The sequence below is a fragment of the Streptomyces sp. NPDC031379 genome (genome assembly GCF_055569615.1).
The window spans coordinates 1-55149 of the sequence record NZ_JBVIIT010000031.1 but is presented as its reverse complement, the minus strand read 5'-3'; the positions used below and the strand labels follow the sequence as shown (position 1 = coordinate 55149).

Genomic DNA, 55149 nt, shown 5'->3' with positions numbered 1-55149 from the left:
CGGCATCACCAGCTGGTCCGTCAGCTCGTTGCCGGATGTCCGGCACACCGCCGCCGCCAGCGTCCACACGCAGCAGAAGAGCACGACCCGGCGGTAGGTGACACCGCGCAGGACGACCAGCAGGGCGAACAGCGCGTAGAAGCGGACCTCCGCCCAGAGCGTCCAGCACACGCCGAGGACACGGGGTGAGCCCATGGGCTGTTGCAGCATCGTCAGATTGACCATGAACTCGTCCGGCCGGACCGGTGCGACGACCACGGGGAGGGCGACGGCCGCCGCGGTGACCAGCACCAGGGCGACCCAGTAGGCGGGGTAGAGGCGGGCGGCCCGGGAACGGAAGAAGTCGCCGAGGGTACGGCCCCAACTGCTCATGCAGATGACGAAACCGCTGATGACGAAGAAGAACTGCACGCCCAGACAGCCGTAGGCGGCCGCCCGGGACAGGGTCGGGAAGACGTGCGCCGGGCTCTGGTGCCAGGACGCGGAGACCGGTCCGCCGCGGCCGGCGTAGTGGTAGAGGCAGACCATCAGGGCGGCCACGAGCCGCAGGCCGTCCAGGGCGCGCAGGCGGTTCGGGCGCCCGCGGGGGGCGGAGGGGGAGGCCGTCCCGGAGGTGGCGGCGGGAGCGGCGGCGAGGGCGGGGGTGGAAGCAGGCATGGTGCTCGGCGCCTACCCGACGAGCGCGGACCGTCTCGGCTTCTTCTGTGAATGTCCCCGGCACGGGGGAGAGCCGCCCCCCGGCACCTGGGCGAATCACCGGAACGACGTGATCGACGAGCCGATGATTCGCCCAACGGTCCTCATTCGTTAACCCGTTGGCCGGAGTCCCTTCCTGGATTCTCCATTCACCCGCACACGATTCGGTGAACCCGTGGCAAGCAGCCGTAAAGCCCGTGTTCACCTGGCGTCGGCACGCGGACCTCCGCCCCCGCCGGCTCAGTCGGACTTCAGCAGCCGGGCGGAACGGTTGGCGAGGTCGATACGGATCGCCTCCCTGCGGGCGAGCTGCCGTATCGACTTGCCCCGCGCGCCCAGCCCCCCGGCCACACGGGAGATCTCCGACCACACCCGGCCCCGGTCGCCGCCCGCGATCGCGGCGGCGGACAGCAGCCGGCACGCCTCACCGATGTGGCCGCGAGAGGCGTGTATCTCGGCCATTCCGATGAGCACGTCCACCGGCTGTCTGCGGCGCAGGATCTCGGTGCCCACCCGCAGCGCGTCGTCGTGCTTGCCCGCGCCGAAGTGGCGCGTGAAGTCCTCGGCGAGGTACTTGCCGTGCCGGGAGAGCACCGCGGAGAACGGCCCCTCGGCGTGGGTCGTCTCGCCGTCCGGCTCCTGGGTCCCGGCCTCGCCGCCCGCGGGCGCGGGCCGCCGCACGTCGTCGGGACCGGCCAGGTTCAGGGCCGTCGTCATCCGGGCGGTGAAGGCGGCGACGTCGAACAACTCCTCGACGTCCCGGTACTCCTCCTCCGACACCTCCTCGTCGAGCACCTGGCGAAGCGCGTCGAGCGCCGACTCCGGTGTGTACTCGGCGAAGGAGCGGTAGCCGGGCACCCCCTCCAGCACCTCCCGGGAGCCCACGCGGTGGTAGGTGACCGCACGCAGCCGCTGCTGCACCGCTTCCACCACCGACAGCGGCATCGGGTCGTCCACGCTGGACAGGAAGAACACGTCGGAGGCCGCGAGTTCCTCGCGCACCCGGTCACGCGAGAGCGCTCCCATCCACTCGACGCGGTCCGACAGCAGCGTCGTCGGAGCGATCCGCCAGGTCTTGTGGCCGATCCAGGCGAACCGCCACGGCAGGCCCTGCACGGCGGCGAGTTCGGCGACCCGTGAGAACAGGTCGAGGCCCTTGCGGTCCTGCATCGAACCGACCATCACGATCCGCGGCCGCTCTCCCGGCGTCCGCCGGGCCCGCGCGCGGTGGGTGTCCGGCGGCACCGTGTTGTAGACGACCACCGGGTCGCTCACACCGAGCTGGCGGAACATGTCGGCCTGGGCGGTGGAGACGCACAGCACCTTGATCTTGGGCAGCACCTTGAGCATCTCGGCGTGCCGCAGGGAGTGCTGCCCGCCCTCGAAGTTCATGACGTACTCGGTCTCGTGGGCGTACAGCACCACGGAGCGGCCCAAGGCGTGCAGCGCCTCCGTCAGCTCGTTGGCCAGGGGCGAACGCCAGAACGGGGCGAGACTGTTGATCAGGACGACCTCGGCGCCGTCGAGGTCGGCCAGCACGTCCTCGGTGCGGGTGTAGACACCGAGGTCGAGGTAGCGGATGTCGACCGGGCTCTGGGCGAGCAGCGCCTGGGTGTAGGTGAGCACGGGGATCGCCACGCCGGTGACATAGGAGAAACCCAGTCCGAGGACGGCCAGCGAGCGCGGCCGGTTGAGCCGTCCCTCGACGGCGCGCAGGGCGCTCTCGGCGCGCGACACACGAGCCTGCGCCCCCTCGCCCGACGCCGACCAGCGGGGGGCGGGGCGCTCGACGGGGACCTCGGCCTCCTCGACGCGGCGCAGGACGCGGGCGGCGACCTCGTCGTGGAAGCTGACGAAGTGCTCGACCGGTTCGCCGTGCACGTTGGCGGTGAACTTGCCCGTGCGCTGCAGCTCGGAGGCGATGTCCACGAGTTCGCCGACCGTGCCGGCGTTGCGCAGCAGCGGGTGGTTGATCGTCGGGAAGACGATGTTCAGCGCGGGCGGGCTGAACAGGATCAGCGGCGTGCCCGCCCGCAGCGTCTGCAGGTAGGTGGTGGAGAAGAAGGTGATCGCGAGGTCATAGCCGTCGAGGGTCTCGGCCTCCAGCAGCGCGCCCTCGTCGAGCACGGTCACGTCGGGCAGCGTCCGCAGCCACTCGAGGTGGGCGCGGAGCGTGGAGGGGTGCGGCTTGATCTCCACCTCGCCGAAGGAGGTGAGTGCCGCGCACAGTTCGGTGAGGGCCTTGCGGTGGTCGTTGCGGGAGAGCTTGCGCTGGTCGCCGAGCGGCTGGTCGAGGACGACGATGCGCAGCGGCTCACCGGGGCGCTTGGCGTGCCGGTGGGTGGTCGAGCGGGCCGCCCGCAGCAGCAGGGGGTCGTCGCTGTGGCCGAGCGCGCCGGTGATGTGGACGGGCGCGTCGGCGTCCGCGGAACGGAACATCAGGTGGTGCGCCGTCGCCGGGCCCCAGACGCAGACGGCGGCGGGGGAGGACGAACCGTAGTACCAGTTCTGGTCGCGCAGGCCCGTGCCGGTCTTCTTGAAGTGGAAATCCAGGTGCCCGTCCTGAACGAGGATCAGCGGCAGGGTGCGGCCCAGCTCGCCGGCCACCCGGCGCCCGCGCTGCGACTGGTCGTTGAAGAACACGAGCCGGTCGATGCGTTCGAGGTCGGTGTAGGCGTGCATGCGGCGCCCCACCTCCTCGAGGAACTCCGCACCGCTGAGCGCCTCGTCGACCTGGAACAGGTTGTGCACCTTGAGGCCGTCGAAGCGGGCCGCCGCCTCCTGCTCGATCCAGCCCGCGACGTACCCGTCCCGGTCGGCGGTGACCAGATGGAACGAGTGGGCTTCGGCTCCCGGCGCCTTCATGATCTCCGAGGCGAGGCCGACGCCGTTGCGGTTCTCCACAAACACAGCGATGCGCATGGACGTAATCAATCCCTCAATCGGGTGGACCGCGGGTGCTGCATGGATCCACCGAATCTTTATATGAGTGCATGAAATACGACCGGGTTCCGTGCATAACCGAACCTATGGGGAACCCTCGGTGAACTCTGAGTGATCGGGCGCTCCGTGTGAACTCCAAGCCGAAAAAAGCCCCTTGCTGTCGCACGGCGACCGGAGCCGTGGGACAGCAAGGAGCTTCGAGGGCCCCTCGGTGGTGTGGTCAGCGCTTGACGGCCTTCTTCCACGCCCGTGCCCGGCGGGCCATCCGCCGCGCGGTGGGGTAGCGGCGGACGAAGGCGAGCCGCTGGGGGATGCCACCGGGCAGCGCCAAGGACGTCAGACGCTTGCGCTTGAAGTAGCGCAGGGTGCGGGCGTCGAGGTGGCCGCTCAGATAGCGCTCGGTCTCCGTGCGCAGCCGCGGGTGGATCTTCGGCTGCATGGCGAAGCCCACCGCCCGGATCAGGGCGCCGAGATCCTCGGCGTCCATGCCCGGACGCCGCTCCTCGACCGCTGCGCGGTCCGTCACCCCGGGCAGCAGCGCGTCGACGACGGTGACCGGGATGCGGTTGCTGTTCTCGAACGGTGTCAGCCGCTCCAGCAGCAGGTCGGTGCCGACCCGGGCGACCGGGAGGCCGTACAGCGCGGAGGCGGTGAGCAGGGCGGTGGAGAAGCAGCCGACGACCAGCGCGGGACGCATCCGCTGGTACAGCACCTCGGCGAGGACCGGCGTGTCCACCACGGTCAGCTCCACCCCGAGCTGCTCCGCCTCCTTCTCCAGGGAGCGGGTGAAGCGGGCCGGGGCGGACGGGTGCGGCTTGAACACCACCTCGGTGTGCCCGAGACCGGCCGCGCCCTTCAGCATCCGCACATGCAGGTCCTCCTCCTGCTCGGCGGAGAGGATGCCGAGCGCGGAAAGGTACTGGCCGAGCAGCAGTGCCGGCCCCTCGACCGCCGGCGACTCGTCGCCGGCCGAGGCGAGTTCGGCGAGCACCTTGGTGAAGGCGGGGGTCGGCACGATCTCGCCGGGCACCCCGAACTCGGTGAGCAGCAGCGGCTTCAGGCCCGGCACCAGGTCCAGGTGGAGCACCCGGTCCACGCGGGTGCCGACCAGCGGGTCGATCTTGTTGCGGGTGGGGCCGTAGCTCATCAGGCCGTCGGCGTAGACGGTGACCGGGGCACCGGTGAAGATCTGCGCGAGGCAGAGCGACGGGTTCACCTGGATGGACTCGACGGCCAGCTCGACGTCGTCCTCGCCCAGTCGCCATTCGTGGCGCAGATACCGTTCCCAGAGCGGCAGATCCTCCCCGCGGGGTGCCCAGCCGCCCGGGTGGAACGGGAAGATCGCCGCGTTGTACGACACGACGTCGTCGAACCGGTCGCGCAGCCGCTCGAAGCCGGGCATCTCGTCCGGCCCCGGTGAGGTCTCGGGGGTGGCCGCGTTGTTGCAGACCAGCAGGATCCGCCGGTCGGCCGGGCGGAAGCAGCCGGAGTCCAGGGCGGCGGCGAGGGTGGCCGTGCCGTACAGCGTCGACGCCTGGAAGATCTGGGTGGTCACGCGGCGACCCCCGCGGGAGCGGGGCGGCGGCGCAGCCGGCGCAGCTTCGTGGCGCGCTGGAGGTCCATCGAGTCCAGCGCCTCGTTCAGCACGTCCTGCGGCATGCGCCGCAGGGCGGCGGCACTCAGGGATCTCAGTTCCTTCGCCACCGCCGGCTCGAACCTTTCGATGGATCCCAGATGATGGGAAATGATCGCGCAATAGGTGCGGACGGCCTTCGGCAGCAACGCGTCGGCCTGCGGGTCCTGGGCGGTTTCCGCGACGACCTGATCGAAGGCGCGAATGAAATCGAGCTGCCGTACATCACCGATCTGAGTGAGCGACGAGGCGACCCCGCGCCGGTAGAACACCCCGAGCAGACTCACCGCGGCGAAGGACTCCGCCTCCCGGTGCAGCTTCCAGATCCACGGCCGGTCCTCGGCCGTGCGCAGCCCGTCGGTGAAGTGCAGCAGCCCCTTGTCCACCAGCCGACGGTGGTAGACGCCCGCCCAGGCGTAGGCGTAGTCCACGGAGGTGGACCGGTCGGCGGGCAGGATCGCCTCGCGCGGGTTCAGCACCACGTTCCGCCGGCCGACCGGCACCCGGTGCACGCTGCGCGACCGCGCGGTGCACTGCACATGGTCGGTGCGCAGGAAGTCGCAGCCCAGCTCCTCGACGGCCGTGACCAGCCGCGGGAAGTAGCCGGGGGCGAGCCAGTCGTCGCCGTCCACAAAGGTCAGGTACTCGCCGCGCGCCCGGTCGATACCGGTGTTGCGCGCGGTCGCCAGCCCCCCGTTCTGTTCGTGCCGGACCAGGACCGCGCCCGGCAGCTCGCGCTCCGCTCGCGCGAGAATCTCTGGTGTCCCGTCGCGGGAACAGTCGTCGACGAGAATGAATTCGAAGTCCTCACGCGCGTTCGCCTTCAGGCTTCTGAGCGTGTCGGGCGCGTATTGCTGCACGTTGAAGAACGGCACGATGACGGAGAGCTTGACCACGTCAGGGACGTTAGGGCGGGGCCCGTCATTCGACTTGACGACTTGCTTGATGCCGGGTGAACGACGCGTGGCGAAGCTGTGAACCAGGTCTTTTTCCCGAGGGATCGCGACCCGATTCGCCATTCGGCGATGTGCTGTTAACCGTTTGTTGCATTCAGGTTGGGCGGAACCTCGGAATGGCTTCCTAGCGTCTGCGGCGTGCCAGCAAGTGCAACGAAGTCCCTGCGGGTCGCCGTCCTGGCGGACTCCGACACCCGGTGGAAGTGGGGCGCGCTCACCGCGCGGCGTCTCACTCCCGCGGCTGCCGAGGCCCGGCTCGACGGCTACCTCCTGCGGGGACGCGCCACCCCGACAGCCCGCCAGCTCCAGGAAGTCGGCGTCCGGACGGACTCGCTCCGCGAGGTCACCGGCGTCGAGTTCCTGCGCGCGATGACCGAAGACACCGAGCAGCGGTACGACGTCCTCGTCCTCGCCCTGGTCGGCGGCGGTGTCCAGGCGATGCTGCACGGACTGCGCGCCGCCTGGGGCTCCGGCCGGCGTCCCGTGGTTATCACCGGGTACGTCGGCGTCGTCTACGAGAAGCTCGCCGACGGGCTGCTGCTGCGGCACGGCGCGGACCTCGTCCTCGCCAACTCCCGCCACGACGCGGACCGGTTCCGGGCCGTGTACGAGGGCGTGGGCGCCGACGCCTCCGCGGTCACCGAGGTCGCGCTGCCCTTCCTCGGCGGGGAGCCGTACACCGGCGAACGCGAGCCCTGCACGGTGGTGTTCGCGGCCCAGCCGTCCGTCCCGGACAACCGCAGGGACCGCACGTACCTCCTCGACCGGCTGATCCAGCACGCCCGCCGGCACCCCGAGCGCGAGGTGCTGCTGAAGCTGCGCTCCAAGCCGGGCGAACACACCACGCACATCGAGGAGCTGCCCTACCAGAAGCTGGTCCAGGGCAAGGACCTGCCGGCCAACTTCCGCCTCGTCTACGGACACATGGGCGAGGTGCTCGACCGCACCGACCTGCTGGTCACGGTCAGCTCCACCGCCGCGCTGGAGGCCCTGCACCGGCGGGTCCCCACGGTCGTCCTGACCGACCTGGGCGTGCGCGAGGTGCTCGGCAACCACCACTTCACCGGCTCCGGCTGCCTCGCCTCCTGGGACCAGCTCGACGCCGGGCACCGGCCGGTGCCCGACGAGGAGTGGGTGGCCCGGCAGGGCATCGCCGCCGACGGTGCCTACGCCACCGCATTCGACACCGCCCGCGAGCGCATCGCCAAGCTGCTGGACCGCCCCGGCGCCCTGCCGCCCCTGAACCCCTACTACACCCCCGAGACCGCGCCCGGCTACCTGCCCGGCATCCTCGCCCGCCACCACCTCGGCCCCGACGGCGCCCCGCTGCCCGGCGCGCCCGCCGCCGACAAGGCACCCGGCCCCGTCCGCCAGATCGTGCGCCGCGCCGCGCGGGGTGCCTACCGGCACGGCGTGCAGCGGGTCGCCCCGGTGATCCGGCGGATGGGAGAGCTGTGACCTCGTACCAAGGAGTAGACGTCATGACCGACCCGGCAGCGGGCCACGGCGCTTCGGTGCGCCGGGTGCTCGCGGTGATCCCCGCCCGAGGCGGCTCCAAGGGCGTGCCCGCGAAGAACCTGGCGCCCGTGGGCGGTGTCCCGCTGGTGGCCCGTGCGGTGCGCGAGTGCCGGGCGACCCGGCTGGTGACCGACGTGGTCGTGTCCACCGACGACCAGGCCATCGCGGCCGCCGCGCGGGAGGCCGGCGCCGAGGTCGTGCTGCGGCCGGCCGCCATCGCCGGTGACACGGCGACCTCGGAGGCCGCCGTCCTGCACGCCGTGGACGCCCACGAGGCACTGCACGGCTCGGCGGTCGACGTGGTGCTGCTCGTGCAGTGCACCAGCCCGTTCATCGCCCGGGAGGACATCGACGGGGTGGCCGCCGCGGTCGTCGAGAACGGCGCCGACACCGCCGTCACCGTCGCCGCCTTCCACGGCTTCATCTGGCGCGACGGCACCGACGACATCGACGCGGCCGAGCGGGACGGCGGCTACGGCGTCAACCACGACAAGTCCTTCCGTCCGCGCCGCCAGGACCGTCCCCAGGACCTGCTGGAGACCGGCGCCGCCTACGCGATGGACGCGGCCGGCTTCCGCGAGCACCGGCACCGCTTCTTCGGCCACACCGAGCTGGTCCGCACCGACCCGGCCCGGGTGCTGGAGATCGACGACCCGCACGACCTGGCCCGCGCCCGGGCCCTCGCGCCCCTCTTCGACGCCGACCGGCCCGGCGCCCTGCCCACCTACGACGACATCGACGCCGTAGTCCTCGACTTCGACGGCACCCAGACCGACGACCGGGTGTTGATCGACTCCGACGGACGGGAGTTCGTCTCCGTGCACCGCGGGGACGGACTCGGCATCGCCGCCCTGCGCAGGAGCGGCCTGAAGATGCTGATCCTGTCCACGGAACAGAACCCGGTGGTCGCCGCCCGCGCCCGGAAGCTCAGGCTCCCGGTGCTGCACGGCATCGACCGCAAGGACCTCGCCCTCAAGCAGTGGTGCGAGGAGCAGGGCATCGCGCCGGAGCGCGTGCTCTACGTCGGCAACGACGTCAACGACCTGCCGTGCTTCGCCCTCGTCGGCTGGCCCGTGGCGGTCGCAAGCGCCCACGACGTCGTGCGCGGCGCCGCACGCGCGGTCACCACCGTCCCCGGCGGTGACGGCGCGATCCGAGAGATCGCCAGCTGGATCCTCGGCCCCTCTCTCGATTCCCTCCCCAAGTAAGGACATCCCCCGATGAGCACCAACTCCCGTCTGCGTACGTTCGGTTCGCGCGAGGTCGGCCCCGGTCGCCCCGTCTACATCTGCGGCGAGATCGGCATCAACCACAACGGTGAGCTGGAGAACGCCTTCAAGCTGATCGACGTGGCCGCCGAGGCCGGCTGCGACGCCGTGAAGTTCCAGAAGCGCACCCCGGAGATCTGCACCCCGCGCGACCAGTGGGACATCGAGCGCGACACCCCCTGGGGCCGGATGACCTACATCGACTACCGCCACCGGGTGGAGTTCGGTGAGGACGAGTACCGCCAGATCGACGAGTACTGCAAGGAGAAGGGGATCGACTGGTTCGCCTCCCCGTGGGACACCGAGGCCGTCGCCTTCCTGGAGAAGTTCGACGTCCCCGCCCACAAGGTCGCCTCCGCGTCCCTCACCGACGACGAGCTGCTGCGCGCCCTGCGCGCCACCGGCCGCTCGGTCATCCTCTCGACGGGCATGTCCACGCCGCGCCAGATCCGCCACGCGGTCGAGGTCCTGGGCAGCGACAACATCCTCATGTGCCACGCCACCTCCACCTACCCGGCGAAGGCCGAGGAGCTGAACCTCCGCGTGATCAACACGCTGGAGAAGGAGTTCCCGAACGTCCCGATCGGCTACTCCGGCCACGAGACCGGCCTGCAGACCACGCTGGCCGCGGTCGCCCTCGGCGCCACCTTCGTCGAGCGTCACATCACCCTCGACCGCGCCATGTGGGGCTCGGACCAGGCCGCCTCGGTGGAGCCGCAGGGCCTGACCCGCCTCGTCCGCGACATCCGCACCATCGAGGCCTCCCTCGGCGACGGCGTCAAGAAGGTCTACGACTCCGAGCTGGGCCCGATGAAGAAGCTGCGCCGGGTCAGCGGCGTCGTCGCCGAGGCGGAGATCGCCGCCGCCGCGGGCGAGCCGGTCGCGGTCTGAGCGCCCCGATCGCCTGACGGATTGCCCTACGACGGGACGGTCGTACGCCGATGAGCCCCCGCGCCGGTCACGCCGGCCACCCTCCTCGCACGCTCGCCTTCGTGGAGAGCCCGGTCCAGCTGCTGAACGTACTGGAGTGGGCGCATCTGCACGGCCTGCGCGGCGCGGAGCCGGACACCCTGCCGTCCGTGCCCGCGCAGGTACGGCGGCCGGCGGCCGGCGAGAGCCCGGCGGCCGGCGCGGAACTCACGGTCGTCGTCCTGTCCCCGACCGACCCCATGACCCGGGGCCAGCTGCGCCGCATGGCCGACCTGGCCCGGGACGAGGGGTACCGGGTGCGCTGGGAGGAGGCGCGGGGCGGCACGACCGCGCCCTTCCACACGATCGGCGGCCTGGCGGGGTCGCTGCGCCGGGCCGACCGCATCGTCATGGGAGACCCGTTCTCCCGCTATGTGCAGCTGCTGCTGACGATCACCCGGGCCCGCGAACTGGTCGTGGTCGACGACGGCACGGCGACGATGGAGTTCGTCGCCCAGCTGGCCCGGGGCGAGCGCCTGGTCCGCTGGCACCGCAAGGGCGGCCGCCCCGGCCCGCGGGATCTGCTCTTCGCTCCGGTGTCCTCGTCCGCCCGCCGTCGGCTGACGCCCGGTGCGGGCCGCCGGGTCGAGGTCTTCTCCTCCATGCCGGTGACGGAGGTCCCGCAGGGCGTCACCGTCACGGCCAACGACTTCTCCTGGACCCGGGCCCGCTTCGGGCCGCCGCGGATCACCAAGGGCGCGGACATGGTCGGCACGTCCCTGGTGGAGACCGGGGTCGTGGACGGCGACCGGTACCTGGACGCCGTCCGGGGCCTGGCCAAGGCCCACGGGACCACCCGCTACTTCGCCCACCGCCGCGAGAGCGCGGAGAAGCTGCACCGCCTGGCCGCCGAGACCGGCCTGGAGATAGTCCGCCCGGACCTCCCGCTGGAGCTGATCGCCCGCCGCGGTCCCATCGGCCGGACGATCCTCAGCTTCCCGTCCACGGTCGTCCACACCCTGCCGCTGGCCCTGGCCGGCACCGGCGTCCGGGTGGCGGTGTGCGACATCGACCCGTCGTGGCTGACCGAACACGCCTCCCCTCGGGCCCAGGGCTTCCTGTCGGGAGTGACGGGGACGGCCAAGGACGTGCACCGGCTGGCGGCGGTGGCGGCGGTGGCACCGGCCTAGGGGCTTCGTTCGGACCGGGCCGGACCCGGGCTGATCCGGACGAAGCCCCCTGGGCCGGTCGGCCCCTGCCTCACTGCCTCGTGGCCAGGTCCAGGGTCCACCAGGGGCCGCCGGGGCCGCCCGCCACGCCGACGCCCGCGTCGGTGTAACGGCACGTGAGGATGATGGCGCGGTGCGGCGGGCTGTCCATCCACCGCGCGACGGCCGCGTGCGCCGTGGGGGAACCGACCACCACGGCCTCCCCGGCGTAGCCGGGGTGGTAGCCCGCGGCGCGCATCCGGTCGTCCGGGCGGCTGCCGTCCGTTCCGGTGTGGCCGAGAAGTCTGTGGCGGGCCATGTCGGCACTGTGCTCCTGGGCGGCACGGCTGAGGGAGGCCCGCAGCTGCACCGGGTGGCACCCCGCTTCGGTGCGGCGCCGGTTGATCTCGGTGGCCACATCCACCGTCGGACCGGCCGGGATCCGGCGGTGTGCGGAGGACGTCCACCGGCCGGGCGCCGGCACGGGCGGGCCCGCCCAGGCTGCCGGTGCGCCGGGCAGCAGCGTCACGAGGAGGGCACACCCGAGGGACATCGTCGTCCCGCGTGTCGCGGTCATGGTCTTCCTACTTTCTCTTTGCTCTGCCCCTTCGAGGGAATGCGGCATTTCTCAGCTCTTATGCATTTCTGCCGCTCGGGAGGATTTTCATGTCAGTGCGGATCGTCGCCCGGGCGGGCCGCCGCCGGGGCGTCCCCGGTCGGCGCCGCACACCCGCCGCCCGGAAGGATCACCGAGGCCGGGCGCTTCCGGCGGCCTCCAGCGGCTTCCTGACCAGCACGAACCCCCGAGGGAGCCGTTCCTCGCCCGTCGGCTCTCGCCGGACCGTCGCCACCGGTTCCAGGCCCGCCCTGGTCAGGGCGGTCGTGACCTGTTCGGGGGTACGCCAGTGGTAGTGGAGGTCGATCTCGTGGCCGAAGCGTTCGCTCAGATGGAGGTGGCCGGGGGCGGCGCCGGTCTGGAAGGCGAGGAGGGCGTGGCCGCCGGGGGACAGGGTGCGGTGGAACTCCGCGAAGGCCCTCGGCAGGTGGGCGTCGGGCACGTGGATCGTGGAGTAGAGGGCGAGGATGCCGCCCAGGGTGCCGTCCGGCAGGTCCAGGGAGGTCATCGAGCCCACGTGGAAGCGAAGTTGCGGGTGGGCCTCGCGGGCCAGGGCCACCATGGCGGGGGAGAGATCGACGCCGAAGGCCGGGACACCCCTCTTGTGGAGCAGCGCGGTGACATGGCCGGGTCCGCTGCCCAGGTCGGCCACGGGCGCGGTGCCGTTCGCCGTGACCAGCTCGGCGAAGGCCGTGATCAGGCTGCGCTCCAGGGGATGGGAGAGGCCGTCGGGGAAGGCGGCCGTGTAGTCCTTGGCGATCGTGTCGTAGGAGGTGCGGGTGGTCTGCAGGAAGTCCGCCGTCGAGTCGCTCACGAGCGTGGACCCTAGCGGGACGCGGTTCGCGCTGGGGTCCGGTTCGTGGACATGACGAGCGTGACTCAGGCGAGGCGTGGTATCCGTGGAAGGAGGAAACAGAGGTTTTACCCATCAGAATCCGCCGCCATGCGTCCGCCGGTCAGATTTTCTTCCCCTAACGGGCTGAACTTTTGTTGATCGAGGGGTAGTTGATCAGTCGGGCGTCCTACCCTTCAGAGGGTGAAGCAATTGATGTCCCTAGAGTCCGAGGCCGGCCTCCCGGGGGATGTGCTCCCCGGCGTGCTGAGCGAGTCCCTGCACGCCGAACTCGTCGCCTTCCGTCGCGACTTGCACATGCACCCCGAGCTGGGCAATCAGGAGTTCCGTACGACCGCCGCGATCAAGGAGCGGCTGGAGCGGGCGGGGCTGCGGCCCCGTGTCCTCAGCACCGGAACCGGACTCCTCTGTGACATCGGCCTGGCCGAGGGCGAGCGGTCGGCCGTACCGCTGCTGGCGCTGCGTGCGGACATCGACGCCCTGCCCATCCCGGACACCAAGACCGACTGCCCCTACCGGTCCACGGTCCCGGACCGGGCGCACGCGTGCGGTCACGATGTGCACACGACCGTCGTGCTCGGGGCCGGGCTCGTCCTCGCCGACCTGCACGCCAAGGGCCTGCTGTCCCGGCCGGTGCGGCTGGTCTTCCAGCCCGCCGAGGAGGTGCTGCCCGGCGGCGCCCTGGACGCCATCGAGGACGGTGCGCTGGACGGCGTGGGGCGGATCCTCGCCGTGCACTGCGATCCGCGGGTCGACGCCGGGAAGGTCGGGCTGCGGCACGGGGCGATCACCAGCGCCTGCGACCGGCTGGAGATCGCCCTGGACGGGCCCGGCGGGCACACCGCCCGGCCGCATCTGACCACCGACCTGGTCACCGCCGCCGCCCGCGTCGCCGTCGACGTGCCCGCGCTGATCGCCCGTCGCGTCGACACCCGGGCCGGCCTCGCCCTCACCTGGGGCCGGATCGAGTCGGGCCACGCCCCGAACGTGATCCCGCAGCACGCGGAGCTGTCCGGGACGGTGCGCTGCCTGGACCTGGAGGCCTGGCGGGAGGCCCCCGACATCGTGCACGCGGCGATCGACGAGGTCGCCACCCTGCACCGGGCCAAGTCGGAGATCAACTACGTCCGGGGCGTACCGCCCGTCGTCAACGACCGCGAGTCCACCGAGCTGCTGCGCAGGGCGATGACCGCCCGCCGCGGCCGGGACTCCGTCGAGAGCACCGAGCAGAGCCTCGGCGGCGAGGACTTCTCCTGGTACCAGGAGCACGTGCCCGGCGCGATGGCCCGGCTCGGGGTGCGCCGGCCCGGCGAGCGCACGGTGCGCGACCTGCACCAGGGCGACTTCGACGCCGACGAGCACGCGATCACGGTCGGGGTGGAGATGTTCACCGCGGCGGCCTTCCTGGAGCCGAACGCCGTGCAGGGCTGAGGGGGCAGCGGCCCCCGCGGGGGCCGCTCGGCTGTCCGGCGCAACACCCTCGTAAGCCAATCGTGCACGGTGCGCAACAACGCCATGAGAGGGCCGAGAGCCCGAGTTCAGATGCTGTTTGCCTCGAATCGATAACGGCTTCGCGAGAGGGTTTTTTGCGACATCTACGCGCGTTACGATGCCGCGAAGCCGACGCCGAAGGGGCGTCCCGGCTGGAGCGCTGACAAGGTGCTCACATCAAGCGCCGACAGGCGCTCAGGTCAGGTGAAGGAGCCTTCCCGTGCGCCGGGTAGCCAAGCTTTCCGCTGCGTGTATCGCGACCGCAGCTCTCGCCGTGACTGCCACTGCCTGTGGCAGCACGTCCTCCGACAACGAGTCCAGCCCGTCCTCCTCCTCGGGTGGCGGCAAGGGCGTCAAGATCGGCCTCGCCTTCGATGTCGGCGGCCGTGGTGACCGTTCCTTCAACGACTCCGCCGCGCGCGGTGCCGACAAGGCCAAGAGCGAGTTCGGCGGTGAGATCAAGGAGCTGACCGCGAAGACCTCGGACACCGAGGCCGACCGTGAGCAGCGCCTGTCGGACCTGGCCGACGCCGGCTACAACCCGATCATCGGTGTCGGCTACGCGTACGCCGCCTCCATGACCAAGGTCGCCGCGAAGTACCCGAAGACCAACTTCGGCATCGTCGACTCGGTCGTGGACGCCAAGAACGTCGACAGCATCACCTTCACCGAGGAGCAGGGCTCCTACCTGGCCGGTGTCGCCGCCGCGCTGAAGTCCAAGTCGAAGCACGTCGGCTTCATCGGCGGTGTCGACGTCCCGCTGATCAAGAAGTTCGAGGCGGGCTACGTCCAGGGCGTCAAGGACACCAACCCGAAGATCAAGGTCGACACCCAGTACCTGTCCCACGGCTCGGACACCTCCGGCTTCGCCAGCCCCGACAAGGGCAAGGAAGCCGCGCAGGGCATGCTGGACAACGGCGCCGACGTCGTCTACTCGGCGGCCGGCTCCTCCGGCAACGGCGCGATCGAGGCCGTGGCGGGCAAGAAGGGCGCCTGGGCCATCGGCGTGGACTCGGACCAGTACAACATCCCGGGTCTGGCCAAGTACAAGAACGCGATCCTGACCTCGATGGTCAAGAACGTCGACGTCGGTGTCTACGACTTCGTGAAGTCCGTCCACGACGGCAAGGCGCTGACCGGCACCAACACCTACTCGCTCGAGAAGAACGGTGTCTCGCTGTCCACCAGCGGTGGCTTCATCGACGACATCAAGGCCAAGCTGGACGCGGCGAAGCAGAAGATCGTCGACGGCTCGGTCAAGGTCAAGACCACCCCGTGACCTGACGGGTCCCGCCGGACCCAGGCTCGGCGCGGGGGCGCCTCCCGGAGCCCCCCGCCGAGCCATAACAATGTGTCAACTCTACGCGTGTAGCGCGGAGTTGCCGCGCTAGCGTCGCCGACGCCTGCCCCCTCCCCGCAGCCCCTTTCCCCGAGGAGAGTGCGCCATCAACGCGTCCAGCCCTCCCGCTGCCGTCGAACTGCGCGGCATCACCAAGCGTTTCCCCGGCGTCGTCGCCAACCGCGACATCGACATCACGGTCCGCACCGGTACCGTCCACGCCCTGTGCGGCGAGAACGGTGCCGGCAAGTCCACCCTGATGAAGATCCTCTACGGCATGCAGCAGCCGGACGAGGGCACCATCACGGTCGGCGGCGAGCAGGTCGTCTTCCACAACCCCGGCGACGCCATCGCCCGCGGCATCGGCATGGTGCACCAGCACTTCATGCTCGCCGACAACCTCACCGTCCTCGAGAACGTCGTCCTCGGCGCGGAGAAGATGTACGGCATCGGGGGCAAGGCCCGCGCGAAGATCAAGGAGATCTCCGACGCGTACAGCCTGAACATCCGGCCCGACGTCCTCGTCGAGGAGCTGGGTGTCGCCGACCGCCAGCGCGTGGAGATCCTCAAGGTCCTCTACCGCGGTGCCAAGACCCTCATCCTGGACGAGCCCACCGCCGTCCTGGTGCCGCAGGAGGTCGACGCGCTCTTCGACAACCTGCGCGAACTGAAGGCCGAGGGCCTCACCGTCATCTTCATCTCCCACAAGCTGGGCGAGGTGCTGTCCGTCGCCGACGAGATCACCGTCATCCGGCGCGGCACCACCGTCGGCACGGTCGAGCCGCGGGGCACCACCCCCAAGCAACTCGCCGAGCTGATGGTCGGCAGCGAGCTGCCCACGCCGGAGACCGAGGAGTCCACCGTCACGGACGTCCCGATGCTGGAGCTGGCCGGCCTGCACCTGGCGCAGACCGACCTCGACGGCGTCGAGCGGATCATCCTGGACGAGGTCTCCTTCACCATCCACAAGGGCGAGGTCCTCGGCATCGCCGGTGTGGAGGGCAACGGCCAGTCCGAGCTGGTCGAGGCGATCATGGGCATGCGCCACCCGGACGCCGGCGTCGTCACCCTCGACGGCACCGACATCTCCCACGCCCCGACCCGCGACCGCCGCGAGTCCGGCATCGGCTACATCCCCGAGGACCGCCACCGCCACGGCCTGCTCCTGGAAGCACCGCTGTGGGAGAACCGCATCCTCGGTCACGTCACCGAGAGGCCCAACTCGCGCGGCGGACTGCTCGACCCCAAGGCGGCCCGCGCCGACACCCAGCGCATCGTCGAGGCCTACGACGTGCGCACCCCCGGTATCGACGTCACCGCCGCCTCGCTGTCCGGCGGCAACCAGCAGAAGCTGATCGTCGGCCGCGAGATGAGCCACAACCCCAAGCTGCTCATCGCCGCCCACCCCACCCGCGGTGTGGACGTCGGCGCCCAGGCAGCCATCTGGGACTACATCCGCGAGGCCCGCCGCGAGGGCCTGGCCGTGCTGCTGATCTCCGCCGACCTGGACGAGCTGATCGGGCTCTCCGACACCCTGCGGGTGATGTACCGCGGCCGCCTGGTCGCCGACGCCGACCCCGCCACGATCACCCCCGAAGAGCTGGGCTCCGCCATGACGGGTGCGGCCACCGGCCACCTGGAGCACACAGAGGACGACGAGCGATGAAGAAGCTGACCTCACGGATCGACAAGGAGCGGCTGCTCCTCGGGATCGCGGCGCCGCTGCTGGCGGTCGTCGCCGCGCTCGTCGTCACCGCCCTGGTGATCCTCGCGACCGGCAAGAACCCCGGTGACGCCTTCAGTGACATGGTCACGTACGGCTTCGCCAGCGACAGCCAGGTCTACATCCTGAACAAGGCGACGACGTACTACCTGGCGGGTGTCGCGGTGGCCATCGGCTTCCGCATGAACCTGTTCAACATCGGTGTCGACGGCCAGTACCGGCTCGCCGCGTTCATCGCCGCCGTCCTCGGCGGGGCGCTCACCGTGCCCGGCTGGATCGCCATCCCGCTGATCCTCGTCTGCGCCATGGCGACCGGCGCCCTGTGGGCGGCCATCGCCGGCATCCTCAAGGTGACCCGGGGCGTCAGCGAGGTCATCTCGACGATCATGCTGAACTCGATCGCCACCGCGATCATCGCCTACCTGCTGCAGCCCGGGAAGCTCGGCCAGCTGGACCAGGCGGGCACCCTCGTCTCCACCAAGCCGCTGCCGTCGTCCTCGTACTTCTTCAGCTTCGACACCGGCCCGGCCGGTGTGCTGTGGGGCTTCATCGTCATCGCCGTCCTCATCGGCGTCGCGTACTGGTTCGTGCTCGGCCGCACCCGCTTCGGCTTCGACCTGCGTACCGTCGGCCAGTCCGAGAGCGCGGCCGCCGCGAGCGGCGTGTCGGTGAAGAAGATGATCGCCACCAGCATGATCATCTCGGGTGCGGTGGCCGGCCTGATCGGCATGCCGACCCTGCTCAACGACAGCCACCAGTTCAGCAACGACTTCCCGGCGGGCATCGGCTTCACGGGTATCGCCATCGCGCTGCTCGGCCGCAACAACCCGATCGGGATCGCGCTCGGCGCCCTGCTGTGGGGCTTTTTGGAGCGCACCACCAACCACCTGGAGTTCCAGGGCTACGACAAGGAAATCCTCGGCGTCATCCAGGGCGTCATCGTCCTGTGCGTCGTCATTGCCTACGAGGTCGTACGCCGCTACGGCATGAAGCGCCAGCAGCAGAAGGTCGGCGCGGAACTCGCCGCCCAGGCCGCCGCCGCGACGAAGAAGCAGGAGGTGGCGTGATGACTGCCACGATGACCGACGCGCCGCCCCCGGCGGCCCCCAAGGCGGCGGGCGCGCCGCAGCGCTCCGGGCGCTCCTTCGGCATGGTTCTCATGATCGTCGCGGGCGCGCTGCTGCTGCTGTCCGCGGTCCGCGTCATCACCGACGCCAACCAGCTCGACTCCGCAGGGCAGGTCGCCGCCGCGCTCGGCCTCGCCGTCCCGATCGGCCTCGCCGGCCTCGCCGGCCTGTGGTCGGAGCGGGCCGGTGTGGTCAACATCGGCCTCGAAGGCATGATGATCCTCGGCACCTTCGGCGCCGGCTGGATCGGCTGGCAGTCCAGCCCCTGGCTCGGCCTGGTGTGCGGTATCGGCTTCGGTGTCCTCGGCGGCCTGGTGCACGCAGTCGCCACCATCACCTTCGGTGTCGACCACATCGTCTCCGGTGTCGCGGTCAACCTGCTCGCGCTCGGCACCACCCAGTACCTCGCCAAGCTGTTCTTCGCCGACGGCGAGGCGTCGGCGGCGGGCGGCAACCCCAAGCAGTCCCCGCCCGCGGACTCGCTGCCGCACGTCACCTTCCCCGGCCTCTCGGACGGCCTCGCGTCGATCGAGAAGCACCACTGGTTCCTGGTCTCCGACCTCGCCGGCATCATCGGCGGCCTGCTCACCAACCTGTCCGTGGTGACGATCCTCGCCGTGCTGCTGTTCGTCGGCAGCTGGTGGGTGCTGTGGCGCACCGCGTTCGGTCTGCGGCTGCGCTCCTGCGGTGAGAACCCGACCGCCGCGGAGTCGCTCGGCGTCAACGTCTACCGGTACAAGTACGTGGCCGTGGCCGTCTCCGGCGGCCTCGCCGGCCTCGCCGGCGCCTTCCTCGCGCTGGTCACCTCCCACACCTACCTCGAGGGCCAGACCGGAGGCCGCGGCTACATCGGCCTCGCGGCCATGATCTTCGGCAACTGGCGCCCCGGCGGCCTGGCGATGGGCGCGGGCCTGTTCGGTTACTCCGACGCGCTGCAGCTGCGCAACGGCGGCGTCACGGTCCACGCCCTGCTCCTCCTGCTGGTCGTCCTGCTCGCGCTGCTGGCCGGCTGGAAGATGTACCGCAAGGCCCACTGGCAGGGCGGGATCAGCCTCATGACGGCTGCCCTCGTCCTGGTCTGGTACCTGTTCACCGACGAGGTCCCGAGCGACTTCGTGGGCGCCACCCCGTACGTCGTCACGCTGCTCGTGCTGTCGCTGTCCGCGCAGCGCCTGCGCATGCCGAAGGCGGACGGCATGCGGTACCGCAAGGGCCAGGGCAAGTGACGGCGGCCCCGGCCGACGGCTTCGACTGGGAGGCGCTGCGCGCCGAGGCGCGGGAGGCCATGTCCCACGCCTACGCCCCCTACTCGGGGTACCCGGTCGGCGCGGCGGCCCTGGTCGACGACGGGCGCACGGTCACCGGCTGCAACGTCGAGAACGCCTCGTACGGGCTCGGCCTGTGCGCCGAGTGCGGGCTGGTCTCCCAGCTGCAGCGCACCGGTGGCGGCCGCCTGACGCACTTCACCTGTGTGGACGGCGAGGGCGCGCTGCTGGTCCCGTGCGGCCGCTGCCGCCAGCTGCTGTACGAGTTCGGCGGGCCCGACCTGCTGCTGGACACCCCCGCGGGCGTCCTCCGGCTCTCCGAGATGCTGCCCCAGGCCTTCGGCCCGGACCATCTCACCAAGTAACTCCCGTACGGCCCCCCTGACCCGCTCAGGGGGGCCGTGCACTTCGCACCTCCCGGAAGGAAGCCATCAGCCATGGACGCCATCTCCGTCATCCGCACCAAGCGGGACCGCGGTGAGCTGACCGACGAGCAGATCGACTGGGTCATCGACGCGTACACCCGCGGCGAGGTCGCCGACTACCAGATGGCCGCGCTCAACATGGCGATCCTGCTCAACGGCATGAACCGCCGTGAGATCGCCCGCTGGACGGCGGCCATGATCGCCTCCGGCGAGCGCATGGAGTTCTCGGCGCTGTCCCGTCCGACGGCCGACAAGCACTCCACGGGCGGCGTCGGCGACAAGATCACGCTGCCCCTGGCGCCGCTGGTGGCGGCCTGCGGTGCCGCCGTGCCCCAGCTCTCCGGCCGGGGCCTCGGCCACACCGGCGGCACCCTGGACAAACTGGAGTCGATCCCCGGCTGGCGGGCCCTGCTCTCCAACGAGGAGATGCTGCACGTCCTCGACACCACGGGCGCGGTGATCTGCGCGGCGGGCGACGGCCTGGCTCCCGCGGACAAGAAGCTGTACGCCCTCCGGGACGTCACCGGCACGGTCGAGGCGATCCCCCTGATCGCCTCCTCGATCATGTCGAAGAAGATCGCCGAGGGCACCGGCTCCCTCGTGCTGGACGTGAAGGTCGGCACGGGCGCCTTCATGAAGACGCTGGACGACGCCCGCGAGCTGGCGTCCACGATGGTCGGCCTCGGCACCGACCACGGCGTGAAGACGGTCGCGCTCCTCACGGACATGTCCACCCCCCTCGGTCTCACGGCGGGCAACGCGCTCGAGGTCCGCGAGTCGGTCGAGGTCCTCGCGGGCGGCGGCCCCGCGGACGTCGTCGAGCTGACGATCGCCCTGGCCCGCGAGATGCTCGACGCGGCCGGCATCAAGGACGCCGACCCCGCGAAGGCGCTGGCCGACGGCTCCGCGATGGACGTCTGGCGCCGGATGATCGCGGCACAGGGCGGCGACCCGGACGCGGAGCTGCCCACGTCGAAGGAGCAGCACGTCGTCAAGGCCCCGTCCTCCGGTGTCCTGACCCGCCTCGACGCCTACGACATCGGTGTCGCCGCCTGGCGCCTCGGCGCCGGCCGCGCGCGCAAGGAGGACCCGGTGCAGGCCGGCGCGGGCGTGGAGATGCACGCCAAGCCGGGCGACACGGTGACGGCGGGCCAGCCCCTGCTGACCCTGCACACCGACACCCCCGAGCGCTTCGAGTACGCGCTGCAGGCGGTGGAGGGTTCGTACGACATCGCGGCGCCGGGTACGGCCTTCACGGCGACCCCGGTGGTGCTGGAACGTATCGCCTGACCAGGGGATCTCTCACTCGGGTGAACGGGACCGGTGCACCGCCGCCGGTCCCGTTCCCTGCGACGGCCGGCGCCGGCGAGTTCGCCGCCGACCGACCCGGCGTCACCCCAGTACCGCCGCCACCCCCACCAGCACCGGCACCGAGACCACCGTCGACAGCAGGATCGATTCGCGGGCCAGGGACTCCGCCACCCGGTAGCGGCTGGCGTAGGTGAAGAGGTTCTGCGCGGCCGGGAGGGCCGAGGTCACCACCACGTCCAGCAGGGGTGCGCCGTGCAGGCCGAAGACCGTCGTCGCCAGGGCCCAGGCCACCAGCGGCTGACCCACCGACTTCAACGCCACCGACAGCAGGACCGGTTTGCGGTCGCGGCCCCGGCCGGGCGCCGCGCTGCCGTGCAACGCCATGCCGAAGGCCAGCAGGGCCGCCGGGACGGACATGTGGCCGATCAGAGTGAGCGGGTCCATGACCGGACCGGGAACCGTCCAGCCCGCCGCCGACACCACGACCCCGGACAGCGAGCCGACCGCTATCGGGTTCCGCAACGGGGTCAGCAGGCGCCGCCACACCGGGCCCTTCTCGCCCGTGCCGGACAGATCCAGGACGGTGAGGGCGACCGGGGTCACCAGCACGACCTGGAACAGCAGCACCGGCGCCACCAGGGAGGCGTCGCCCAGCACGTACGCGGCGATCGGGATCCCGAGGTTGCCCGAGTTGACGTAGCCGGAGCACAGGGCGCCGATCGTCGTGCGGCCCACCCCCCAGCGCCGCAGCGCGCCGACCGTCACGAAGGCCCCGGCGACCGCCGCCGTGCTCAGCGCCGTCACCAGCAGACGGCTGGAGAACAGGACCGAGAGGTCGGCCCGGGCGAGGGTCGTGAAGAGCAGCGCGGGGCCGGCCACGGTGAAAGCCAGCCTCGTCAGCACCTCACCGCCCTGGGGGCCGAGCGTCCCGCGCCGCCCGAGCACATAGCCCACCCCGATGACGACCGCGATCACCGCGAACCCGCTCAGTACCCCCGCCACGGAACCAACCCTCCGGCGGAGGAGGGCAACCGGTCAATGTGATCTTCGACGGCCTCGGCGGCACCCCGGCCGCGGCGCGGTACGGGCAGGGACCGGGGCGGAAACGGTCGCCCGCGATGAGTTCCGGCCGCCTCGAGGGTCTACCGCACGTGACTGCCAAGACCCCCGCTGTGCTCGTGCTGCCCGGCCCCGTCAGCCGTGACCAGGTGCCGGGGCTGTGTGCCGATGTGCGGGCGCTGCTGGAGGCCGGTGGGGCCCAGGTCGTCGTCTGTGACGTGGGCGGGCTCGGGCCCCCGGGGCTCGCGGCCGTGGACCTGCTGGCCCGGCTGGCGCTGGCCGCCCGCCGGGCCGGCGGGCGGATACGGCTGCGCGACCCGGATCCGGCGCTATTCGCCCTGCTCGACCTCGTCGGTCTCCGCTTCCAGGTGGAGGGGCAGGCCGAACAGGGGGAACCAGCGCTTGGTGTCGAGGAAGCAGTGGAAACCGGTGATCCGGCCCTCTGACAGCTCCAGCACCTGCACCGCCCACGGGCTGAACCCGCCGGTGTCCGGGTCCGGCTTGTAGTGCGCGAAACCGGGCAGGCCGTTGGCCTGGACCGGCAGCAGGCGGGAGCCGGCGCAGGAGGCGCCGAGGGTGGTCATGAAGCCGGTGATGTCCGCCGGGCCGCGCAGCCACAGGTCGAACGGCGGCATGGTCATGATGGCGTCCTCGTGGAGCAACGCCGTCAGCGCCGTCATGTCGTAGCCCTCGAACGCCTTGACGTACCGCTCCAGGAGCTTCTGCTGCTCCTCGTCCAGCGGGTCGGACACCGCGCCCTCGCCGGCCGCGGCCTCACGCTCGGCGAGGGTGGCCCGGGCCCGTTGCAGCGCGCTGTTGACCGAGGCGACCGTGGTGTCCAGCAGTTCGGCGACCTCGCTCGCCTTCCAGGCCAGCACCTCGCGCAGGATCAGCACCGCCCGCTGCTTGGGCGGCAGCTGCTGCAGGGCCGCCATGAAAGCGAGCCGGATCGACTCCTTGGCCACCGCGGCCTCCGCCGGGTCGTCCACCGTCGGCAGCACGCGCGCGTCCGGCATCGGCTCCAGCCAGGTGTGGTCCGGGCGGGGGGAGAGCGCCGCCTGGGCGAGCGGCGTGGAGTCGGTCAGGTCCATCGGCCGGGCCCGCTTGTTGCCCGCCGTCAGCATGTCCAGGCACACGTTCGTCGCGATCCGGTACAGCCATGAGCGCAGGGAGGAACGGCCCTCGAACTTCTCGTAGCTCCGCCAGGCCCGCACCAGGGTGTCCTGCACCGCGTCCTCGGCTTCGAAGGAGGAACCGAGCATCCGGTAGCAGTACCCGGTCAGCTCGGTCCGGTGTTTCTCCAGTGCGACGTCGAGATCCGCCGTCGCCGTGCTGTCGCCCATCGTCCACCCACCCCTGTGGCCGTCCTGTTCACGCGCCTTCGCGCCCCAGCACTCGGGAAGCTACCGCAGCCCACTGACAACGGCCCGCGGAGTGCGAAAAATGCGCAGTTCGGGCCGGTCGCCGTACGGACATGTACAGGACCGGTACCGGTGACTGCCGCAAGTCGGCCGGCCGGCCGGCGGACCGAACGCGCCGCAGCCGTACCTCCACCACGGCGACTGGAGGCCCCCACGCCATAACTCTGTCGGTTCGCCGGCGTTTTTAAGAGTGCGGGTGTGTGCCCGCATGGAAGCAAGGAAGGCAGTGAACCTATGAGACGGGCTACCCGAAACCGTGTGATCGCCGTCGCCGCCGCCTCCGGCGCGATGGCAGTGGCGTTCCCCGCGTCCGCCGTCTTCGCAGCCGACGGGGCCGACGCCCACGGTACGGCGGCCGGCTCGCCCGGCGTGGCCTCCGGCAACAACATCCAGATTCCGGTGTCCGTGCCGGTGAACATCTGCGGCAACACGCTGGACGTCGTGGGGCTGCTCAACCCTGCCGCGGGCAACGCGTGCGCGAACACGGGGTCGGCGAAGGCCGAGGGTGCGAAGGACAGCGACGGATCGACCGCGTCCGGCGGGGCGTCCGCCGACGGCCGCGTCACCGACTCGCCCGGGCTGATCTCGGGCAACAGTGTGCAGGTCCCCGTCCATCTGCCGGTGAACGTCACCGGGAACAGCGTCAATGTGGTCGGCGTGGGCAATCCGGTCTTCGGCAACAAGTCGGTCAACGGTCACAGCGACCATCCGGACGTCGTCCGGCACACCGCGGCCCCGAAGCCCGCGGCCCCCACCCGGTCCCGGCCCCGTTCGTACACCGCGGCGACCCCCACGCTGGCCCACACCGGAGCGGACCTCACGGCCTCCGTTGTCGTCGGAAGCGCCGTGTTCCTCCTGACGGGCGCGACCCTGTACCGCCGTTTCCGCCCGGTCCGCAGCTACTGAACCGGACGCCGTAAGGCCCCATCGGGCGTGCCCGATGGGGCCTGGTCGGCCTGCCGGGAGACCACAGCGCACGACCTCTCGGGCGCGGCGTCGTGAAAAGAGTGCCTTCCCAGCAGTCCGGGCCCCAGGACGTCATGACACGTCTTGGGGCCCGTGACCCTCGCCCCGGTCCGAACCCGAAGGGAATGCGGGCCGGACGGGAGCGGTATGACTGCGCAGGTCGTTCAGAGTGCCTGGTTGTTGCAGCCCATGTCGGAACCGAGGTGGCTCTTCTGCGCACCCGGGTTGCCTTCACCGTTCAGCAGATTGCCTGCCAGGCCGGTGAGGGCACCGACGCTGCCGATCACCTCGATGTTCATGTCGTGCGAGCGGCACTCGACGCCCTGCGTGATGTCGATGTCGTGGCCCGGCTCGCCGTGGGCGAAGGCGGTGCCACCGCCGAAGGAGCCGACGCTGCCGAGGACGGCGCTCACGAGAACTACCTTCTGGAACGTGCGCATGGGTTCTCCGCTGATGGAATGGATGGAATCGACAACATGCCCAGTGAGGACTGCGGTCCCTTACGGGACGGCCGTCAGCCGAGCCGGGGAAGTCCCAGTTGGCCGACGGGGGGCGCCGCGAGCTGTCCGAGGCCGACCGGAGCCAGAGTCGGTGCGCTCGCGGGCGTGATCGTCGGGTTGAGGAGGGGGTTCACCTGCGGGTTGACCTGCGGGTTCACCTGCGGCGTGACAAGCATCGGGGGCTCCGGGACGAATGTCTGCGGTGCCGCCACCTGCGGGGCGACCTGCGGCATGACCTGAGGCACGACCTGCGGCATGACCTGAGCCGGTTGCGCGGGGGCGGCCAGCGGAGCGGCGGCCTGCAGCGGCTGCGCAGGAGCGGCCAGCGGAAGGCCCGGCGCGTTGGTGGCCTGGGCCGTTCCCTGCGACGCGGCAGAGGCGGCGGCGTAGCCGGTCTGCTGCGGTGCCGGCGCCATGACCGGAGCGGCCTGCGGAGCTTGCTGGGGGGCAGGTGCCGGGGCTGCGACCGGAGCGGCCTGCGGGGCCGGCTGCGGAGCAGGTGCCGGGGCTGCGACCGGAGCCGGCTGGGGGGCAGGCGCCGGAGCGGCGACCGGAGCCGGCTGCGGCGCCGGTTGGGGAGCAGGCGCCGGGGCTGCGACCGGAGCCGGCTGGGGGGCAGACGCCGGTGCGGCGACCGGAGCGGCCTGCTGATCCGGAGCTGATGCCGGAATGGCACCGTCTTGGTTGACAGCGGCGTGGGCATGGCTGCCGGCGGCGGCCATGCCGGTCAGACCACTGGCCGCTGCGACGACGAGCGCGGCCTTGTGAAGCTTGCGCATGAAACCCTCGGTCCTTCAATACCTGAAATGGGAACCCATTGCGTTCAGTTCGGTCACGCGTGCAGTCGGTGCGTCATTCGCACCGCACCGTCCGGGACGGTCATCGCGAGGAGCACACGGACGTCGCGTCGGAGCCGGCAGCGAGATCCCTCACCCCTTGACGGTCCGCGGTCGCTGCCCTCTCCCTGGTGGAACGAGGATTCCGTCGCCGTGGTCACGGCACGCGAAAGCCCTTCACCCATTTGCCGCCCTGCCGACGCGGGTGCCGTGGCCCGGACCCTTGCGGCAAATGGGTGACCACGTTCCCGCACCCGTATCGGGTCCGTGCCCGTTTCGTTCCCCACGGGGCGAGAACGATGGTCCATCGCAGCCGCACGGGGCAGCGGGAGCAGTGACAACTGCGCTGCCCCATCAGCTATTTCGTCAGGTTCCGTGCACAGGTCAATTGAAGAGCCGAGGATTTCATGCGCAAGCTTCACAAGGTCGCGCTCGTCGTCGCAGCCGCCGGCGGCCTGACCGGCGTCGGCGCCGGCCCCAGCTCCGCCGTCGTCCCCGCCACGGTCGGCGGAGCTGTGCCGCCTCCCGTTTCGCAGCCGGACGCCCAGGCCGCCGCGGCGGCCAACACTCAGGCCGCCGCGGCGACTTACGGCTCGCCGGCTCCCCAGCAGCCGACCCAGCAGGCGGCCCAGCAGGCGGCCCCGCAGCGGGCCACTCAGGTCGCCCCGCAGGTCAACCCGCAGCTGAACCCGCAGATCAGCCCGCAGATCTCTTCCCAGGCCCCGCAGGCGCAGCAGGCGCCGCAGACGCAGCAGGCGCAGCAGGGAGTTCCGGTGGGGCAGGCCAACGTGTTCCGTCCGTACCAGGAATGCAGCCCGCAGTCCGTGCTCGACGCGAATGTCCCGATCGCCCTGCTCGCCGCGTCCCAGACCCAGGGCGTCGCCTGCACCCAGGCCAGCACCCAGGCCACCAGCCAGTCGAACTCGTTCGCCAGCGTGCGGTAGGGCGGCCGGACGGCCGGGCGGCGACGCCCAACACGGACCTCTCTGAGCGAGCGCGCCGGTCCCTTCGCCGGCGATACGGCTTTCGGGTGCTTCATCGGTGTGCGCACGAACTCGGCGCGTCGCTGTCCGTTTTGGGGTATTTCCTACTAATCTCCTGTAACTGTAAAAAGTCGATCTTCCACAGATCGCACCCACTCACTCACCGGAGATGAAATGCGCAAGCTTCGCAACGTTGCCGTGCTGGTCGCCGCGATCGGCAGCATCGGACTCGTGGGCGGCACGGCCCACGCCGACCAGGGCGGCAAGGGCGGCGACCACGGCGGCAAGTTCACCATCACGCAGACCTCGAACTGCAAGTCGCACGACCTGAACGTCGACGTCCTCGGCGAGGTCGGCCTGCTCGACGGCGTGCTGGGCAACGCCCTCAACGGCGAAGGCAACCCGGGCGCCCAGGCGACCGAGCAGGGCTCCGAGATGGGCTGCAACAACAGCGCGTTCTGACGCCCCTTCCGTCGCAGAGACGCCGGACGATGAATGGTCCCGGCGCGCCGAGCCTCAGGCAGGGCGCCGGGACCATCGACGTACACCAGCTGTTTCCCGACGCGGCGAGGCGCGTTCCTGGAAGTGACAGGTCCTCAGCGCCGGCCGCCGTTGCAGACTTCACCATTTCCCCAAAGTCGATCTCTCATGGATCGCAACCACCTCACTTCTTCGGAGATGACATGCGTAAGCTCCGCACGACCGCCGTCCTGCTGGCCGCATTCACGAGCGTCGGGCTTCTGGGTGCCGGCGCCGCTCACGCCGACCAGGGCTGGGGCAAGGACAAGGGCAAGGGGCACAGCGGCTTCAACATCGTGCAGACCAGCAACTGCCGGTCACACGACGCCAACGTCGACGTCCTCGGCGAGGTCGGCATCGCCAACGGGCTGGGCGGCAACCTGCTGAACGGCGAGGGCAGCCCGGGGGCGCAGCAGACGTCCCAGGGCTCCGACATGGGCTGCGACAACACCATCGGCGACTAACAGCCGCGTTCCCCGGTGTGCCCGGCTCCGCCCGGCATACCGGGGGAACCCCCTTCTTCGGAAGGCTGCCTCTCCAGAACGAAATGCCGGACCGGGAACGTCCCCGGTCCGGCATTTGCGTGACCGATCAGAATTCGATGTGCGGCTTCTTGAATCCCTCGGGCAGTTTGATCGTGTTGGAGCAGTCGACCACCGGCCCGTCCCGGAATTCACCTCCCTGCATGCGGTCCTCCTGAAAGTCCACGCGCGACCGGTCCTTCGTCGAGCAGTCCTGTTCCTGCTCGACGACACGCATGCCGTCCTCGTCGATGTGCGTCTCGCTCTTGTGGATGCAGACGGTGCCACCCTGCTCGGTGGTGTGGCAGGCGCCCGGTTTCCCCTCGGCGTACGCGTGTCCGGCGCCGATGCAGAGGGCGGCGAGACCTGCGACGAGTGTCGCGACGGTGGCGGTCTTCTGTGAAGAGAGCATGTGCTGCGTTCCTTTGCGTGAAGGCCCGGGTGCGCCCGTGTCGTTGACCGGCGTCACCCGGGCCGAGAAGGTCCCGAGATGTGATCCTGTGTCGAGGTTGACTACTTAGTGTGAGAATATACGCACATCATGTAGTGATTCAGGATCGGCACCCTCATGTCGCATCAGGGGAGTAGGAAGGGTGATTCCTGCATGTCGGCAGCCGTGTCCGGCACTTCGGGCGTCGTGCGACCACAGGTCACCCTGGGTCCGGACCGTGTCGAGCCGTTGCCCGTGGCGGAGGGCGGCGTCTGGGGCTGCGTCGGCATGCACGTCTCCTGATGCGGGATGAACCCGTCCTCGGGGATCTCGCCTTCGATGTGCTGGCTGCAGGTGATGTTTCCCGCCAGGTCGCGCGTGCAGGTCCCCGGGCCTCCTGCGGCGTACGCCTGGGCGAGGCCGGTGGACGCCACGGCGAGGCCGCCGACGAGCCCCGAGATGACCGCGATCTTCTTCCTGCTGAACATGTGACCCTCAGCCGGTGAAGGCGTTGTTGTACTGGTCGCAGGTGGTGCCCGTGGTCTGGCCGATGCCGATCACTCCGACCGGGATGTCGTTCTTCGACACCGACTGCGGGCTGCACTCCTGGTAGGGGCGGTAGATGTCGGACACCAGCGGTCCGTTGTCGTAGGTGTCGGCGGAGGCGGTGCCGGCGCCGATGGCGGACAGGCCGCCCGCCGCCACTGCCGCTGCGAACACGACCTGCTGAAACTTGCGCATGGAACCCTCGGTTCTCCATTGCCTGTGCATGAAGGCTAATTGCCTAGAGTGACGGCATGAACACTAGCAGTAGCGATATGTGGCGTTCCAGGCCGGTCAAACGTGTCCTGGGGGGAACATGGGACCGGGCAGCCACTCGTGGTCGCCAATTGGCCTGGCAGAGCGGTGGTTTGTCGTTCGACGAGTACCGCTGCGCGTGGCGAGCGCGCGTCAGGAACGGTGAGGTGTCGCGTCAACACGGGTGACCCGAGCGGAATTTGTCCGACGGCGATGTCCGCTGCACGGCCGGGAAGCGATTGAGCGCGGGCACGGAGACGATCAAGTCCCGGAGCCCTTCGATGTACAGCCGCACGTTCTTGTAGGCGACGTCGGTGTCCGGGTAGCGACAGGCGAGCCACAGTCCCTCGTGCAGCCGGTTGACCCAGGCGCACACCTGATCGCCGTACGACACCCGGAGCAGCCCGTATGCCTTCTGCTCGGCCCAGCGGGCGGAGCCGGGGATGAGACGGGCGTCCACGTACGAGACGATCGAGTACAGGTCGGGCGACGTGGGGCGGAAGTCCTCACCGAGCAGACGCAGTACCCGGGCCAGCGGAATGCGTGCCAGCGACCGGGTGGCCTGAAGCTCGGCGCGGACCGAGGCGAGTGCGCCGTCGAAGTCCCGCGCCGCGGGCACTTCGATCGGTGCGCCGCCGACATACCAGCCGACGGAGTCCGACCACGCGGACTTCAGCCGGGTGTGGAACGGCACGACCGTGCGGTAGACCGGTTGCCCGCCGAGTTCATGGACGATCAGGCTGGTCGCGGCCAGCACACCCACCAGGCTGCCGCCGTAGGGCCGGCAGTACGCCTCGAACGCGGCGGCCGCGTCGGCGTCGACGAGAGGCTCGCGCAGCAGCTTCTGGGCGGGCAGGGCGTCACCGGGTCGCAGGCCCAGATCGACGGGGAACGCCGGAAGCCGTCCGTCGCACCGGCCGATGAACTCACGCCAGCGCGTGACGATCGTGTGGGTGTCGTCGATGGCGTCCGCGTTCGCCCGTTCCTGCTCGCAGAAGTCGACGTAACTGTGGACGGGCGCACCGATGTCGGGCCGCCCTGTGACGCGTGCGGTGTAGAGGTCGTGGATCTCGTCCGGGATGCGCTGCAGGGAGTAGGCGTCGACGTTGGTGTGGTCGAAGGCCAGGTACACGCTGGTGGAGTCGTCGCGGACGACCGCCGCATAAATGAGATTGGGCCAGCCGAGCGCGTCCGCCGCGACGTCGAAACGGTCCTGCATGTATCGGACCAGCACCTCTGCGTCGGCGAAGTCGCCGACCACCTCGCGGTGGAGCGTCACGTCGTCCTCGTCGAGGGTGAACCGGTGCATCTCCTCGCCGGCCCACCGGAACCCGCTGCGGAGTGTCTCGTGGCGCAACGTCCAGCGGCGCAGCGCCTCTTCCAGCGCGTCGAGGTCGGCCCGGCCCGGCAGGTCGAACGCCGTACCGAGCCAGGTCGGTACGAACAGTCCGTCCTCGCGCACCGACCGCGCCGTTCTGATGTGCGACTCTTGGATGTATGCCGGCGGCCTCGGATCCGTCGGCAGCACCGCTGCGGTCGCGACGGTCGCCGGGCTGAACGTCCACTCGACAAGCCGTCCGGGCCGGACCTCGCAGCGCTGAATGTCAGAAATTCGCAAAGTGGCGTCTCCTTCGCAGAAGACACAGGCTTGATCAACCTGGAGCCGTGCGCGAGCGGTGTCTGCTGTGTCGCCGTGTTTTCAGCGGGACGTGTGATGTCTCGAACTGCCGAGCGACCCATCGCGTCGGTTCCCGCGAACCCGGCTTCACTCGTACCGGTAGATGCCGCTCACGTCCTCCAGTTCGTCCGGCGTCAGGTCCCACGGCGGCAGCTTCTCGTGCCGGGCCGCGACTCGGCCGTGCTGGGCGTCACCCGGGCCGAGCGGCACGGCAGGGAGGTAGCGCAGGCCGGGGTGCCGCTGCTGCCAGCGGGTCCACTGAAGGTCGACGAAGGCGTGGTGCAGCCAGAAGACGGGGTCGTTGACGGAGGCCGCGCCGACCATCACGCCACCGACCGGCTATGCCAGTGCCCACTCCAGCTCCCCCTCGGTCGGCAGCTGGATCGGATCGCCGGCGCGGCCGAGAGCACGGGTGAGGTACGGCACGTCGGTCACCCCGACGGTGATCTTCCAGTGGCCCGCCGCATAGGCGAACGGGCCGGTCATCACCTGCCGGTCCGAGGGCCGGCCGTCGCCGCCGAGCAGGTCGTCGGTCCACGGCAGCGAGTCCGCCGCGCGGTCACGGGTCCAGTCCCAGTACGGCACCGTCACCGACGCGTCCACCCGGCGCAGCGCCCCCTCCAGCTCCAGCAGGAGCTTGCGGTGCCAGGGCAGGAAGGAGGGCGCCATGTGAGCGACGCGCAAGCGGCGTTCGCCGTCCGGGACGTTGTACTGGATGTGCAGGCGTACGAGTTCGTCGTACTCCCCACGGCGTTTGACCTCCAGCAGGGCACTCACGAAGCGTCGCCGCTCGGTGAGAGTCAGCTGGTTGACGTTCTTACGCGGGTACGTCACCCTCGCCCCTCCTGCGGTCGGGGGTACGGCGGCCTTCACTCAATCGGCAGCAGTGCGATGAGGGTGTCCGGTACCGTGACGGGGCCCGTCTGGACCAGATTTCCGAGTGGGTTCGGGTCCGTGCCCGTGTCGCGGGCCGCTTCGCCGTTCGCGAGTGTCCCCGCCTGAGCGGGGGAGGCGGACAACATCAAGCCTGCTGCCACGGCGACCACCGCGGTCTGGATCGTCTTGTTCATGAAGTGATCAACGAGACTCGACGCGATCGGTTCGGCAGTTCCGGGGTGCTTGTACCCCGGCGTGGCGGATCACGCCTTGCAGGTGGCACGGAGCGCCGGCTGCTCGGGGTTTTGGCGGGCCGTCACCCGCGCCGCCCGCGAACCGAGGACCGTGATCGTCACGACGCCGAGGACCGCGAGGAGTCCGACGCCGACGGTGCCGGTCCAGCCGCCCGCGTGGAAGGCCGTCGCGCCGACCGTGCTGCCGGCGCTGGAGCCGATGTAGTACGCGGACTGGTAGAGCGCCGAGGCCTGGGCGCGGCCGTGCGTGGCCGTCTTGCTGACGGCCGAGGAGGCGACCGCGTGCCCGGCGAAGAAGCCGGCCGTGATCAGCACCAGGCCCAGCAGGACCAGGGGGAGCGAGGAGGTCAGTGACAGGAGCAGACCCGTCGCGGTCGTACCCCCCGCCAGGTAGAGCGCGCCCCGGCGGCCGAGGCGGCCCACCAGACGGCCCGCCGTGGACGCCGACACCGTGCCCACCAGGTACACCAGGAAGATCGAGCCCACGATGCCCTGCGGCAGCCCGAACGGCTGCTCGGTCAGGCGGTAGCCGATCACCGTGTAGACGCCGCCGAAGACGGTCATGAACAGGGCGCCGATCGCGTACAGGCGGCGCAGCAGCGGGTCGGAGAGGTGGTCGCGGACCGTGCCGAGCAGCACGCGCGGGCGCAGCGAGCCCTCCTTGAAGTGCTTCGGCGCCGGCAGCAGCAGCCGGAAGGCCACCGCACACGCGACCGCGACCGCGCCGATCACGCCCACCGAGACCCGCCACCCCCACTCCTGGGCCACCCAGCCGGTGATCACCCGGCCGCTCATGCCGCCGACGCTGTTGCCCGCGACGAACAGGCCGATCGCCGTGACCAGCGCCTTCGGCCGGACCTCCTCGGCCAGGTAGGCCGTCGCCGAGGCGGGCAGGCCGGCGAGCGCCGCACCCTGCACCGCCCGCAGCACGACCAGCGCGCCGATCGACGGCGCGAAGGGCACCAGCATCCCGACCGTGACCGCGACGGCCAGCGAGGCCGTCATCACCGTACGGCGCCCGAAGCGCTCCGACAGGGCACTCATGGGCAGGACGAACAGGGCCAGACCGCCGGTCGCGGCCGCCACGGTCCAGCTGGCCTCGCTCGCCGCGACCCCGAACTCTGCGGAGATCAACGGCAGCAGGGCCTGGGTGGAGTACAGCAGGGCGAAGGTCGCGACTCCGGCGAGGAAGAGGGCGAAGCTCATCCGGCGGTAGCCGGGGCCGCCCGGCGTCATGCGGGAGTCGGAGGAGGGGGCGGGCGTGACGGCGTCCACGGTGGCGGACGCCCCGGTACTGGCGGGAGACATGCTTCGACCGTAGGTACGGGCCTCTCATCCGTCCAATGCATGGAATCGCCATAATCGTTCCCATGGCGCATCAGCAGAGGTCACAGACGCGACTGTCACCGTCCGGTGACACAGAAGACATGTCAGAGATGTCGAGGCTGCTCGCTCCCCGCCTCGCCTACTTCGCCGGCGTGGCCCGTACCGAGCACGTCACCCGGGCCGCCCTGGAGATGAACGTCCCCCAGTCCACCCTGTCCCGCGCGATGACCCGCCTGGAGCAGGACCTCGGCGTCGACCTGTTCGCCCGCCACGGCCGCACGGTGTCCCTGACCACCGCCGGCCGCACCTTCTTCGCCTCGGTCGAGCGCGCCCTCGCCGAGATCCGGCGCGCCGTCGAGGAGGTCCGCGCGGACGCCGACCCGGCCACCGGCAAGGTCGCCTTCGGTTTCCTGCACACCATGGGCGCGGAGACCGTACCGGGCCTGCTGCACGCCTTCCGCGCGGACCATCCGCGCGTGCGCTTCAGCCTGGTCCAGAACTACGGCGAGGCGATGCTGGAGGGGCTGCGGGCGGGCGAGCTGGATCTCTGCCTCACCTCTCCGGTGCCCGATGCGCCCGACCTGGTCGCCCGCCGTCTGGACGAGCAGAAACTGCGCCTGGTGGTGCCCGCCGACCACCCTCTGGCGGCCCGCCGGCGCATCCGGCTGGCCGAGGCCGCCGAGGAAACCTTCGTCACCCTGGAGCCGGGTTACGGCCTGCGCCGCATCACCGACGCCTTGTGCCGGGAGGCCGGGTTCAAGCCGCGCATCGCCTTCGAGGGCGAGGAGGCGGAGACCCTGAGGGGTCTGGTGGCGGCGGGTCTGGGGGTCGCTCTGCTGCCTCCCCCGACGGTCCCGCGCCCGGGGGTGGCGGAGCTGGCGGTGACGGCTCCCAGGGCGGCGCGGGAGATCGGCGTCGCCTGGCTGGCCGACCGCCCGGACACCCCACCGGTGGCCGCCTTCAAGAAGTTCCTGCTCTCCAGGAGGGGCAACCTGCTGCCGGCCTGACAGGCACGGGCACCCGCGGACCGGCCACGCCCCCCGCGCTCGGCAGACGGCAGTCCCCACCCCTACCGCCTCAACGACCTGCCGAACCCCGCGGCCAGCGGCATCCGGAGCCCGATGGGCGGGGGAGCCGCCAGCGCGTCCTCCACCGGCCGGGAGACCGGGCAGCCGAACAACGCCCCCATCGCGAAGTCCAGGGCGAGGCAGCACACCTCGTCGCGATGCCCGTGCAGCCCGTGTCCGTCGGAGTGCACCTCGAACCGGCACACCTCCCGGTTCGCCTTCTTCGCCCGCGCGGCGAACCGGAACGACAGCTCGGGATCGGTCCGTTCGTCGTTCGTGCCGTGCACGATCAGCACCCGGCGCCCCACCAGCTGCTTCACCGGCTCGGCGGGAGCGGCGACGTCCTCCTCCGGCAGCCAGGGAGCCAGCGCGACGACGGAGTTCACCGCTTCGTGGCCGCCCGCGCGCAGCGCCGCCCGGCCGCCCATGTCCACGCCGACCAGACACACGGGGACGTCGCCGTACCGTCGGACGACCTCGTCGGCCGCCCACTCCGCGTCCGCCGCGAGATGCGCCTCGCTGCCGTTCCAGCCCCGGTAGCGGTACTGCACGGTGTGGACGGCCAGTCCCTCCTCGCGGCCCGCGCGGGCGATGCGGCGGCTCAGGGAGCGAACGAAGGCCGTCGCCCACAGGGGGGACGGCCTGCGGGCGGAGACCTCCTCACCGCCGGGGAGCAGCAGCACCGCTCCGCCGACCGCCGTCGGCTCCGGGCCGACTGCCTTTCCCAGCCTGGCCGTTCGCACCGGCGTCGCTTGCTGTCCCATGACAGAACAGTGTCAGAAGGCGCGGTGTACCAAACCCGTACGTGCGGTCACCGTTGCGTATCGACGGAAAAGTGCCGGGAAGAAGCCGCCGCGTACACCGGGCGCTCTACGCGCGTAGGCGCTAGAGTGCGGAAATGACGAGCCAGACTGCACCGACCGGGACGGTCCCGGCCACCGTGCCGGCGCATGTTCCGACGCCGGACCAGATCCGCCGGGCGCCCAAGGTTCTGCTGCACGATCATCTCGACGGCGGGCTCCGCCCGGGCACCGTCGTCGAACTCGCCCGGGAGGCCGGCTACGCGGACCTTCCCGAGAGCGACCCGGACAAGCTGGGCATCTGGTTCCACGAGGCCGCCGACTCCGGCTCGCTGGAGCGCTATCTGGAGACCTTCAGTCACACCGTCGGTGTCATGCAGACGCGTGAGGCCCTGGTCCGGGTCGCCCGGGAGTGCGCCGAGGACCTCGCTGAGGACGGGGTCGTCTACGCCGAGGTGCGCTACGCGCCCGAGCAGCACCTCGACCGGGGACTGACTCTGGAACAGGTGGTGGAGGCCGTCAACGAGGGGTTCCGGCAGGGCCAGCGGCTCGCCCGGGAGAACGGCCACCGCATCCGGGTCGGAGCCCTGCTGACCGCCATGCGGCACGCGGCCCGCTCCCTGGAGATCGCCGAACTCGCCAACCGTCACCGGGACTCCGGCGTGGTCGGCTTCGACATCGCCGGTGCCGAGGCCGGCTACCCGCCCACCCGGCATCTCGACGCCTTCGAGTACCTCAAGCGCGAGAACAACCACTTCACCATCCACGCCGGCGAGGCCTTCGGGCTGCCCTCCATCTGGCAGGCGCTGCAGTGGTGCGGCGCCGACCGGCTCGGCCACGGCGTGCGGATCATCGACGACATCGAGGTCCGCGAGGACGGCACGGTGCAGCTCGGACGGCTGGCCTCGTACGTCCGGGACAAGCGGATCCCGCTGGAGCTGTGCCCCAGCTCCAACCTGCAGACAGGGGCCGCGCCCTCCTACGCCGAGCACCCCATCGGACTGCTGCGCCGGCTGCACTTCCGGGCCACCGTGAACACCGACAACCGGCTGATGTCGCACACCACCATGAGCCGGGAATTCGAGCATCTCGTCGAGGCGTTCGGTTACACGCTCGACGATCTGCAGTGGTTCTCCGTCAATGCGATGAAATCAGCGTTCATTCCTTTCGATGAACGACTCGCGATGATCAATGACGTGGTCAAGCCCGGCTATGCCGAGCTGAAATCCGAATGGCTGTTCCAGCAGACTGCCTCCACCAGCGGTTCCGGTGGTTCGGAGGGCTAGCCACCGGCCCGTTTCCGGCAGGGAATGCGGACGCGCGATCACGAGGCGTCCGCATTTCGGTGTTTGCGGCGGCCGGTCCGGCATGTTTACGGTCGTGGACCGCTCAGATCTCCTGTGATCTCCGTTTACGCTTTCAAGGACGCATCCACCATGAAGCAGTCTGCTGCCAAGACCCTCGGTGTCGCCGCCCTCGGTGTCGCCTTCGCCGCCGCCGGTGCGGGCGCGGCCGGCGCCGCCCCGGCCGTCCCCGACTCCGCGCAGACCCTGGACACCGTCACCAAGACGCTGCCGCCCGCCCAGGTCATCGAGGCGCTGCCCGACAGCGGGGCGCTGAAGAAGGTCAAGCCGGTGGCGGAACGAGGTGCCGCCGCCGCGGTGCCGGCCGTCGGCAAGGGTCTCGCCGCCGCGCAGCCGATCGCGCAGAAGGTCGCCGAGAACCCGACCAAGCCGGTCCCGGCTCTGCTGGGCGGGCTGCCCACGCGCGGCCTGCCCACGCACGGCCTGCCCACCCGCGGCCTGCCGGTGAACGGTGTCCCGGTCGGCTGAGGCCTGCCGGTCGACGCCAGGCCGGTGAGTCCTGCCTCGTCACGCCGCCGTCGGGTGCCCCGGCCCGTCCGGCAGTGCCCCGGCGGCGTTCGCGTGCCCGATGCTCACCAGGCGGCGCGGGCCTTGTCCTCCGAGGGCAGCAGGATCCACAGCGCTATGTAGAGCAGGAACTGCGGGCCCGGCAGCAGGCAGGACAGCAGGAAGATCACCCGCATCGTCGTCGCGGAGGTGCCGAAACGCCGGGCCAGCGCGGCGCACACTCCGCCGATCATGCGGCCGTGGGTGGGGCGGGCAAGGGCGCTCATGACGGTCTCCTCCGTGGTCGCCGGCCCGCTCGGCGGGCCGTGGTCGGGGCCGCCCGAGCGGCGTCCCCAGCTGACTTCCACGGTAGGGAGACGAAGGGGACGAAGCGTCGCTCTACGGGGCGACCCCGACCCTGGGAATCGTCGGGGTGCGACCCTGAGACAGCTCCTCCTGCACGGTGACCGGCCCCGCCCCGGCGTGCTCGGGCGTCTCCCGGCGACGCAGCCGGGCACGGCCGGCCGGTACGACGGCGAGGTGGGCCAGGATCACGCCGAAGGTGTTCAGCAGCAGCGAGTCGACGTCCACGACCCGGCCCGGAACGCCGGTCTGCAGCAGGGCGATGCCGAGGGAGACCAAGGCGGCCGCGGCCGCCGTACGGAGCAGCGAGGCGAGCGGGGAGACGGTCAGCCTGCCGTGCGCCATCGGCAGCAGCACGCCCAGCGGGGCGAGCAGCGCCAGGCCCTCGCCGAGGGGCTTCGCGGCCGCCGGCCAGCCCAGCGCCAGATCGGCCCGGATGCCGGCCGTCGGGTGCAGGTTGGGGGGCATCACCCAGGGCACGTCCAGGGGCCGCAGCATCAGCCAGCCGACGAGGGTGAGGTGGGCGACGAGGAGGACGCCCCCCGTCACACGGATGCGGATCTCGGCGCTGCCGCCGTTGGAGCCTTGACGCTGCACGCCCCCCTAGACGCAGAGCCGGACCCGAACGGTTCCGTACCGAAACTTTCCGGCCGACGACCCACCGTCGTCCGGCGCGAAGAGCGCCCCGCGACGGCGCGGCCGCGTTCGGCCTACGGGCCGGTGACCGCGCTGGACGGCGGCTCCGTGGAGCCCGGGCGGTTGCGGACGTCGTCGGTGCAGTCGTAGCGGCGCAGCGGGGTGGTGCCGGGGCCGCCCAGGATGACCGAGCCGTCGCCCTCGGTGGCGGCGGAATCGGACAAGGTGCACACCAGCTGCGCGAGGGCGTAGGAGCTGAGGCGGCTCGGGGCGCTGCTCAGCCGCAGGGTGTCCTCGGGGTCCTTCGGGCCGGGCCCGGACACGCTCAGGGCGCCCGGCACGTACGTCGTGTAGCCCGCCGCCTTCTCCGGGGCCGACGGGGCCGCGGCGAGCTGGTCCAGCAGCCCCTGTGCCACGATCACCCGGCGCCGGGCGTCCGGGGTGCCGTCCGGGACGCGCACCGTCCGGTCGACGGTCACCAGGGACGCCCCGCACAGCAGGAAGACCTGCACCGGCACGCCCTGCGAGGACTGCGTGGACACGTCGGACCCGGCCAGCGAGCACGCCACCCTGGAGGGCGCGGCCCCGAAGTCGGTCGGCACCTCCGTGGCCCGGATGCCGCAGCCGGTGAGCAGCGCGCCCAGGAGGGGCAGCGCCAGCAGGCGTCGTACGGTCATGACCCCTCCTTCCTCGCAGAGTCGTCCCTGTCGGTCGTGCCGGTCCCGCCGTCGTGCCGGCCCTCGTCGGCCTCCTCGGTCAGCCGTGAGGCGTCCCGGGGCAGCCGCAGCGTGAACACCGCGCCGCCGTCGGGTGAGTTGGCGGCCGTGATCTCGCCGCCGTGGATGTGGGCGTTCTCCAGGGCGATGGACAGACCGAGGCCGCTGCCCTCGGAGCGCGGCCGGGAGGCGCTCGCCTTGTAGAAGCGGTCGAAGACGTGCGGAAGGACGTCCTCGGGGATGCCGGGCCCGTGGTCGCGGACCTGGATCACCACCTCCTCGTCCGCCTCCCGCACCGACACCCGCACCGGCGATCCGCCGTGCTTGAGCGCGTTGCCGATCAGATTGGCGAGGATGACGTCCAGGCGGCGCGGGTCCAGTTGGGCGTGGATGCCGCGCTCGGCGTCCAGCTCGACCGCGTCCAGCCAGGCGCGGGCGTCGATGCAGGCGGTGATCTGGTCGGCGACGTCGACGTCGTCCAGGACCAGCCGGGCGGTGCCCGCGTCGAAGCGGGTGACCTCCATCAGGTTCTCGACCAGGTCGTTCAGCCGGCGGGTCTCGCTGACCACCAGCCGGACCGCCGGTTCGATCATCGGGTCGATGCTCCCCGACTCGAACTCCAGCTCCTCCTCCAGCACCTCCGTGACGGCGGTGATGGCGGTCAGCGGCGTCCGCAGCTCGTGCGACATGTCGGCCACGAACCGGCGCGAGGCCTCGTCCCGGGCCGCCATCTCCGCCACCCGCTGCTCCAGCGCCTCGGCCGCGTTGTTGAACGTCCGGGACAGATCGGCGAGTTCGTCCGTGCCGGACACCCGCAGCCGGGTGTCCAGCTTGCCCTCGCCCAGACGCCGGGCGGCCACCCCGAGCCGGTGCACCGGTTTCAGTACGGTCGTGGCGGCGGCCTGCGCGAGCAGCGCGGCGCCGATCAGCGCGAGCCCGGTGGCGATGCCCAGCGACCAGGCCAGCGAGTTGAGGTCCTTGGCCTCCGGCTCCAGGGACTTCGCCATGTAGCCCGTCGGGCCGCCGCCGATCACCCTCGTGCCGGCCACCAGATACGGCGTGCCGTGGTCCGTGACCCGCTGCCAGTACAGGTGGTACGGCTCCTTGTTGGAGTCGGTCACCTTCTGCCGCTTGTTCACGGCCGCGCGCAGCGACTCGGGCACGTCCTCCAGCGAGAAGCCGTTGAGGCCGCCGGAGTTGCCGTACACCGTCTTGCCGCTCGCGTCCTGGCCGACCAGCAGCACGCTGAAGTGCTGGCTGCCGTCGGCCATCTGGCCCGCGACGCGCTGCAGCGCGTCCTGCGTGGGGTGCTCCGGCAGCGCCCCGGCGCGGTTCTGCATCTCCTGCCGGAAGTCGCGCAGCACCGCGTCCTGGGCGCGGGTGAGCACGGCCTCCCGGTTCAGCCAGTAGGCGATGCCCGACGCCGACACCGCGGCGGTGAGCGCCACCAGGGCGAAGACCACGACCAGTCGCAGCCTGAGGCTGGTGAACCGCAGCCGCGACAGACTTCCCTTGCGCCCCGCGGTCCAGCCGCGCAGCCCCCCTTGCGTTTCGGTCACTGAGGCGTGTCCAGGCGGTAGCCGACACCACGGACGGTACGGATCAGGGTCGGGGAGGAGGGCACGTCCTCCACCTTGGCGCGCAGCCGCTGGACGCACGCGTCCACCAGGCGCGAGTCGCCCAGGTAGTCGTGCTCCCACACCAGCCGCAGCAGTTGCTGCCGGGACAGCGCCTGGCCGGGCCGCCGGCTCAGCTCCAGCAGCAGCCTCAGCTCGGTCGGGGTCAGCTGCAGATCCACGCCGTTCTTCGTCACGGTCATCGCCGAACGGTCGATGACGAGGCTGCCGAACGTCGCCGAGTCGCTGGACTCGCGTTCCCCGCGCCGCAGCACGGCCCGGATCCGGGCGTCCAGCACCCGCCCCTGCACCGGCTTGACCACATAGTCGTCGGCGCCGGACTCCAGCCCGACCACCACGTCGATGTCGTCGCTGCGCGCGGTCAGCAGGATGATCGGCAGCTGGTCGGTGCGCCGGATGCGCCGGCACACCTCGAACCCGTCGATGCCGGGCAGCATCACGTCCAGCACGATCAGGTCCGGCCGCTGCTCGCGCAGCAGCTTCAGACCGTCCTCGCCGCTGGCAGCGGTGGCCACCCGGTGTCCCTGGCGCGTCAGGGAGAGTTCCAGGGCCGTGCGGATGGCGTCGTCGTCCTCGATCAGCAACAGGGAAGGCACGGGGCTCATTCTGGCCCATGGAGGGGCCGGCGGACGACCTGTGGGACCGATCCCCGCGTACCGCCACCAGCTGTGTGCCGTCTGTGACGGCAGTGTGCCGGACCCCTGTGACAGGTCTGTGACAGTCGACGGACACGGCGATGAAGTGGCCCCGGCAGTCTTTTGGGCACGGGCACGGCGGCCAGCCGGAACCAGTCCGGAGCACGACCGAATCACCGGAAGTCCACGACGGGGAGCGCGAGATGAACACGCTGCACAGCATCAGCACCAGCGCAGTGGTCACGCGTCTGCACGACGTGCACCGGGGGTCCGGTCCGGAGAAGTCCGGTGCCGTGAGCGGGCGGGGGTGCGCTCGCGGCACCGGGCGTCAGCACACCGTGACCATGCAGCAGGGGCGCCAGCCCTACATGACGGTGGTTGACGCCCGCACGGGGGAGACGCACGGGGGATCCGCGTACAGGGAGGACTCGGGGGAGCGTCGTTCGCTGACGGAGGCGGAGTTCACCGCCTACGTCCAGGAGCGCCGCGCCTCCCTGTACGCCACCGCCTACCACCTGACCGGCGACCGTTTCGAGGCCGAGGACCTGCTGCAGAGCGCGCTGTTCTCGACGTACAAGGCGTGGGACCGGATCAGCGACAAGGCGGCGGTCGGCGGATACCTCCGCCGCACCATGACCAACCTGCACATCAGCGCCTGGCGGCGCCGCAAGCTCAACGAGTACCCGACCGAGGAACTGCCCGAGACGCCGGGCGAGACGGACGCGATGCGCGGCACCGAGCTGCGCGCGGTCCTCTGGCAGGCGCTGGCCCGGCTGCCCGAGCCGCAGCGCACCATGCTGGTCCTGCGCTACTACGAGGGCCGCACGGACCCGGAGATCGCGGAGATCCTCGGCATCAGTGTCGGCACGGTGAAGTCCAGCATCTGGCGGTCGCTCCGCCGGCTGCGCGAGGACGAGGTCCTCAGCTTCGGCCGTGACGAGGAGGACGCCTTCGGCGAGCTGGTCGCCTGAGGCGAAGGGGGGAGCACGGGGGAAACAGGGGGGGCCACTGGGGGGTGGACCCACGGGGGAACACGGGGGAGTCACAGGGGAGCGGGACTGGTGGGCCGGGGGGTCCGACCAGTCCCGTTTCGCGTTCCCCGCGGCGGTTACGCCACCGTCTGCCGGCGCGTCTGCCGGCCCGCCGCCGCTGCCGCCAGCCGGCTCAGTGCCTCCTCGCGGTCGCACGGATACGCGCCCAGCGACACCTGGCGGGAGACGATCGACCGTTCCGCGCGCATCAGCCGCCAGCCGCGGCGCAGCAGGAACGGCACCGACTTGCGGCCCTCTTTGAGGTCCCGCAGGAAGCGGCGCCGGAAGGTGGTGACCGGACCGCGGGACAGGCACAGGGCGTCCGCGAGCACGCCCCGCTGCCGGCACCGCTCGACGATCTCCGCGGCGAATATCCCCTCCGCGATGAACAGCGGGGTACGGCCGATGCTCAGGATCTCCTCGCCGGTACGGGCGCTCTGCGAGAGGTCGTACACCGGCACCGGCGTCGACCCCGTGGCGCAGAGCCGGGCGATGGCCTCGACCGCAACGTCGGCGTCCCACGACTCAGGGTGGTCCCAGTCGATGTCCGAACTGCCCTCCACCAGGGGCAGAGTCGGGTCGTCGGCTTCCTTGTAGAAGTCGTCCAGGCGCAGGACCGGAAGCCCGGAACGGGCGGCGACGAGGGACTTGCCCGAGCCCGAGGGGCCGCACAGCAGCACGACACGGGCGGGAGACGGGGGATGAATGCTCACGGAACACCAGTTTGACGCATGGGGCGCCGCCTGCCGACCCCGCGGGTCGGCTTTTGAGCGTGAGCCGCGCCTCAACTACCCTTCGTGTCGACCTCATTACCCTGAGCATCAGAAGGCGGCACCAGCGATGGCCCGACACACCTCTTCCCAGCACCCCACCGCGCAGCGCGCGCTGATCGCCCTCGCGGCCGCCGGAGCGGCCCTGGGCGCGGGGGCGGCAACGGCGTCCGCCGACTCGATTCCGGTCGCCGGTCTCAACTACCGGCCCGCGGGAATCGGTCACGTGGACCCGCAGGCGGGCCTGAGCGCGGCGACGGGCATCGCCGGTCACGTCACCGGCCCGGTCGCCGGCCTCAGGCCCAACCCGCTGGCGGGCACGGGGGTGGACCCGCTCGACAACGGGGTGGGCACCCAGGTCGCCGATTTCCAGCCCGTGGAGTCGCGGCGGCTGACGCGGCCGGTGGCGGAGGCTCCGTCGATCGGCAGCGTGCCGGTGGTCGGGTACGTGCTGGGCTCACTGGGCGACTGAAGCGCTCCACGAGGGCGCGGGGGGTGCGGCTCGGCCGCGGGTCACGGCCGGCCGCGGGCCACCCGTGACCGGCCGGGACCGCCGTCCCCTCCGCGCTCCGTACGCCGGTGCTTCGGTGCGTCAGTACGACGACCCGGACGCGCCCAGCGAACCCGTCGGATGCCAGACCGTCTTGGTCTCCAGGAACGCCGTCATGCGCTCGGTGCCCGGCGTCCGGAAGTAGTCCACAGGCTGTGGACGCAGGACGCGCTTGAGGTTGTCCGCCGCCGCGATCTCCAGCTCCTTGGCCAGCACCTCGTCGGCGCCCGCGAGGTCGATCGCGTTGACGTCCTGGTGCGCGGCCAGCGGCGCCGCGATCTCCGCCGTGCGGCCGGACAGGACGTTGACCACGCCGCCCGGTACGTCGGAGGTGGCCAGCACCTCGCCCAGGGACAGGGCGGGCAGCGGGGCCTTCTCGGAGGCGATCACGACCGCGGTGTTGCCGGTGGCGATCACCGGGGCCACGACCGAGACCAGGCCGAGGAAGGACGACTCCTGCGGGGCCACGACGGCGACCACACCGGTGGGCTCCGGGGAGGAGAGGTTGAAGAACGGGCCGGCGACCGGGTTGGCCCCGCCGATCACCTGGGCGATCTTGTCGGTCCAGCCCGCGTACCAGACCCAGCGGTCGATCGTGGCGTCCACGACCGCCGCCGCCTTGGACTTGGACAGGCCCTCCGCGTCGGCCACTTCGCGCACGAACTGGTCCCGGCGGCCCTCCAGCATCTCCGCCACGCGGTAGAGGACCTGGCCGCGGTTGTAGGCGGTCGCGCCGGCCCAGCCGCCGAACGCCTTGCGGGCCGCGACCACGGCGTCACGGGCGTCCTTGCGGGAGGACTGCGGAGCATTGGCCAGCCAGTTGCCCTTCGAGTCCGTCACCTCGTACACCCGGCCGCTCTCGGAACGCGGGAACTTCCCGCCGACGTACAGCTTGTAGGTCTTGAAGACAGTGAGTCGCTGCCGTTCGGTCTTCTCTGCGGTGCTCATTTATCGCTCGCCCTCCGGGCTCGACGGGGCGAGGTACGCCTCCAGGCCGTGGCGGCCGCCCTCGCGGCCGAAGCCCGACTCCTTGTAGCCGCCGAACGGCGAGGTCGGGTCGAACTTGTTGAACGTGTTGGACCAGACGACACCGGCGCGCAGCTTGTTCGCGACGGCCAGGATCCGCGAGCCCTTCTCGGTCCAGATACCGGCCGACAGGCCGTACTGCGTGTTGTTGGCCTTGGCGACGGCCTCGTCCGGGGTGCGGAAGGTGAGGACCGACAGCACCGGGCCGAAGATCTCGTCGCGGGCGACGGTGTGCGCCTGGGTGACGTTCGTGAAGAGCGTCGGGGCGAACCAGTAACCGGACGTGGGCAGTTCGCAGGCCGGCGACCAGCGCTCGGCGCCCTCCGCCTCGCCCTGCTCGGCCAGCGCGGTGATCCGCGCCAGCTGCTCGGCGGAGTTGATCGCGCCGATGTCGGTGTTCTTGTCCAGCGGGTCGCCGAGGCGCAGGGTGGACAGCCGGCGCTTCAGGGAGTCCAGCAGCTCGTCCTGGACCGACTCCTGGACCAGCAGGCGGGAACCGGCGCAGCAGACCTGGCCCTGGTTGAAGAAGATGCCGTTGACGATCCCCTCCACCGCCTGGTCGACGGGCGCGTCGTCGAAGACGATGTTGGCGCCCTTGCCGCCCAGCTCGAGGGTGAGCCTCTTGTCCGTGCCGGCGACCGTGCGGGCGATCTCCTTGCCGACGGCCGTGGAGCCGGTGAAGGCGACCTTGTTCACGTCGGGGTGCGCGACGAGCGCGGCGCCCGCGTCGCCGTAGCCCGGAAGGATGTTGACGACACCCTTGGGCAGGCCCGCCTGGCGGCAGATGTCCGCGAAGAACAGGGCGGACAGCGGGGTCGTCTCGGCGGGCTTCAGGACGACCGTGTTGCCGGTCGCGAGAGCCGGGGCGATCTTCCACGCCAGCATCAGCAGGGGGAAGTTCCAGGGGATGACCTGGCCGGCGACACCGAGCGGCCTCGGGTTCGTGCCGAAGCCGGCGTGGTCCAGCTTGTCGGCCCAGCCCGCGTAGTAGAAGAAGTGCGCGGCGACCAGGGGGAGGTCCGCGTCGCGGGTCTCCTTGATCGGCTTGCCGTTGTCCAGCGTCTCCAGGACGGCCAGCTCACGGCTGCGCTCCTGGATGATCCGGGCGATGCGGAACAGGTACTTGGCGCGCTCGGAGCCGGGGAGCGCCGACCACTTCCCGAACGCCTTGCGGGCGGCCCTCACGGCCCGGTCGACGTCCTCGGCGCCGGCCTGCGCGACCTCGGAGAGGACCTCCTCGGTCGACGGGCTGACCGTCTTGAAGACCTTGCCGTCGGCCGCGTCCACGAACTCGCCGTCGATGAACAGGCCGTAGGAGGGGGCGATGTCGACGACCGAGCGGGACTCGGGCGCCGGTGCGTATTCGAATACGGAAGCCATGATGATCAGTCCACCGTCACGTAGTCGGGGCCGGAGTAGCGGCCGGTGGCCAGCTTCTGGCGCTGCATCAGCAGGTCGTTCAGGAGCGAGGAGGCGCCGAAGCGGAACCAGTGGTTGTCCAGCCAGTCCGCGCCGGCGGTCTCGTTGACCAGGACGAGGAACTTGATGGCGTCCTTGCTGGTGCGGATGCCGCCGGCGGGCTTCACGCCGACCTGGACGCCGGTCTGGGCGCGGAAGTCGCGCACCGCCTGAAGCATCAGCAGGGTGTTGGCGGGGGTCGCGTTGACGGCGACCTTGCCGGTGGAGGTCTTGATGAAGTCGGCGCCGGCCAGCATGCCGAGCCAGGAGGCGCGGCGGATGTTGTCGTACGTCGACAGCTCGCCGGTCTCGAAGATGACCTTCAGCCGGGCGCTCGTCCCGCAGGCCTCCTTCACGGCGACGATCTCGTCGTACACCTTCAGGTACTTGCCGGCGAGGAACGCGCCCCGGTCGATGACCATGTCGATCTCGTCGGCGCCGGCGGCGACCGCGTCGCGGACGTCGGCCAGCTTCACGTCGAGGGCGGCGCGGCCGGCCGGGAAGGCGGTGGCCACCGAGGCGACCTTCACGCCGGAGCCGGCGACGGCCTCCTTGGCGACGGCCACCATGTCGGGGTAGACGCAGACCGCGGCCGTGGTCGGGCTCGTACGGTCCGTGGGGTCGGGATGGACCGCCTTGGCGCCGAGCGCCCGGACCTTGCCCGGGGTGTCCGCGCCTTCCAGCGTCGTCAGGTCGACCATCGAGATGGCGAGGTCGATGGCGTACGCCTTCGCGGTGGTCTTGATGGAACGGGTGCCGAGAGACGCGGCGCGCGCCTCCAGGCCGACCGCGTCGACGCCGGGCAGCCCGTGCAGGAAGCGGCGCAGCGTGCTGTCGGACGCGGTGACGTCTGCGAGAGCGGGTGCTGTGGGTGTGGGGGCACCGCCCTGTTCGAGCGAAGCCGAGAACTTGGGGGAGGTGGGCATGGTCACCAGACGAGCATATCTACGCGCGTAGCGAATGTATACCCCCGGGTGCTCATCGCTCCTGCGGAGATCACGGATGAGCGCCGGTCTCGGTGCGGGTGGGGGCAGCGCCGCCGGTGTCGGGCAGAATCGGGACCATGACCACCCCGGACCACCAGTCACCCGCGCCACAGCCTCCGGTGCCCGCCGCCAAGGACCGGATCTACCGCTCGCCCATGGCGCTCGCGGGCGGCGTGCTGCTGCTCGTGGTCGCGTGCTGGCTGGGCTTCGACGCGCTGTTCAAGGGCCACGGCCGCACCCCGTGGCTGGCGCTCGCCGGGATGATCCTGGCCGTTCCCCTGGTGGTCGCCTTCACGCTCCGGCCCGCGGTCTTCGCCAACGAGGACCGGCTGCGCATCCGCAACCCCTTCCGGGTGGTCACCCTGCCCTGGGGCGATGTCGCCGGCCTGCGCTCCGGCTACTCCAACGAGGTCGTCGCCAAGTCCGGTGCCAAGTACCAGCTGTGGGCGATCCCCGTCTCGCTGCGGGGCCGCAAGAAGGCGACTCGCCGGCAGCAGCGGGCGGCGGCGGACGCGGCCCGGGGCGTGACGCCGGGCGGACGGGTCGGCGGACTCGGGCCGAGCGGTCTCGGCCTCGGCGGGTTCGGCCTGCGCGGCGCGGACACCGGGCCGACCCGGGCGGAGACCGACCAGGTCATGGACGACCTGCGCGACCTGCTCGAGCGGCGCGCGGAGGCGGAGACCGCCCAGGGCGAGACGACGGTCCGCTGGGCCTACGAGATCGCCGCGCCGGCGGTGGCCGGAGCCGTACTGCTGGCGATTCTGCTGGCGGTGGGCTGAGCGACGGTCCGCGGGGCGGCCCCGGCCGCCTGACCGGCGGACCACGACTCGCCCGGGCCGAGCGCCTCGACCCCGGGCCGGCCCGCCCGCACCGTACGAGAACCGTCGAGTGCGCGGGAACCGGGCTGGAGCCGGACGACCGGCGGGCCTCGTCGCGCCGTGACCGGCGAACGCGCCCCCGCCGGCCGTGGCCGGAGCGCCGGTTCGGGCCGCCGCACCCGCACGAGCGGACCGCAGCGGAGACCACCGCCCTGGGGGCGGGACCCGGCGCTGCGCCCGCCGCACCGGCCGGGAACGAGCGCCGGGAATGAGCGCCGGGGCCGTCCCCTGTGGCCCCTGGCGCCGCTCCAGGCGATCGCGTGGACCGCCGCCCTGGTGTGCCTGCCCCGACCGTCCCCCTGCCCTGAGCGGTCCGCCGGGAAAGGCCCGCAGAACCGTCGCCTGCCCACCGGCCGGGCCGCCCCGGCAGGGGCACCCCGAGCGGGGGCTCCGAGGCGGCGGCTCGGCGGCGGGGCTCAGATGCCGGCGGCCGCCGACAGGTCGCGCTTCACGGCGTCCAGCAGCTCGGCCGCGCGGGCGCGGGCGGCCGGGAGCCCGGCGTGGTCCGCGACCGGTACGACGACCTCCAGGTAGCACTTCAGCTTGGGCTCGGTGCCGCTCGGGCGGACGATGACACGGGCACCGTCGAGGGTGTAGCGCAGGCCGTCCGTGGGCGGCAGCTTGTCCGTGCCCCGCGTGAGGTCCTCGGCGCGGGTGATGGACAACCCCGCCAGCTCGGTCGGCGGCTGCTCACGCAGGCGGCGCATCGCGGCGGCGATGAGCGAGAGGTCCTGGACGCGCACCGACAGCTGGTCGGTGGCGTGCAGGCCGTGCTCGACGGCGAGGTCGTCGAGGAGGTCGAGGAGCGTACGGCCCTCCTCCTTGAGCACGGACGCCAGCTCCGTGATCAGCAGCGCGGCCGTGATGCCGTCCTTGTCGCGCACGCCCTCGGGGTCCACGCAGTAGCCCAGGGCCTCCTCGTAGCCGTAGCGCAGGCCGTCGACGCGGGCGATCCACTTGAAGCCGGTCAGGGTCTCCTCGTACGGCAGGCCCGCCTTCTCGGCGATCCGGCCGAGCAGGGAGGAGGAGACGATCGACTCGGCGAAGGTGCCGCGCGCTCCGCGGCGGACCAGGTGGGCGGCGAGCAGGGCGCCGACCTCGTCACCGCGCAGCATGCGCCAGTCGCCGCCGTCCTTGACGGCCACGGCGCAGCGGTCGGCGTCGGGGTCGTTGGCGACGATCAGGTCCGGGTCGGTGGCGCGGGCCCGGGCGAACGCCAGGTCCATCGCGCCCGGCTCCTCCGGGTTGGGGAAGGCGACCGTCGGGAAGTCCGGGTCCGGCTCGGCCTGCTCGGCGACCAGCACCGGCTCGGGGAAGCCGGCACGGGCGAACGCGGCGAGCAGGACGTCCTTGCCGACGCCGTGCATCGCCGTGTAGACGGTGCGGGCGGTGCGCGGGGAGCCGGGGGCCAGGACCGCGTCCGTGCGGGCGAGGTAGGCGTCCAGGACCGAGTCGTCCAGGGTCCCCCAGCCCTGGTCCGGGCGGGGTACGTCGTTCAGGGAGACGACGGCGTCGATCTCGGCGGCGATCTCCGCGTCGGCGGGCGGGACGATCTGGGAGCCGTCGCCGAGGTACACCTTGTAGCCGTTGTCCCGGGGCGGGTTGTGGCTGGCGGTGACCTCCACGCCCGCGACCGCGCCGAGGTGCCTTATGGCGAAGGCCAGGACCGGGGTGGGCAGGGGGCGCGGGAGCACGGCCGCGCGCAGGCCGGCGCCGGTCATCACGGCGGCGGTGTCCCGGGCGAAGTCGGCGGACTTGTGGCGGGCGTCGTAGCCGATGACGACGAGCCCGGCATGGTCGTCCCCGTGGGGGGTCCCGTTCTTCTTCAGGTACGCGGCGAGGCCTGCGGCGGCGCGGATGACGACGCTGCGGTTCATGCGCATGGGGCCGGCGCCGAGTTCGCCCCGCAGGCCGGCGGTGCCGAACTGGAGGGTGCCGGAGAAGCGGGCCGACAGTTCCGCCGTGTCACCGGCGTCGATCAGCTCGGCGAGTTCGTCGCGAGTCTCCGCGTCGGGATCCTCGGCGAGCCATGTCTTGGCCCGGGCGATGAGATCGTCGTGCACCTTGGGATCAACCTCTCCTGTGTTTGCCTGGTCCCGCCGGGGACTCCGCCCCCGGACCCCCGTCTTCGCCCGTCCGCCCACCCGACCCGGTCGGCCGAAGGACTGACGAGCATGATCGCGCCACCGCCGGCGGCATCCGCGCTCCGCACACCGCGACCGCAGCGCCGGCGTCCCGCTCACCCGGACCGCAGCGCCACGCCCCGCTCAGTGCCGTGCGGTGATCAGATCCTGCCCAGTACCTGGGTCAGCAGCTGGCCCATGCGGGCTGCCGAGTCGCGGCCCGCCTGGAGGACCTCCTCGTGGTTGAGGGGCTCACCGGTCATGCCCGCGGCCAGGTTGGTGACCAGGGAGATGCCCAGCACCTCGGCACCGGCCTCGCGGGCGGCGATCGCCTCGAGGACCGTGGACATGCCGACCAGGTCCGCGCCGATGACGCGGGCCATGCGGATCTCGGCCGGGGTCTCGTAGTGCGGGCCGGGGAACTGCGCGTAGACGCCCTCCTCGAGGGTGGGGTCGATCTCCTTGCACAGGGCGCGCAGACGCGGGGAGTAGAGGTCCGTCAGGTCGACGAAGTTGGCGCCGACGATCGGGGACGTGGCCGTCAGGTTGATGTGGTCGCTGATGAGGACCGGCTGGCCGGGGCGCATGCCCTCGCGCAGGCCGCCGCAGCCGTTGGTGAGGACCACGGTCTTGCAGCCGGCGGCCACGGCCGTACGGACGCCGTGCGCGACGGCGGCGACACCACGGCCCTCGTAGTAGTGCGTGCGGCCCAGGAAGACCAGCGCGCGCTTGCCACCGAAGGAGTACGAGCGGATCTTGCCGCCGTGCCCCTCGACGGCCGGCGGCGGGAAGCCGGGCAGCTCGGTGACCTGGAACTCGGCGTCGGGTGCGCCCAGTGCGTCGACGGCCGGAGCCCAGCCGGAGCCCATCACGAGGGCGACGTCGTGGGTCTCGGCGCCGGTGAGTTCGCGCAGGCGCGCGGCGGCGGCGTCGGCGGCGGCGTAGGGGTCGCCCTGAATGTCGTCCGGAAGAAGAGATGCGTTCACGCCGACGAGGGTAGCCGCTTCTCGCCTACGCGCGTAGATGACAGAGCCAACGGGTTTGCGATCGTTGTCTTGTCGTTTTCCACAAGCAGTGGGCAAAAGACCAGGAAAATCGCGGTCGGGTCGCTCAGCAGGGTCGCTTGCGGAGTTCCATCACATAGTCGTGGGGCGCCCCGGCGGACTCCGCCGCGTCGGCGACCTCGCCCAGATACCGCGCCGACGGCAGCCCGCCCTCGTACCCGTTGAGGACGTACACCCAGGCCGGCTCCTCGCCGTCCAGGGTGTGCGCGCGCACACGGACCCGGCGGTAGATGCCGAGACCCACGCCCTCCCACCGGTCGAGCGACTCCTCGTCCATGGGCGCGAGGTCGTACAGGCCGACGAAGACCTGCGCCAGCGGATCCTCCACGATCGTCGCCAGCGCGCCCTCCCAGCCCAGCTGCTCCCCGCCGAAGGTCAGCCGCCAGCCGTTCAGCCACCCGGTGGCACGCAACGGCGAGTGCGGGGCGCGGCGGGACATCAGCCGCGCGTCGAGGTTGCCGGCGTACGCGGCGTAGAGCGACATGGAGAGAGGGTACGGCAGGCGATCGCGGGTCACTCGTGTCCCACGAGGACCTCCGGTGCGCCCCCGGGCAGTAGCACCTTGAAGCGTGCGGGACAATGGAGTACGTGACTCGGATCGTGATCATCGGTGGCGGACCCGGCGGATACGAGGCGGCCCTGGTGGCCGCCCAGCTCGGCGCGGAGGTGACCGTCGTCGACTGCGACGGTCTGGGCGGAGCGTCGGTGCTGACCGACTGCGTGCCGTCGAAGACTCTTATCGCTACGGCCGAGGTGATGACCACCTTCGACTCCTCCTACGAGGAGCTGGGGATCATCGTCGCCGACGACACCCCGCCCCTGGAGCAGGCGGCCCGGGTGGTCGGCGTGGACCTCGGCAAGGTCAACCGGCGTGTGAAGCGGCTCGCGCTCGCCCAGTCCCACGACATCACCGCGTCCGTCACCCGGGCCGGCGCCCGGGTGATGCGCGGCCGCGGCCGGCTGGACGGCATGCAGGCCCTCGACGGCTCCCGCAAGGTCGTCGTCACGGCGGCCGACGGCACCGAGGAGACCCTCGTCGCCGACGCCGTCCTCATCGCCACCGGCGGTCACCCGCGCGAGCTGCCCGACGCCCAGCCCGACGGCGAGCGCATCCTCAACTGGACCCAGGTCTACGACCTCACCGAGCTGCCGGAAGAGCTGATCGTGGTCGGCTCCGGTGTGACCGGTGCCGAGTTCGCCGGCGCCTACCAGGCCCTCGGGTCGAAGGTCACCCTCGTGTCCTCCCGGGACCGCGTGCTGCCCGGTGAGGACCCGGACGCCGCCGCCGTCCTCGAGGACGTCTTCCGCCGCCGCGGCATGAACGTCATGGCCCGCTCCCGCGCCCAGTCCGCCAAGCGGGTCGGCGACCGGGTGGAGGTGACGCTGGCCGACGGGCGCGTCATCAGCGGCTCGCACTGCCTCATGGCCGTCGGCGCCATCCCCAACAGCGCGGGCCTGGGCCTGGAGGAGGCCGGCGTCAGGCTGCGCGAGTCGGGTCACATCTGGACCGACAAGGTGTCCCGGACGACCGCCCCCGGCGTCTACGCGGCCGGTGACGTGACCGGTGTCTTCGCCCTCGCGTCCGTCGCCGCCATGCAGGGACGTATCGCCATGTACCACTTCCTCGGCGACGCGGTGGCCCCGCTGAACCTGAAGACGGTCTCCTCCAACGTCTTCACCGACCCCGAGATCGCCACCGTCGGCTACACGCAGGCGGACGTGGACGCGGGCAAGATCGACGCGCGGGTCGTCAAGCTGCCCCTGCTGCGCAACCCGCGGGCCAAGATGCAGGGCATCCGGGACGGCTTCGTCAAGATCTTCTGCCGGCCCGGCACGGGCATCGTCGTCGGTGGTGTGGTCGTGGCGCCCCGCGCCTCGGAACTCATCCACCCCATCTCGATCGCCGTCGACAACAATCTGACGGTCGAACAGATCGCGAACGCGTTCACGGTCTACCCCTCCCTTTCGGGGTCGATCGCGGAGGTCGCCCGGCAGCTGCACACCCGCAAGGCGGGCGCGGAGGCCTGAGGGGCCGTCGATTCCCCGCTGGTCACGGGGAGTTGCCGCGTGTGCGGACGGCATAGTCGGGGCGGATAGGTCCTATACCACTTCCGCCCCTGCCGTGCGAACATCTTCTGTTATTCGGCGCAAACTGCTGAAAGCAGACGGTCGCTGGGGTTACTGTCAGTTTCGTGTTCGCTGCTGAACGTCGCCAATTGATCCTCGAAATGGTGCGAGCGAACGGTGCCGTGTCGCTCCGTGAACTCGCCCGCGTCGTCCAGACCTCCGAAGTGACCGTACGGCGGGACGTGCGCGCACTGGAGGCAGAAGGACTCCTCGACCGCCGGCACGGCGGTGCGGTACTGCCGGGCGGGTTCACGCGGGAGTCCGGCTTTCCGCAGAAGTCTCATCTCGCGACCGCCGAGAAGACGGCCATCGCCGACCTCGCCGCGGGCCTCGTCGAAGAGGGCGAGGCCGTCGTGGTCGGCGCGGGTACCACCACGCAGGAGCTGGCCCGCCGGCTCGCACGGGTGCCCGGACTGACCGTCGTCACCAACTCCCTGCTGGTGGCCCAGGCGTTGGCCCATGCCAACCGGGTGGAGGTCGTGATGACCGGCGGCACCCTGCGCGGCTCCAACTACGCCCTCGTCGGTTCCGGCGCCGAGCAGTCCCTGCAGGGGCTGCGCGTCTCCAGGGCCTTCCTGTCCGGGAGCGGGCTCACCGCCGAACGCGGACTGTCCACGTCCAACATGCTCTCGGCGTCCGTCGACCGGGCGCTGGTACAGGCCGCCGCGGAGGTCGTGGTCCTCGCCGACCACACCAAACTCGGCACGGACACGATGTTCCAGACCGTGCCGACGGACCTCATCACCCGCCTGGTCACCGACGAGCCGCCCGCCCACGACGACCGTGCCGCCACCGAGTTGCAGGCCCTTGCCGACCAGGGGGTGCAGATCGCCGTGGCCGGGGCGAGCGGGAGCCCGGGGGGTGAGCAAGGGCCTGCGGCGCGTCAGCAGCGGGCCCTGCCGGGGCCCCGGCGAGGGCATGTACCGGGTGCCTCCGCGTTGCGCGCCGCGGGGCTGGGCGAGTCGGCGGCCGGTGCCGAGCGGGGGCGCGTGGCGGACCTGCGGCGCCGCTAGGGGGCTCCGCCGGGTTTGCGCCCCCTCGCCCCAGGGGGTCCTGCCCGCGTGCGGCTGCGGGTCCGTCGTGGTTCTCGCGCGGTTCCCCGCGCCCCCGGGGCCCGCAGACACCGGACGCCCGGCAGACCGTGTACCGGTCCACCGGGCGTCGCGGCTCGGACTGCTTGCCGTCAGTCCTTGATCTCGCAGATCGCGGCGCCCGAGGTGATGGACGCGCCGACGTCGGCGGTCAGGCCCTTGATGGTGCCGGCCTTGTGCGCGTTGAGGGGCTGTTCCATCTTCATGGCCTCCAGGACGACGATCAGGTCGCCTTCCTGGACCTCCTGGCCCTCCTCGACCGCGACCTTGACGATGGTGCCCTGCATGGGCGAGGCGAGGGTGTCGCCGGAGGCGACGGGGCCGGACTTCTTCGCGGCGCGGCGCTTGGGCTTGGCGCCCGCGGCCAGGCCGGTGCGGGCCAGGCTCATGCCGAGCGAGGACGGCAGGGAGACCTCCAGGCGCTTGCCGCCGACCTCGACGACGACCGTCTCGCGGCCACCGCTCTCGTCCTCCGCCTCGGTGTCGGCGGGGGCGGCGAACGGCTTGATCTCGTTGACGAACTCGGTCTCGATCCAGCGGGTGTGGACCGTGAACGGCTCGTCGGAGCCGGTCAGCTCCGGCGCGAAGGCGGGGTCGGTGACGACCGCGCGGTGGAACGGGATGGCCGTGGCCATGCCCTCGACCTGGAACTCCTCCAGCGCGCGAGCGGCGCGCTGCAGTGCCTCCTGACGGGTGCGGCCGGTCACGATCAGCTTGGCCAGCAGCGAGTCCCAGGCCGGGCCGATCACGCTGCCGGCCTCCACGCCCGCGTCCAGGCGGACACCGGGGCCGGAGGGCGCGTCGAACCGGGTGACGGTGCCCGGCGCCGGCAGGAAGTTGCGGCCCGGGTCCTCGCCGTTGATCCGGAACTCGAAGGAGTGCCCGCGCAGCGC

54 protein-coding genes and 1 pseudogene (1 of these 55 only partly in view) are annotated in these 55149 nt (G+C 71.3%); 24 read left to right on the top strand and 31 right to left on the bottom strand.

Translation table 11 applies throughout. From position 1 onward, the window contains the following. The 4 genes from ACZ5CW_RS35160 to ACZ5CW_RS35145 all read right to left on the bottom strand — a co-directional run. A protein-coding gene (locus ACZ5CW_RS35160; protein WP_468608744.1) for an acyltransferase family protein crosses the window boundary here: on the bottom strand, positions 1 to 657 show its 5' portion. The gene continues 528 nt to the left of window position 1, outside the view; 657 of the gene's 1185 nt are visible here — the first part of the coding sequence; its start codon is at positions 655 to 657; its stop codon lies off the left edge, out of view. A gap of 279 nt (positions 658 to 936) precedes the next feature. Next, positions 937 to 3618 (bottom strand): glycosyltransferase family 4 protein, encoded by a 2682-nt coding sequence (locus tag ACZ5CW_RS35155; protein WP_468608742.1) that lies wholly within the window; start codon positions 3616 to 3618, stop codon positions 937 to 939. A 241-nt stretch (positions 3619 to 3859) separates the two neighbouring features. Continuing rightward, on the bottom strand, positions 3860 to 5194 hold the full coding sequence (locus ACZ5CW_RS35150) for a polysialyltransferase family glycosyltransferase (RefSeq protein WP_468608740.1): 1335 nt from the start codon (positions 5192 to 5194) through the stop codon (positions 3860 to 3862). Continuing rightward, a complete protein-coding gene (locus ACZ5CW_RS35145) occupies positions 5191 to 6168 on the bottom strand; it encodes a glycosyltransferase family 2 protein (RefSeq protein ID WP_468608738.1) in 978 nt (325 codons plus the stop codon). The genes ACZ5CW_RS35150 and ACZ5CW_RS35145 overlap by 4 nt, the downstream gene beginning before the upstream one ends. Before the next feature lie 198 nt (positions 6169 to 6366). On the opposite strand from ACZ5CW_RS35145, the gene ACZ5CW_RS35140 reads away from it, so the two are divergent. From ACZ5CW_RS35140 to ACZ5CW_RS35125, 4 genes are read left to right on the top strand one after another with little or no spacing between them, the layout of a single operon-like run. Then, positions 6367 to 7686, top strand: a complete 1320-nt coding sequence (locus tag ACZ5CW_RS35140; protein WP_468608736.1) for a DUF6716 putative glycosyltransferase — start codon at positions 6367 to 6369, stop codon at positions 7684 to 7686. 23 nt (positions 7687 to 7709) lie between these two features. Next, positions 7710 to 8954, top strand: a complete 1245-nt coding sequence (locus ACZ5CW_RS35135; protein WP_468608734.1) for a cytidylyltransferase domain-containing protein — start codon at positions 7710 to 7712, stop codon at positions 8952 to 8954. 12 nt (positions 8955 to 8966) lie between these two features. After that, complete coding sequence (locus ACZ5CW_RS35130) at positions 8967 to 9905, top strand: N-acetylneuraminate synthase family protein (protein ID WP_468608732.1); 939 nt, start codon at positions 8967 to 8969, stop codon at positions 9903 to 9905. A gap of 50 nt (positions 9906 to 9955) precedes the next feature. Then, positions 9956 to 11113 (top strand): hypothetical protein, encoded by a 1158-nt coding sequence (locus tag ACZ5CW_RS35125; protein ID WP_468608730.1) that lies wholly within the window; start codon positions 9956 to 9958, stop codon positions 11111 to 11113. A gap of 70 nt (positions 11114 to 11183) precedes the next feature. On the opposite strand, the gene ACZ5CW_RS35120 is transcribed toward ACZ5CW_RS35125, so the two are convergent. Together ACZ5CW_RS35120 and ACZ5CW_RS35115 are read right to left on the bottom strand one after the other, a co-directional pair. Further along, a complete protein-coding gene (locus ACZ5CW_RS35120) occupies positions 11184 to 11708 on the bottom strand; it encodes a CAP domain-containing protein (protein ID WP_468608728.1) in 525 nt (174 codons plus the stop codon). Positions 11709 to 11877: 169 nt separating this feature from the next. Next, on the bottom strand, positions 11878 to 12561 hold the full coding sequence (locus ACZ5CW_RS35115; protein WP_468608726.1) for a class I SAM-dependent DNA methyltransferase: 684 nt from the start codon (positions 12559 to 12561) through the stop codon (positions 11878 to 11880). Between the two features lie 234 nt (positions 12562 to 12795). Here ACZ5CW_RS35115 and ACZ5CW_RS35110 point away from each other — a divergent pair, with 234 nt between their 5' ends. The 7 genes from ACZ5CW_RS35110 to ACZ5CW_RS35080 all read left to right on the top strand — a co-directional run bounded on the left by ACZ5CW_RS35110 (position 12796) and on the right by ACZ5CW_RS35080 (position 21260). Continuing rightward, positions 12796 to 14031, top strand: coding sequence for an amidohydrolase (locus ACZ5CW_RS35110; protein WP_468608724.1), 1236 nt, complete (start codon positions 12796 to 12798; stop codon positions 14029 to 14031). A 280-nt stretch (positions 14032 to 14311) separates the two neighbouring features. After that, entirely contained in the window at positions 14312 to 15370 is a 1059-nt protein-coding gene (locus ACZ5CW_RS35105; protein ID WP_468608722.1) for a BMP family lipoprotein, read from the top strand. Positions 15371 to 15569: 199 nt separating this feature from the next. Beyond that, positions 15570 to 17096, top strand: a complete 1527-nt coding sequence (locus ACZ5CW_RS35100) for an ABC transporter ATP-binding protein (protein ID WP_468608856.1) — start codon at positions 15570 to 15572, stop codon at positions 17094 to 17096. After that, positions 17093 to 18220, top strand: a complete 1128-nt coding sequence (locus ACZ5CW_RS35095; protein ID WP_468608720.1) for an ABC transporter permease — start codon at positions 17093 to 17095, stop codon at positions 18218 to 18220. Before ACZ5CW_RS35100 ends, ACZ5CW_RS35095 begins: the two co-directional genes overlap by 4 nt. After that, positions 18220 to 19506 carry an ABC transporter permease gene (locus tag ACZ5CW_RS35090; protein WP_468608718.1) on the top strand — a complete coding sequence of 429 codons (1287 nt, stop codon included), beginning with the start codon at positions 18220 to 18222 and terminating at the stop codon, positions 19504 to 19506. Before ACZ5CW_RS35095 ends, ACZ5CW_RS35090 begins: the two co-directional genes overlap by 1 nt. Further along, on the top strand, positions 19503 to 19910 hold the full coding sequence (locus ACZ5CW_RS35085) for a cytidine deaminase (RefSeq protein WP_468608716.1): 408 nt from the start codon (positions 19503 to 19505) through the stop codon (positions 19908 to 19910). The genes ACZ5CW_RS35090 and ACZ5CW_RS35085 overlap by 4 nt, the downstream gene beginning before the upstream one ends. Positions 19911 to 19982: 72 nt before the next feature. Beyond that, complete coding sequence (locus ACZ5CW_RS35080; protein WP_468608714.1) at positions 19983 to 21260, top strand: thymidine phosphorylase; 1278 nt, start codon at positions 19983 to 19985, stop codon at positions 21258 to 21260. Positions 21261 to 21362: 102 nt separating this feature from the next. On the opposite strand, the gene ACZ5CW_RS35075 is transcribed toward ACZ5CW_RS35080, so the two are convergent. After that, the gene (locus ACZ5CW_RS35075) at positions 21363 to 22283 is read right to left on the bottom strand and encodes an AEC family transporter (protein ID WP_468608712.1); all 921 of its coding nucleotides are present in this window, start codon (positions 22281 to 22283) and stop codon (positions 21363 to 21365) included. A 116-nt stretch (positions 22284 to 22399) separates the two neighbouring features. Here ACZ5CW_RS35075 and ACZ5CW_RS35070 point away from each other — a divergent pair, with 116 nt between their 5' ends. After that, positions 22400 to 22786 (top strand): STAS domain-containing protein, encoded by a 387-nt coding sequence (locus ACZ5CW_RS35070; protein WP_468608854.1) that lies wholly within the window; start codon positions 22400 to 22402, stop codon positions 22784 to 22786. Here ACZ5CW_RS35070 and ACZ5CW_RS35065 read toward each other — a convergent pair. Continuing rightward, positions 22670 to 23683 (bottom strand): sigma-70 family RNA polymerase sigma factor, encoded by a 1014-nt coding sequence (locus ACZ5CW_RS35065; RefSeq protein WP_468608710.1) that lies wholly within the window; start codon positions 23681 to 23683, stop codon positions 22670 to 22672. The two genes, ACZ5CW_RS35070 and ACZ5CW_RS35065, sit on opposite strands and share 117 nt — an antisense overlap. A 312-nt stretch (positions 23684 to 23995) precedes the next feature. Between ACZ5CW_RS35065 and ACZ5CW_RS35060 the strand changes: the two genes are divergently transcribed. Beyond that, positions 23996 to 24667, top strand: a complete 672-nt coding sequence (locus ACZ5CW_RS35060) for a chaplin (protein ID WP_468608708.1) — start codon at positions 23996 to 23998, stop codon at positions 24665 to 24667. 224 nt (positions 24668 to 24891) lie between these two features. On the opposite strand, the gene ACZ5CW_RS35055 is transcribed toward ACZ5CW_RS35060, so the two are convergent. Then, entirely contained in the window at positions 24892 to 25167 is a 276-nt protein-coding gene (locus ACZ5CW_RS35055; protein WP_468608706.1) for a hypothetical protein, read from the bottom strand. Positions 25168 to 25241: 74 nt separating this feature from the next. Next, a complete protein-coding gene (locus ACZ5CW_RS35050) occupies positions 25242 to 25643 on the bottom strand; it encodes a hypothetical protein (protein WP_468608704.1) in 402 nt (133 codons plus the stop codon). A gap of 827 nt (positions 25644 to 26470) precedes the next feature. On the opposite strand from ACZ5CW_RS35050, the gene ACZ5CW_RS35045 reads away from it, so the two are divergent. The 3 genes from ACZ5CW_RS35045 to ACZ5CW_RS35035 all read left to right on the top strand — a co-directional run bounded on the left by ACZ5CW_RS35045 (position 26471) and on the right by ACZ5CW_RS35035 (position 28029). Continuing rightward, positions 26471 to 27007, top strand: a complete 537-nt coding sequence (locus ACZ5CW_RS35045) for a hypothetical protein (RefSeq protein ID WP_468608702.1) — start codon at positions 26471 to 26473, stop codon at positions 27005 to 27007. Between the two features lie 213 nt (positions 27008 to 27220). Beyond that, positions 27221 to 27508: a hypothetical protein gene (locus ACZ5CW_RS35040; RefSeq protein WP_468608700.1), complete on the top strand. Its 288-nt coding sequence runs from the start codon at positions 27221 to 27223 to the stop codon at positions 27506 to 27508. A 221-nt stretch (positions 27509 to 27729) separates the two neighbouring features. Further along, on the top strand, positions 27730 to 28029 hold the full coding sequence (locus tag ACZ5CW_RS35035; RefSeq protein ID WP_468608698.1) for a hypothetical protein: 300 nt from the start codon (positions 27730 to 27732) through the stop codon (positions 28027 to 28029). A 127-nt stretch (positions 28030 to 28156) separates the two neighbouring features. On the opposite strand, the gene ACZ5CW_RS35030 is transcribed toward ACZ5CW_RS35035, so the two are convergent. From ACZ5CW_RS35030 to ACZ5CW_RS35000, 7 genes and pseudogenes are all read right to left on the bottom strand, one after another. After that, positions 28157 to 28498, bottom strand: coding sequence for a hypothetical protein (locus ACZ5CW_RS35030; RefSeq protein ID WP_468608696.1), 342 nt, complete (start codon positions 28496 to 28498; stop codon positions 28157 to 28159). Between the two features lie 164 nt (positions 28499 to 28662). Then, complete coding sequence (locus ACZ5CW_RS35025) at positions 28663 to 29004, bottom strand: hypothetical protein (protein ID WP_468608694.1); 342 nt, start codon at positions 29002 to 29004, stop codon at positions 28663 to 28665. A 7-nt stretch (positions 29005 to 29011) separates the two neighbouring features. Then, a complete protein-coding gene (locus tag ACZ5CW_RS35020; RefSeq protein WP_468608692.1) occupies positions 29012 to 29257 on the bottom strand; it encodes a hypothetical protein in 246 nt (81 codons plus the stop codon). Between the two features lie 232 nt (positions 29258 to 29489). Continuing rightward, on the bottom strand, positions 29490 to 30932 hold the full coding sequence (locus ACZ5CW_RS35015) for a condensation domain-containing protein (RefSeq protein ID WP_468608690.1): 1443 nt from the start codon (positions 30930 to 30932) through the stop codon (positions 29490 to 29492). Positions 30933 to 31079: 147 nt separating this feature from the next. Next, positions 31080 to 31826, bottom strand: a pseudogene (locus ACZ5CW_RS35010) (tyrosinase family protein). Positions 31827 to 31861: 35 nt separating this feature from the next. Further along, the gene (locus ACZ5CW_RS35005) at positions 31862 to 32062 is read right to left on the bottom strand and encodes a hypothetical protein (protein WP_468608688.1); all 201 of its coding nucleotides are present in this window, start codon (positions 32060 to 32062) and stop codon (positions 31862 to 31864) included. A 69-nt stretch (positions 32063 to 32131) separates the two neighbouring features. Next, the gene (locus tag ACZ5CW_RS35000) at positions 32132 to 33430 is read right to left on the bottom strand and encodes an MFS transporter (RefSeq protein WP_468608686.1); all 1299 of its coding nucleotides are present in this window, start codon (positions 33428 to 33430) and stop codon (positions 32132 to 32134) included. Between the two features lie 62 nt (positions 33431 to 33492). Here ACZ5CW_RS35000 and ACZ5CW_RS34995 point away from each other — a divergent pair, with 62 nt between their 5' ends. Then, positions 33493 to 34455, top strand: a complete 963-nt coding sequence (locus ACZ5CW_RS34995) for a LysR family transcriptional regulator (protein ID WP_468608684.1) — start codon at positions 33493 to 33495, stop codon at positions 34453 to 34455. A 62-nt stretch (positions 34456 to 34517) separates the two neighbouring features. On the opposite strand, the gene ACZ5CW_RS34990 is transcribed toward ACZ5CW_RS34995, so the two are convergent. Beyond that, positions 34518 to 35279, bottom strand: coding sequence for an alpha/beta fold hydrolase (locus tag ACZ5CW_RS34990; RefSeq protein WP_468608682.1), 762 nt, complete (start codon positions 35277 to 35279; stop codon positions 34518 to 34520). 134 nt (positions 35280 to 35413) lie between these two features. Between ACZ5CW_RS34990 and ACZ5CW_RS34985 the strand changes: the two genes are divergently transcribed. Together ACZ5CW_RS34985 and ACZ5CW_RS34980 are read left to right on the top strand one after the other, a co-directional pair. Continuing rightward, entirely contained in the window at positions 35414 to 36601 is a 1188-nt protein-coding gene (locus ACZ5CW_RS34985) for an adenosine deaminase (RefSeq protein ID WP_468608680.1), read from the top strand. A gap of 150 nt (positions 36602 to 36751) precedes the next feature. After that, positions 36752 to 37147, top strand: coding sequence for an ATP-binding protein (locus ACZ5CW_RS34980; protein WP_468608678.1), 396 nt, complete (start codon positions 36752 to 36754; stop codon positions 37145 to 37147). 104 nt (positions 37148 to 37251) lie between these two features. Here ACZ5CW_RS34980 and ACZ5CW_RS34975 read toward each other — a convergent pair whose 3' ends face one another. The 5 genes from ACZ5CW_RS34975 to afsQ1 form a co-directional block, all read right to left on the bottom strand. Further along, positions 37252 to 37452 carry a PspC domain-containing protein gene (locus ACZ5CW_RS34975; RefSeq protein WP_468608676.1) on the bottom strand — a complete coding sequence of 67 codons (201 nt, stop codon included), beginning with the start codon at positions 37450 to 37452 and terminating at the stop codon, positions 37252 to 37254. 112 nt (positions 37453 to 37564) lie between these two features. Beyond that, positions 37565 to 38125 (bottom strand): VanZ family protein, encoded by a 561-nt coding sequence (locus tag ACZ5CW_RS34970; RefSeq protein WP_468608674.1) that lies wholly within the window; start codon positions 38123 to 38125, stop codon positions 37565 to 37567. A gap of 113 nt (positions 38126 to 38238) precedes the next feature. Next, entirely contained in the window at positions 38239 to 38841 is a 603-nt protein-coding gene (locus tag ACZ5CW_RS34965) for a hypothetical protein (RefSeq protein ID WP_468608672.1), read from the bottom strand. Further along, positions 38838 to 40439: an ATP-binding protein gene (locus ACZ5CW_RS34960; protein WP_468608670.1), complete on the bottom strand. Its 1602-nt coding sequence runs from the start codon at positions 40437 to 40439 to the stop codon at positions 38838 to 38840. The genes ACZ5CW_RS34965 and ACZ5CW_RS34960 overlap by 4 nt, the downstream gene beginning before the upstream one ends. After that, positions 40436 to 41113: a two-component system response regulator AfsQ1 gene (gene afsQ1, locus ACZ5CW_RS34955; protein WP_176985599.1), complete on the bottom strand. Its 678-nt coding sequence runs from the start codon at positions 41111 to 41113 to the stop codon at positions 40436 to 40438. Before afsQ1 ends, ACZ5CW_RS34960 begins: the two co-directional genes overlap by 4 nt. 242 nt (positions 41114 to 41355) lie before the next feature. Here afsQ1 and ACZ5CW_RS34950 point away from each other — a divergent pair, with 242 nt between their 5' ends. Continuing rightward, positions 41356 to 42123, top strand: a complete 768-nt coding sequence (locus ACZ5CW_RS34950) for a SigE family RNA polymerase sigma factor (RefSeq protein WP_468608668.1) — start codon at positions 41356 to 41358, stop codon at positions 42121 to 42123. A 137-nt stretch (positions 42124 to 42260) separates the two neighbouring features. Here ACZ5CW_RS34950 and ACZ5CW_RS34945 read toward each other — a convergent pair whose 3' ends face one another. Beyond that, on the bottom strand, positions 42261 to 42896 hold the full coding sequence (locus ACZ5CW_RS34945; protein WP_468608666.1) for a uridine kinase family protein: 636 nt from the start codon (positions 42894 to 42896) through the stop codon (positions 42261 to 42263). A 127-nt stretch (positions 42897 to 43023) separates the two neighbouring features. On the opposite strand from ACZ5CW_RS34945, the gene ACZ5CW_RS34940 reads away from it, so the two are divergent. After that, a complete protein-coding gene (locus ACZ5CW_RS34940; protein ID WP_468608664.1) occupies positions 43024 to 43425 on the top strand; it encodes a hypothetical protein in 402 nt (133 codons plus the stop codon). Positions 43426 to 43545: 120 nt separating this feature from the next. Here ACZ5CW_RS34940 and ACZ5CW_RS34935 read toward each other — a convergent pair whose 3' ends face one another. From ACZ5CW_RS34935 to deoC, 3 genes are read right to left on the bottom strand one after another with little or no spacing between them, the layout of a single operon-like run. After that, entirely contained in the window at positions 43546 to 44451 is a 906-nt protein-coding gene (locus ACZ5CW_RS34935; RefSeq protein WP_468608662.1) for an aldehyde dehydrogenase family protein, read from the bottom strand. Continuing rightward, positions 44452 to 45909 (bottom strand): aldehyde dehydrogenase family protein, encoded by a 1458-nt coding sequence (locus ACZ5CW_RS34930; RefSeq protein WP_468608660.1) that lies wholly within the window; start codon positions 45907 to 45909, stop codon positions 44452 to 44454. 5 nt (positions 45910 to 45914) lie between these two features. Then, complete coding sequence (gene deoC / locus ACZ5CW_RS34925) at positions 45915 to 46913, bottom strand: deoxyribose-phosphate aldolase (RefSeq protein WP_468608852.1); 999 nt, start codon at positions 46911 to 46913, stop codon at positions 45915 to 45917. A gap of 137 nt (positions 46914 to 47050) precedes the next feature. On the opposite strand from deoC, the gene ACZ5CW_RS34920 reads away from it, so the two are divergent. Further along, positions 47051 to 47752: a PH domain-containing protein gene (locus ACZ5CW_RS34920; RefSeq protein WP_468608658.1), complete on the top strand. Its 702-nt coding sequence runs from the start codon at positions 47051 to 47053 to the stop codon at positions 47750 to 47752. A 515-nt stretch (positions 47753 to 48267) separates the two neighbouring features. Here ACZ5CW_RS34920 and ACZ5CW_RS34915 read toward each other — a convergent pair. From ACZ5CW_RS34915 to ACZ5CW_RS34905, 3 genes are all read right to left on the bottom strand, one after another. Continuing rightward, entirely contained in the window at positions 48268 to 49914 is a 1647-nt protein-coding gene (locus ACZ5CW_RS34915; protein ID WP_468608656.1) for a phospho-sugar mutase, read from the bottom strand. A gap of 221 nt (positions 49915 to 50135) precedes the next feature. After that, positions 50136 to 50960 carry a purine-nucleoside phosphorylase gene (locus tag ACZ5CW_RS34910; protein WP_468608654.1) on the bottom strand — a complete coding sequence of 275 codons (825 nt, stop codon included), beginning with the start codon at positions 50958 to 50960 and terminating at the stop codon, positions 50136 to 50138. Between the two features lie 124 nt (positions 50961 to 51084). Next, a complete protein-coding gene (locus ACZ5CW_RS34905) occupies positions 51085 to 51522 on the bottom strand; it encodes a gamma-glutamylcyclotransferase family protein (protein ID WP_468608652.1) in 438 nt (145 codons plus the stop codon). Positions 51523 to 51617: 95 nt separating this feature from the next. On the opposite strand from ACZ5CW_RS34905, the gene ACZ5CW_RS34900 reads away from it, so the two are divergent. Then, entirely contained in the window at positions 51618 to 53066 is a 1449-nt protein-coding gene (locus tag ACZ5CW_RS34900) for an NAD(P)H-quinone dehydrogenase (protein ID WP_468608650.1), read from the top strand. 188 nt (positions 53067 to 53254) lie between these two features. Beyond that, on the top strand, positions 53255 to 54178 hold the full coding sequence (locus tag ACZ5CW_RS34895; protein WP_468608850.1) for a DeoR/GlpR family DNA-binding transcription regulator: 924 nt from the start codon (positions 53255 to 53257) through the stop codon (positions 54176 to 54178). Between the two features lie 170 nt (positions 54179 to 54348). Here ACZ5CW_RS34895 and ACZ5CW_RS34890 read toward each other — a convergent pair. Further along, the coding region (locus ACZ5CW_RS34890) for an acyl-CoA carboxylase biotin carboxyl carrier protein subunit (protein ID WP_468608648.1) at positions 54349 to 55149 on the bottom strand (801 nt) is incomplete at its 5' end.

Bases quoted from the DNA above. Each gene is read 5' to 3' on its own strand.
- ACZ5CW_RS35030 (WP_468608696.1), bottom strand. From the start codon at position 28,498: ATGCTCTCTTCACAGAAGACCGCCACCGTCGCGACACTCGTCGCAGGT.
- ACZ5CW_RS34900 (WP_468608650.1), top strand. From the start codon at position 51,618: ATGGAGTACGTGACTCGGATCGTGATCATCGGTGGCGGACCCGGCGGA.
- ACZ5CW_RS35050 (WP_468608704.1), bottom strand. From the start codon at position 25,643: ATGGCGCCGGCACCGCAGCAGACCGGCTACGCCGCCGCCTCTGCCGCG.
- ACZ5CW_RS35135 (WP_468608734.1), top strand. From the start codon at position 7,710: ATGACCGACCCGGCAGCGGGCCACGGCGCTTCGGTGCGCCGGGTGCTC.
- ACZ5CW_RS35090 (WP_468608718.1), top strand. From the start codon at position 18,220: ATGACTGCCACGATGACCGACGCGCCGCCCCCGGCGGCCCCCAAGGCG.
- ACZ5CW_RS35055 (WP_468608706.1), bottom strand. From the start codon at position 25,167: ATGCGCACGTTCCAGAAGGTAGTTCTCGTGAGCGCCGTCCTCGGCAGC.
- ACZ5CW_RS34990 (WP_468608682.1), bottom strand. From the start codon at position 35,279: ATGGGACAGCAAGCGACGCCGGTGCGAACGGCCAGGCTGGGAAAGGCA.
- ACZ5CW_RS34950 (WP_468608668.1), top strand. From the start codon at position 41,356: ATGAACACGCTGCACAGCATCAGCACCAGCGCAGTGGTCACGCGTCTG.
- ACZ5CW_RS34920 (WP_468608658.1), top strand. From the start codon at position 47,051: ATGACCACCCCGGACCACCAGTCACCCGCGCCACAGCCTCCGGTGCCC.
- ACZ5CW_RS34940 (WP_468608664.1), top strand. From the start codon at position 43,024: ATGGCCCGACACACCTCTTCCCAGCACCCCACCGCGCAGCGCGCGCTG.
- ACZ5CW_RS34930 (WP_468608660.1), bottom strand. From the start codon at position 45,909: ATGGCTTCCGTATTCGAATACGCACCGGCGCCCGAGTCCCGCTCGGTC.
- ACZ5CW_RS34975 (WP_468608676.1), bottom strand. From the start codon at position 37,452: ATGAGCGCCCTTGCCCGCCCCACCCACGGCCGCATGATCGGCGGAGTG.
- ACZ5CW_RS34965 (WP_468608672.1), bottom strand. From the start codon at position 38,841: ATGACCGTACGACGCCTGCTGGCGCTGCCCCTCCTGGGCGCGCTGCTC.
- ACZ5CW_RS34935 (WP_468608662.1), bottom strand. From the start codon at position 44,451: ATGAGCACCGCAGAGAAGACCGAACGGCAGCGACTCACTGTCTTCAAG.
- ACZ5CW_RS35035 (WP_468608698.1), top strand. From the start codon at position 27,730: ATGCGTAAGCTCCGCACGACCGCCGTCCTGCTGGCCGCATTCACGAGC.
- ACZ5CW_RS35065 (WP_468608710.1), bottom strand. From the start codon at position 23,683: ATGGGCGACAGCACGGCGACGGCGGATCTCGACGTCGCACTGGAGAAA.
- ACZ5CW_RS35025 (WP_468608694.1), bottom strand. From the start codon at position 29,004: ATGTTCAGCAGGAAGAAGATCGCGGTCATCTCGGGGCTCGTCGGCGGC.
- deoC (WP_468608852.1), bottom strand. From the start codon at position 46,913: ATGCCCACCTCCCCCAAGTTCTCGGCTTCGCTCGAACAGGGCGGTGCC.
- ACZ5CW_RS35005 (WP_468608688.1), bottom strand. From the start codon at position 32,062: ATGAACAAGACGATCCAGACCGCGGTGGTCGCCGTGGCAGCAGGCTTG.
- ACZ5CW_RS35155 (WP_468608742.1), bottom strand. From the start codon at position 3,618: ATGCGCATCGCTGTGTTTGTGGAGAACCGCAACGGCGTCGGCCTCGCC.
- ACZ5CW_RS35040 (WP_468608700.1), top strand. From the start codon at position 27,221: ATGCGCAAGCTTCGCAACGTTGCCGTGCTGGTCGCCGCGATCGGCAGC.
- ACZ5CW_RS35125 (WP_468608730.1), top strand. From the start codon at position 9,956: ATGAGCCCCCGCGCCGGTCACGCCGGCCACCCTCCTCGCACGCTCGCC.
- ACZ5CW_RS35070 (WP_468608854.1), top strand. From the start codon at position 22,400: ATGAGTTCCGGCCGCCTCGAGGGTCTACCGCACGTGACTGCCAAGACC.
- ACZ5CW_RS35000 (WP_468608686.1), bottom strand. From the start codon at position 33,430: ATGTCTCCCGCCAGTACCGGGGCGTCCGCCACCGTGGACGCCGTCACG.
- ACZ5CW_RS35095 (WP_468608720.1), top strand. From the start codon at position 17,093: ATGAAGAAGCTGACCTCACGGATCGACAAGGAGCGGCTGCTCCTCGGG.
- ACZ5CW_RS35080 (WP_468608714.1), top strand. From the start codon at position 19,983: ATGGACGCCATCTCCGTCATCCGCACCAAGCGGGACCGCGGTGAGCTG.
- ACZ5CW_RS35130 (WP_468608732.1), top strand. From the start codon at position 8,967: ATGAGCACCAACTCCCGTCTGCGTACGTTCGGTTCGCGCGAGGTCGGC.
- ACZ5CW_RS35120 (WP_468608728.1), bottom strand. From the start codon at position 11,708: ATGACCGCGACACGCGGGACGACGATGTCCCTCGGGTGTGCCCTCCTC.
- ACZ5CW_RS35045 (WP_468608702.1), top strand. From the start codon at position 26,471: ATGCGCAAGCTTCACAAGGTCGCGCTCGTCGTCGCAGCCGCCGGCGGC.
- ACZ5CW_RS34905 (WP_468608652.1), bottom strand. From the start codon at position 51,522: ATGTCGCTCTACGCCGCGTACGCCGGCAACCTCGACGCGCGGCTGATG.
- ACZ5CW_RS34980 (WP_468608678.1), top strand. From the start codon at position 36,752: ATGAAGCAGTCTGCTGCCAAGACCCTCGGTGTCGCCGCCCTCGGTGTC.
- ACZ5CW_RS34985 (WP_468608680.1), top strand. From the start codon at position 35,414: ATGACGAGCCAGACTGCACCGACCGGGACGGTCCCGGCCACCGTGCCG.
- ACZ5CW_RS34995 (WP_468608684.1), top strand. From the start codon at position 33,493: ATGGCGCATCAGCAGAGGTCACAGACGCGACTGTCACCGTCCGGTGAC.
- ACZ5CW_RS35020 (WP_468608692.1), bottom strand. From the start codon at position 29,257: ATGCGCAAGTTTCAGCAGGTCGTGTTCGCAGCGGCAGTGGCGGCGGGC.
- ACZ5CW_RS35110 (WP_468608724.1), top strand. From the start codon at position 12,796: ATGTCCCTAGAGTCCGAGGCCGGCCTCCCGGGGGATGTGCTCCCCGGC.
- ACZ5CW_RS35060 (WP_468608708.1), top strand. From the start codon at position 23,996: ATGAGACGGGCTACCCGAAACCGTGTGATCGCCGTCGCCGCCGCCTCC.